Origin of the sequence: Vibrio sp. NH-UV-68, assembly GCF_042940635.1 — a bacterium.
Lineage (GTDB): Bacteria > Pseudomonadota > Gammaproteobacteria > Enterobacterales > Vibrionaceae > Vibrio > Vibrio pacinii.
Genome location: NZ_CP134976.1, coordinates 57,672 through 115,342 on the forward strand (window position 1 = coordinate 57,672; position 57,671 = coordinate 115,342).

50 protein-coding genes (2 of these 50 cut by a window edge) are annotated in these 57,671 nt (G+C 46.6%); 23 read left to right on the forward strand and 27 right to left on the reverse strand.

Annotation, left to right across the window (positions count from 1 at the left end; genetic code table 11):
- The 5 genes in view from ViNHUV68_RS14730 to ViNHUV68_RS14750 are tightly spaced (at most 2 nt apart) and all read left to right on the forward strand, a layout consistent with a single transcriptional unit that may run on beyond the window.
- Window positions 1-438 carry the 3' portion of a DUF58 domain-containing protein gene (locus ViNHUV68_RS14730; protein ID WP_391091229.1) on the forward strand. 492 nt of this gene lie to the left of the window's left edge, so 438 of the gene's 930 nt are visible here — the last part of the coding sequence; the start codon falls outside the window, past its left edge; the stop codon is at window positions 436-438.
- 2 nt (window positions 439-440) lie between these two features.
- A complete protein-coding gene (locus ViNHUV68_RS14735) occupies window positions 441-914 on the forward strand; it encodes a DUF4381 domain-containing protein (RefSeq protein ID WP_038173152.1) in 474 nt (157 codons plus the stop codon).
- Complete coding sequence (locus tag ViNHUV68_RS14740; RefSeq protein WP_391091231.1) at window positions 907-1,875, forward strand: VWA domain-containing protein; 969 nt, start codon at window positions 907-909, stop codon at window positions 1,873-1,875. The genes ViNHUV68_RS14735 and ViNHUV68_RS14740 overlap by 8 nt, the downstream gene beginning before the upstream one ends.
- Window positions 1,868-3,685 carry a VWA domain-containing protein gene (locus tag ViNHUV68_RS14745; RefSeq protein ID WP_391091232.1) on the forward strand — a complete coding sequence of 606 codons (1,818 nt, stop codon included), beginning with the start codon at window positions 1,868-1,870 and terminating at the stop codon, window positions 3,683-3,685. Before ViNHUV68_RS14740 ends, ViNHUV68_RS14745 begins: the two co-directional genes overlap by 8 nt.
- Window positions 3,679-5,316, forward strand: coding sequence for a BatD family protein (locus ViNHUV68_RS14750; RefSeq protein WP_391091233.1), 1,638 nt, complete (start codon window positions 3,679-3,681; stop codon window positions 5,314-5,316). Before ViNHUV68_RS14745 ends, ViNHUV68_RS14750 begins: the two co-directional genes overlap by 7 nt.
- 34 nt (window positions 5,317-5,350) lie before the next feature.
- On the opposite strand, the gene ViNHUV68_RS14755 is transcribed toward ViNHUV68_RS14750, so the two are convergent.
- Complete coding sequence (locus ViNHUV68_RS14755) at window positions 5,351-7,474, reverse strand: diguanylate cyclase (RefSeq protein ID WP_391091235.1); 2,124 nt, start codon at window positions 7,472-7,474, stop codon at window positions 5,351-5,353.
- Between the two features lie 245 nt (window positions 7,475-7,719).
- On the opposite strand from ViNHUV68_RS14755, the gene ViNHUV68_RS14760 reads away from it, so the two are divergent.
- Entirely contained in the window at window positions 7,720-8,196 is a 477-nt protein-coding gene (locus ViNHUV68_RS14760; protein ID WP_391091237.1) for a L,D-transpeptidase family protein, read from the forward strand.
- 57 nt (window positions 8,197-8,253) lie between these two features.
- On the opposite strand, the gene yddG is transcribed toward ViNHUV68_RS14760, so the two are convergent.
- The 6 genes from yddG to ViNHUV68_RS14790 form a co-directional block, all read right to left on the reverse strand.
- Window positions 8,254-9,144, reverse strand: coding sequence for an aromatic amino acid DMT transporter YddG (gene yddG, locus ViNHUV68_RS14765; RefSeq protein WP_391091239.1), 891 nt, complete (start codon window positions 9,142-9,144; stop codon window positions 8,254-8,256).
- A 59-nt stretch (window positions 9,145-9,203) separates the two neighbouring features.
- Window positions 9,204-9,602 (reverse strand): OsmC family protein, encoded by a 399-nt coding sequence (locus ViNHUV68_RS14770; protein ID WP_391091241.1) that lies wholly within the window; start codon window positions 9,600-9,602, stop codon window positions 9,204-9,206.
- Between the two features lie 13 nt (window positions 9,603-9,615).
- Complete coding sequence (locus ViNHUV68_RS14775; RefSeq protein WP_391091243.1) at window positions 9,616-10,608, reverse strand: Gfo/Idh/MocA family oxidoreductase; 993 nt, start codon at window positions 10,606-10,608, stop codon at window positions 9,616-9,618.
- Between the two features lie 50 nt (window positions 10,609-10,658).
- On the reverse strand, window positions 10,659-11,273 hold the full coding sequence (locus ViNHUV68_RS14780; RefSeq protein ID WP_038173184.1) for a LysE family translocator: 615 nt from the start codon (window positions 11,271-11,273) through the stop codon (window positions 10,659-10,661).
- A gap of 106 nt (window positions 11,274-11,379) precedes the next feature.
- Entirely contained in the window at window positions 11,380-12,300 is a 921-nt protein-coding gene (locus tag ViNHUV68_RS14785; protein WP_391091245.1) for a LysR substrate-binding domain-containing protein, read from the reverse strand.
- Complete coding sequence (locus tag ViNHUV68_RS14790; protein ID WP_391091247.1) at window positions 12,290-12,742, reverse strand: AsnC family transcriptional regulator; 453 nt, start codon at window positions 12,740-12,742, stop codon at window positions 12,290-12,292. The genes ViNHUV68_RS14785 and ViNHUV68_RS14790 overlap by 11 nt, the downstream gene beginning before the upstream one ends.
- Before the next feature lie 200 nt (window positions 12,743-12,942).
- Between ViNHUV68_RS14790 and yjeH the strand changes: the two genes are divergently transcribed.
- A complete protein-coding gene (gene yjeH, locus ViNHUV68_RS14795; RefSeq protein WP_391091248.1) occupies window positions 12,943-14,193 on the forward strand; it encodes an L-methionine/branched-chain amino acid transporter in 1,251 nt (416 codons plus the stop codon).
- Here the strand turns inward: yjeH and ViNHUV68_RS14800 are convergent.
- Complete coding sequence (locus tag ViNHUV68_RS14800) at window positions 14,190-14,948, reverse strand: class II glutamine amidotransferase (protein WP_391091250.1); 759 nt, start codon at window positions 14,946-14,948, stop codon at window positions 14,190-14,192. The genes yjeH and ViNHUV68_RS14800 overlap by 4 nt on opposite strands.
- Window positions 14,949-15,161: 213 nt before the next feature.
- Here ViNHUV68_RS14800 and ViNHUV68_RS14805 point away from each other — a divergent pair, with 213 nt between their 5' ends.
- From ViNHUV68_RS14805 to ViNHUV68_RS14835, 7 genes are all read left to right on the forward strand, one after another.
- A complete protein-coding gene (locus tag ViNHUV68_RS14805; protein ID WP_391091252.1) occupies window positions 15,162-16,484 on the forward strand; it encodes an AarF/UbiB family protein in 1,323 nt (440 codons plus the stop codon).
- A gap of 73 nt (window positions 16,485-16,557) precedes the next feature.
- Window positions 16,558-17,904 (forward strand): magnesium transporter, encoded by a 1,347-nt coding sequence (locus ViNHUV68_RS14810; RefSeq protein ID WP_038173190.1) that lies wholly within the window; start codon window positions 16,558-16,560, stop codon window positions 17,902-17,904.
- Window positions 17,905-19,050: 1,146 nt separating this feature from the next.
- Window positions 19,051-19,494, forward strand: a complete 444-nt coding sequence (locus tag ViNHUV68_RS14815) for a dCMP deaminase family protein (protein ID WP_038173192.1) — start codon at window positions 19,051-19,053, stop codon at window positions 19,492-19,494.
- Window positions 19,495-20,116: 622 nt separating this feature from the next.
- Window positions 20,117-21,553, forward strand: a complete 1,437-nt coding sequence (locus tag ViNHUV68_RS14820) for a glyceraldehyde-3-phosphate dehydrogenase (protein WP_038173193.1) — start codon at window positions 20,117-20,119, stop codon at window positions 21,551-21,553.
- A gap of 183 nt (window positions 21,554-21,736) precedes the next feature.
- On the forward strand, window positions 21,737-21,946 hold the full coding sequence (locus tag ViNHUV68_RS14825; RefSeq protein ID WP_038173194.1) for a hypothetical protein: 210 nt from the start codon (window positions 21,737-21,739) through the stop codon (window positions 21,944-21,946).
- Window positions 21,947-22,127: 181 nt separating this feature from the next.
- Window positions 22,128-22,613, forward strand: coding sequence for an acyl-CoA thioesterase (locus ViNHUV68_RS14830; RefSeq protein ID WP_038173196.1), 486 nt, complete (start codon window positions 22,128-22,130; stop codon window positions 22,611-22,613).
- A 127-nt stretch (window positions 22,614-22,740) separates the two neighbouring features.
- On the forward strand, window positions 22,741-22,986 hold the full coding sequence (locus ViNHUV68_RS14835; RefSeq protein WP_038173197.1) for a hypothetical protein: 246 nt from the start codon (window positions 22,741-22,743) through the stop codon (window positions 22,984-22,986).
- A 3-nt stretch (window positions 22,987-22,989) separates the two neighbouring features.
- Here the strand turns inward: ViNHUV68_RS14835 and ViNHUV68_RS14840 are convergent, their stop codons facing one another.
- The 5 genes from ViNHUV68_RS14840 to malE all read right to left on the reverse strand — a co-directional run bounded on the left by ViNHUV68_RS14840 (window position 22,990) and on the right by malE (window position 29,609).
- The gene (locus ViNHUV68_RS14840) at window positions 22,990-24,654 is read right to left on the reverse strand and encodes an ABC transporter substrate-binding protein (RefSeq protein ID WP_391091255.1); all 1,665 of its coding nucleotides are present in this window, start codon (window positions 24,652-24,654) and stop codon (window positions 22,990-22,992) included.
- A 79-nt stretch (window positions 24,655-24,733) separates the two neighbouring features.
- Window positions 24,734-25,345 (reverse strand): outer membrane beta-barrel protein, encoded by a 612-nt coding sequence (locus ViNHUV68_RS14845; RefSeq protein WP_051686478.1) that lies wholly within the window; start codon window positions 25,343-25,345, stop codon window positions 24,734-24,736.
- 533 nt (window positions 25,346-25,878) lie between these two features.
- Complete coding sequence (gene malG / locus ViNHUV68_RS14850; protein WP_038173199.1) at window positions 25,879-26,769, reverse strand: maltose ABC transporter permease MalG; 891 nt, start codon at window positions 26,767-26,769, stop codon at window positions 25,879-25,881.
- A 10-nt stretch (window positions 26,770-26,779) separates the two neighbouring features.
- Window positions 26,780-28,354 (reverse strand): maltose ABC transporter permease MalF, encoded by a 1,575-nt coding sequence (gene malF / locus ViNHUV68_RS14855; RefSeq protein ID WP_391091257.1) that lies wholly within the window; start codon window positions 28,352-28,354, stop codon window positions 26,780-26,782.
- 73 nt (window positions 28,355-28,427) lie between these two features.
- Window positions 28,428-29,609, reverse strand: coding sequence for a maltose/maltodextrin ABC transporter substrate-binding protein MalE (gene malE / locus ViNHUV68_RS14860; protein ID WP_038173201.1), 1,182 nt, complete (start codon window positions 29,607-29,609; stop codon window positions 28,428-28,430).
- Between the two features lie 657 nt (window positions 29,610-30,266).
- Here malE and malK point away from each other — a divergent pair.
- The gene (gene malK / locus ViNHUV68_RS14865; RefSeq protein ID WP_391091259.1) at window positions 30,267-31,385 is read left to right on the forward strand and encodes a maltose/maltodextrin ABC transporter ATP-binding protein MalK; all 1,119 of its coding nucleotides are present in this window, start codon (window positions 30,267-30,269) and stop codon (window positions 31,383-31,385) included.
- Between the two features lie 71 nt (window positions 31,386-31,456).
- Here malK and ViNHUV68_RS14870 read toward each other — a convergent pair whose 3' ends face one another.
- A complete protein-coding gene (locus tag ViNHUV68_RS14870; RefSeq protein WP_038173204.1) occupies window positions 31,457-32,272 on the reverse strand; it encodes a phosphate ABC transporter substrate-binding protein in 816 nt (271 codons plus the stop codon).
- A gap of 168 nt (window positions 32,273-32,440) precedes the next feature.
- On the opposite strand from ViNHUV68_RS14870, the gene ViNHUV68_RS14875 reads away from it, so the two are divergent.
- Window positions 32,441-32,794 (forward strand): DUF3024 domain-containing protein, encoded by a 354-nt coding sequence (locus ViNHUV68_RS14875; RefSeq protein ID WP_038173205.1) that lies wholly within the window; start codon window positions 32,441-32,443, stop codon window positions 32,792-32,794.
- A gap of 56 nt (window positions 32,795-32,850) precedes the next feature.
- On the opposite strand, the gene rnb is transcribed toward ViNHUV68_RS14875, so the two are convergent.
- On the reverse strand, window positions 32,851-34,854 hold the full coding sequence (gene rnb / locus ViNHUV68_RS14880; protein ID WP_391091261.1) for an exoribonuclease II: 2,004 nt from the start codon (window positions 34,852-34,854) through the stop codon (window positions 32,851-32,853).
- 405 nt (window positions 34,855-35,259) lie between these two features.
- On the opposite strand from rnb, the gene ViNHUV68_RS14885 reads away from it, so the two are divergent.
- On the forward strand, window positions 35,260-37,140 hold the full coding sequence (locus tag ViNHUV68_RS14885) for a DEAD/DEAH box helicase (RefSeq protein WP_038173208.1): 1,881 nt from the start codon (window positions 35,260-35,262) through the stop codon (window positions 37,138-37,140).
- Between the two features lie 66 nt (window positions 37,141-37,206).
- Here ViNHUV68_RS14885 and ViNHUV68_RS14890 read toward each other — a convergent pair whose 3' ends face one another.
- Both ViNHUV68_RS14890 and ViNHUV68_RS14895 read right to left on the reverse strand, forming a co-directional pair.
- Window positions 37,207-38,190: a chemotaxis protein CheV gene (locus ViNHUV68_RS14890; RefSeq protein ID WP_038173209.1), complete on the reverse strand. Its 984-nt coding sequence runs from the start codon at window positions 38,188-38,190 to the stop codon at window positions 37,207-37,209.
- 148 nt (window positions 38,191-38,338) lie between these two features.
- A complete protein-coding gene (locus ViNHUV68_RS14895; RefSeq protein ID WP_038173210.1) occupies window positions 38,339-39,304 on the reverse strand; it encodes an ABC transporter substrate-binding protein in 966 nt (321 codons plus the stop codon).
- 113 nt (window positions 39,305-39,417) lie between these two features.
- Between ViNHUV68_RS14895 and ViNHUV68_RS14900 the strand changes: the two genes are divergently transcribed.
- A complete protein-coding gene (locus ViNHUV68_RS14900) occupies window positions 39,418-41,355 on the forward strand; it encodes an ATP-binding protein (RefSeq protein WP_391091264.1) in 1,938 nt (645 codons plus the stop codon).
- An 18-nt stretch (window positions 41,356-41,373) separates the two neighbouring features.
- Here ViNHUV68_RS14900 and ViNHUV68_RS14905 read toward each other — a convergent pair whose 3' ends face one another.
- The 6 genes from ViNHUV68_RS14905 to rbsD form a co-directional block, all read right to left on the reverse strand.
- The gene (locus ViNHUV68_RS14905; RefSeq protein WP_038173212.1) at window positions 41,374-42,396 is read right to left on the reverse strand and encodes a substrate-binding domain-containing protein; all 1,023 of its coding nucleotides are present in this window, start codon (window positions 42,394-42,396) and stop codon (window positions 41,374-41,376) included.
- Window positions 42,397-42,424: 28 nt separating this feature from the next.
- A complete protein-coding gene (rbsK, locus tag ViNHUV68_RS14910) occupies window positions 42,425-43,345 on the reverse strand; it encodes a ribokinase (RefSeq protein ID WP_391091266.1) in 921 nt (306 codons plus the stop codon).
- Between the two features lie 136 nt (window positions 43,346-43,481).
- Window positions 43,482-44,360 carry a ribose ABC transporter substrate-binding protein RbsB gene (rbsB, locus tag ViNHUV68_RS14915; protein ID WP_038173214.1) on the reverse strand — a complete coding sequence of 293 codons (879 nt, stop codon included), beginning with the start codon at window positions 44,358-44,360 and terminating at the stop codon, window positions 43,482-43,484.
- Between the two features lie 72 nt (window positions 44,361-44,432).
- On the reverse strand, window positions 44,433-45,416 hold the full coding sequence (rbsC, locus tag ViNHUV68_RS14920) for a ribose ABC transporter permease (RefSeq protein ID WP_038173216.1): 984 nt from the start codon (window positions 45,414-45,416) through the stop codon (window positions 44,433-44,435).
- Complete coding sequence (gene rbsA, locus ViNHUV68_RS14925) at window positions 45,413-46,918, reverse strand: ribose ABC transporter ATP-binding protein RbsA (protein WP_391091269.1); 1,506 nt, start codon at window positions 46,916-46,918, stop codon at window positions 45,413-45,415. The genes rbsC and rbsA overlap by 4 nt, the downstream gene beginning before the upstream one ends.
- 24 nt (window positions 46,919-46,942) lie before the next feature.
- Window positions 46,943-47,362: a D-ribose pyranase gene (gene rbsD, locus ViNHUV68_RS14930; RefSeq protein ID WP_038173564.1), complete on the reverse strand. Its 420-nt coding sequence runs from the start codon at window positions 47,360-47,362 to the stop codon at window positions 46,943-46,945.
- 306 nt (window positions 47,363-47,668) lie between these two features.
- On the opposite strand from rbsD, the gene ViNHUV68_RS14935 reads away from it, so the two are divergent.
- On the forward strand, window positions 47,669-47,932 hold the full coding sequence (locus ViNHUV68_RS14935) for a DUF3012 domain-containing protein (RefSeq protein WP_038173218.1): 264 nt from the start codon (window positions 47,669-47,671) through the stop codon (window positions 47,930-47,932).
- Window positions 47,933-47,999: 67 nt separating this feature from the next.
- On the opposite strand, the gene ViNHUV68_RS14940 is transcribed toward ViNHUV68_RS14935, so the two are convergent.
- The 4 genes from ViNHUV68_RS14940 to ViNHUV68_RS14955 all read right to left on the reverse strand — a co-directional run bounded on the left by ViNHUV68_RS14940 (window position 48,000) and on the right by ViNHUV68_RS14955 (window position 52,001).
- Complete coding sequence (locus ViNHUV68_RS14940) at window positions 48,000-48,668, reverse strand: LuxR C-terminal-related transcriptional regulator (RefSeq protein ID WP_391091272.1); 669 nt, start codon at window positions 48,666-48,668, stop codon at window positions 48,000-48,002.
- 156 nt (window positions 48,669-48,824) lie between these two features.
- On the reverse strand, window positions 48,825-49,832 hold the full coding sequence (locus ViNHUV68_RS14945; protein WP_391091275.1) for a trypsin-like serine protease: 1,008 nt from the start codon (window positions 49,830-49,832) through the stop codon (window positions 48,825-48,827).
- Between the two features lie 168 nt (window positions 49,833-50,000).
- Window positions 50,001-51,119: a glycine cleavage system aminomethyltransferase GcvT gene (gene gcvT / locus ViNHUV68_RS14950; RefSeq protein WP_391091276.1), complete on the reverse strand. Its 1,119-nt coding sequence runs from the start codon at window positions 51,117-51,119 to the stop codon at window positions 50,001-50,003.
- A gap of 258 nt (window positions 51,120-51,377) precedes the next feature.
- Window positions 51,378-52,001, reverse strand: a complete 624-nt coding sequence (locus ViNHUV68_RS14955; protein WP_100751789.1) for a helix-turn-helix domain-containing protein — start codon at window positions 51,999-52,001, stop codon at window positions 51,378-51,380.
- A gap of 372 nt (window positions 52,002-52,373) precedes the next feature.
- On the opposite strand from ViNHUV68_RS14955, the gene ViNHUV68_RS14960 reads away from it, so the two are divergent.
- The 4 genes from ViNHUV68_RS14960 to ViNHUV68_RS14975 all read left to right on the forward strand — a co-directional run.
- A complete protein-coding gene (locus tag ViNHUV68_RS14960; protein WP_038173223.1) occupies window positions 52,374-53,669 on the forward strand; it encodes a serine hydroxymethyltransferase in 1,296 nt (431 codons plus the stop codon).
- A 35-nt stretch (window positions 53,670-53,704) separates the two neighbouring features.
- Window positions 53,705-54,085, forward strand: coding sequence for a glycine cleavage system protein GcvH (gcvH, locus tag ViNHUV68_RS14965; protein ID WP_038173225.1), 381 nt, complete (start codon window positions 53,705-53,707; stop codon window positions 54,083-54,085).
- Between the two features lie 121 nt (window positions 54,086-54,206).
- Complete coding sequence (gene gcvP / locus ViNHUV68_RS14970; RefSeq protein WP_038173226.1) at window positions 54,207-57,071, forward strand: aminomethyl-transferring glycine dehydrogenase; 2,865 nt, start codon at window positions 54,207-54,209, stop codon at window positions 57,069-57,071.
- 306 nt (window positions 57,072-57,377) lie between these two features.
- Window positions 57,378-57,671, forward strand: the beginning of a protein-coding gene (locus tag ViNHUV68_RS14975) for an ATP-binding protein (protein ID WP_391091279.1). It continues 2,103 nt past the right edge of the window; the window shows 294 of its 2,397 coding nt (coding positions 1-294); the start codon lies at window positions 57,378-57,380; its stop codon lies off the right edge, out of view.

Genomic DNA, 57,671 nt, shown 5'->3' on the forward strand with positions numbered 1-57,671 from the left:
CAATCCTTGGTCAGCCAGCATAACGAGGGCCTTAACGAGCACCACAGCTCACAACTCCAACCCTTTAGTCACGGTTTACAATCGCTCAATCGACTCTGTCCAAAAGGGAGCGAGATCATTTTATTGAGCGATTTCTCTCGCTTTAACCAACAAGATGAGTCCACACTCAGCCGATTAAATCAGCATAACCAAGTCCGCATGGTTCAAATTACCGACCCACTGGAATTGGGCAATACCGATTTTCGAGGCAACGAGCTCGTGGCCAGTCAGCAAGGAAGCCATTGGCTTGATTTTGCCGCGAAGCAGACTCGACACGGTATCGCTCAAGCCTTTGAACAACAACAAACTTACCTAAAACAGCTGGCACTGAAAATGGGCATCTCGTTTTCAACTCTAAGCAGCGATATACCGCTAATAAAACAATTACACGGATTTTAATTATGAGCACAGAGAGTCAATCTTCATTTCTGCCCCTGAACGCACTTCACCTACCAGAGCCACCTGCGTGGTTACCTTTAGCCTGGGGATGGTGGGCCTTGGTAGCTGGGGTTATTTTTACTGTGCTTATCATCGGCCTATTAGTCCGTTGGAATAAAAAACGCTTGGCACCGAAAAAAGCCGCCTTGCGTCTACTCGCTCGTGGTCAAAAACCGTCTGAGGCGATTGAGTTAGTCCGTCAGGCCGCACTGTGTTACTTCCCCCGCGAAGAGATCGCTCAGTTGACGGGCAAAGAGTGGTATGTCTTTCTTGATCGCCATCTCACCACACCGTGCTTTGTCGACAACTATGACCATTGGCAACACGCCTTATACAGTAAGCAGCCAGTCAATAACGCAACTGAATTGGTGCAACATTGTAGTGATTGGGTCGAACAAGCACTACCACCGAAGAAAAGGAGAGTAAAACGTGGCTAATCTTAGCTTCGTTTGGTGGTGGGCTTTTATTATGCTGCCACTGCCGATGATTATTTATCGTGTCACGCCGCCACTTAAAAAGGTGGCGAAAGTTCACCTTGCCTACGTACCGCAAAACGCTCAATTATCACTGCCGCGCCACCTAACGGTAAAAGTGCTCTCTGGTCTATTTTGGTTAGCGTTAGTGATAGCCTGCGCCAGACCAGTTTGGTATGGAGAACCCGTTACGACCCAGCCTAAACATCGAGATTTAATGCTGGTGCTCGATTTGTCGTACTCAATGAGTCAACAAGATATGCGCCAAGGCGATGACTATGTTGATCGTTTGAGCGCAATGAAACACGTCGTAAGTGATTTTGCTCAGCAGCGCCAAGGCGATCGGCTTGGTTTAGTGTTGTTTGCTGACCACGCCTATCTTCAGAGCCCGTTAACCTTAGATCGCGCCGCCATTTCAGAGCAAGTCGACAGCTTAGTGCTGCGCCTTATTGGCGATAAAACGGCCATTGGTGAAGGCATCGGGCTGGCGACCAAAACCTTCATCGACAGCGATGCTCCGCAAAGAGTCATGGTCTTACTCAGTGATGGGAGCAACACCTCTGGCGTGCTTGACCCTATTGAAGCGGCCAAAATAGCCAACAAGTACAACGCCACCATCTACACCATCGGCGTTGGCGCAGGTGAGATGATGGTGAAAGAGTTTTTCATGACGCGTAAAGTCAATACCGCGCAAGATTTGGATGAGAGAAGCTTAATTGAGATCGCGAAGTTGACGGGCGGCCAGTATTTCCGCGCACGAAACGCCGATGAACTGGCCACCATCTACGACACCATTAATAGCCTAGAACCGATTAGCCAAGCGACCCAAACTTGGCGTCCACAACAAGAGTGGTTTGGCCTACCTTTGGCTATCGCGTTGATTTTATTAACCTCAATCGTGATCCTTAGGAGGAACAGTGTCTAATTTTACTTTTCTCTATCCTGAGTGGTTCGCCGCACTGATCCCGTGGATCGGGTTGATGTTATGGCTAGGTAAAACTCGCCGCAGCAAAAGCCTTATTGCGCCGCACCTTACCCAAGCGATGAACCGCACCACGACTCCTCAATCTTCGACGCTGCGCAGCGTGATTGCGTTATGTGGGATCATCGCCATCGTAGCGCTTGCCGGCCCAAGTGCTAGCGAGCAATCACGCCCGAGTTTTTCCAACACCAGTGCGCGCGTGATTGTGCTTGATATGTCTATGTCGATGTACGCCAACGACATCAAGCCAAACCGTCTGACTCAAGCACGCTTTAAATTGACCGACATGCTCAACGGTTGGCAAGAAGGCAGCACAGGACTGGTTGCCTATGCTGGAGATGCGTATCGTGTCACGCCCATGACCCATGATAGCCAGACCATCATAAATCTGTTGCCCACCTTATCACCAGAGTTGATGCCCTACCCCGGCGCGGATGCGGCGCGTGGTGTGGCGCTTGCCATCGAGATGATGAAAAATACTGGCCTAGCTGCAGGGGATATTATTCTGATTGCCGATGATCTTGATGATCAAGAACGTGACGACATCGTTAACTTACTTAGCGATTCTTCATGGCGTTTGACCCTACTGGGCATTGGCTCCCGCAGCGGCGCACCAATACCGCTAGGTAATGGCTCATTGATGACCAAAGATAATGGTCAACCTGTGGTAGCCAAATCAAACTTTGATAATATGCGCTCGCTCACCAGCCAAGTTGGCGGTAGCTTTATTCCGGTGCAAGTGACTAATCGTGATGTCGAACAAATCATTGCTCGTACGCAAAATGTCGAACAAGCAGCAAACGCATCAGGCAACCCAAGCTTAACCGAACGCGTTAATCAAGGTTACTGGTTGCTGCCACTGTTGTTAATCGCGGCGCTAGGGCTATTTAGACGTGGGCTGCTGTTCAGCCTAGCATTGTTTACTTTGCCGCTGTTTAACCCAACGCCTGTAATGGCTTCTGCTTGGCTCAATCAAGATCAGCAGGCGTGGCAGTTGTATCAGTCAGGACAACATCAACAAGCTGCTGAGCAGTTTACAGATAAACGTTGGCAAGCCGCCGCGCACTATCAAGCCGGCAATTTCAAAGCCGCGATCGAAGCACTGCAAAACGCCAATGACATCGACAGTCGCTATAATCTCGCCAACGCCTATGCGCAAGATGGCCAATTAGATAAAGCGCAAGCGTTGTATCAAGACATTCTGGCGCAAAAGCCCGATCATCAAGATGCAAAGCACAATCTAGACGTTGTTAAACAGGCGCAACAGCAACAGCAACAGCAACAGCAACAGCAACAGCAACCGCAACAAAATGACCAGTCTGATGAACAAGGTCAAGAGCAAAATTCATCCTCATCGGGTGATTCAGATGCCGATACGCAGGCGAGTAATAGGTCACAATCTCAAGCAGATAATGATCAGCCACAGGCCGACGATGAAGCACATGACCAGCAGCAAAGTCAATCACAGGCACAATCGCAGACTGATCAAGATAATCTGCAGCAAACTTCAGGTCAAAATGAGCAGGAAGCGGCCGCCTCTGAGCAAACTCAAGGCGATAAGGAAGGGGAAGCAGAAAGTGAAAATGAGCCAAACGCTGAAACCGCTCAATCTCAATCTCCAACACTAGATCCAGAATTACGTAAGTTACAGCAAGTCGAAGATGCGCGAGACCCAAGCCGTTTGCTGCGCGCCCAACTGCTGCTTCAAGCTAAACAGAAACAACCACCTAACGATACAGGTAAAAAATGGTAAGCATGAAACCGCTCAAACGCTTCGCTGCCAGACTCCTTGCAGCCACACTATTTGTCGTGAGCTCCCATACTTGGGCGACCACGGTCGTTGCCACAGTGAGCAAAAATAAGGTCGTCAAAAATGAAGTATTTCAACTGCGCATCGTGGTTGATAAGAAAGTCGCTTCAGACGCCATCGATCTAAGCTCACTCGAACAGAACTTTTATGTCGGCCGGCCGAGTTTTGGTAGCTCAGTTAATATCATCAATGGTGATCGAAATACGCGTAGTGAATGGAATATTAGTCTGGCCGCACAACGCTTAGGCGAGGCGACGATTCCGGCGTTTACTATTGATAATGCCCAATCACAGCCGATCACCATTCAAGTCACGATGGACAGTAACGAGCCTGTATTAAGCGATCTGGTTGAGCTACAAAGCCAACTTGAAAAACGTGAGCTTTACCCAAACGAAAGCACCACATTAACCACGCGCTTGATTGTCAAAACCGACCCTCGGCGACTGCAAAACGCACGCATTGCCCCGCCGAGCGCCGACGGCGTATCACTCACCGCGCTAGGTGAGCCAAATCAATATCAAAGCGTTGTTGATGGTGTTGAAGTGACCGTCGTCGACCAAAACTATCGTGTCACCGCCGATAAAGTGGGTCAATATACGGTTCGTGGCATTGGCTTTAATGGCAACATTATCTATGGCGACGATCGTCGTGGTACGACCAAACTCGTCTCTGCCAATACTCCAGCAGACACTTTTACCCTCACCGTGCTGCCAATACCTGAGCAATATCAAGGCGAGTGGCTACCTGCAGCAAAACTTTCTCTTTCTCAACGTTGGCTCGATTCGGCAGGAAACAACATCAACCCGACCGATACGTATGATACGCGAGTCGGCGAGTCAATCAGTCGAGAAATTACGTTAGATATTAGCGGATTACCCGCTGAACGCTTTCCCGAACTGGCGGCAGACTACTCCGATGCACTGCGCGTTTATCAGCAAAAGCCTCAGTTCAGTCAGCTTGCCGATGGCACGACACGTATGACGCTTAAACACGTGTTGCTCCCGCAAAAAAACGGTCAAATCGCGATGGACTCACTCACTCTAGATTGGTGGGATAGCGCGAATAAACAGCTGCAAACCGCACAGATAAACGGACTCAAGCTCAATGTCGCCGCAGGAAATGACGCCAACATTGGCGCGCTTCTCCCTGCTATGCCAGCGACGCCACAAACCGAAACCGTGACGGTCTATCAAGCGGGTTTTTGGCCCTACTTAACGGCATTTTTTGCTTTGCTGTGGGTTGCAACGGTAATGCTTTACTTAAAGAAACCGTCTGCACATCGCGCCGTCACTGAGTTAGACCAAACTCACGACGCCGATCCATCACTGATCAATGCACTTAATCAACAAGATTTCGTGCGCGCAAACTTGCTACTCAACTCGTGGTTAGAAGCGCATCAACATCTGGATCCGGAACTACTCACCGAGATCAAACAGCACATCGCGACCATGAACCAACATCGCTTTGGCGCTGAGCAGCAGCCGTGGCAAGCTAAACCGCTGATTAAGCTGATCAAACGTGGTGAACGAAGTAAACCGAAGCGTAAAAAAGACGCCACCCTTGCGCCATTATAAAAAACGCTAAGGTCGCCTAGATTGGCGACCTTTTTTATGCGCTAGATTCGAGTAACGACACTGAACCAACCACTTGATTGCGTCCGGTGCGTTTAGCTTGATACAAAGATTGATCGGCCGCGTTGAAAAGAGCATCAAAATTAAAGTCGCATTGATTGACCTCAATCACCGAATAACCGACCGAGACCGTCAGTGCTCGATGAATTTCGCTCTGTTCATGCAAAATATTTTCTTGTTCGATGCTAAAGCGGATACTCTCGGAAAGTTCAGCAACATTTGGCGCTTCTTGCGCCACGACCAGCAAAGCAAACTCTTCACCGCCAATTCGACAAAACACTTCTTGTTCACCATTGGCATGACGCTCCAACACACTGCCAACTCGCATCAGGGCAATATCACCTTGCAAGTGACCATAGTGATTGTTGTACAAACCGAAGAAATCAATATCGACCAAGATCAATCCATAGCATCGAATTGCTGGCTGTTGATCGTCACAAAAATCTTCTAACAACGACTCAAGCATGCGGCGATTGCCTAAGCGAGTTAATGGATCAAGTTTAGACAGGGTTTCAAGTTGCTCATTGGCCTTTTGTAATTCTCGGGTGCGCGCTTTAACCTCTTGCTCTAGGTTTTCGTTCAGTTCGTGAATCGCTTCTTGCGCGCGCGTTCGCAGTAAAACTTCGGTCAAATTGGAGGCAAACATGCGAATCATTTCTCGAAGCTGATGGGTCAACGGAGTTCGCTTGAGTAAGTTATCGGCCGCGATAAACGCAATTGGCTCACTACTATTGTTGACCAACATCGTCATTGCTGTCCAACCAAAGCCAACAATATGGAAATCATGATAGATGGGAACAGACTCTTCAAATACCACATCATTGGGACTGATGCGCGCGGCATTGACAATCGAGCGGTCAACCGTATCAGAGCGGTAATAAGATTCATCAACCACATTACCTTGTATGTCGGTGCCCCAAGTACCTTGCATATGAGAACACTCTTTATCGGTTAAAAAAACCGCAAAGCGATCGATGCCCAAGCGATTGATTGCAAACGTCACCGCAGATTTACACACTTCACTGACCGTCATACAACGTGACAACTCGACCATGCTAGTGTGGAGCATACGTACGTTTTGCTCTTGACGTTTACGGATGTAGATTTGCGCGAGCAAGGATCCAAATGACTCAAGCATCTGCTTTTGATAGGTAGTAATCGGCGTGCGATGGATATAGTTATCCATCGCAATCCAGCCAATTACTTCATCACCATCACGTAAAATAAGCATCGCATTCCAACCTTGGCCAACGACGTTGCCTGCCGTATAGAGCGGCGCATCTTCAAGCACAACTAAGCTTTCTTTACCTTCAAAAAGCGCGTTAATGTAGCCCTCTTCTAATTGGTGTAAATCAAATTGGGTGTGATGTTCACTGACGGTCTGACCTTGTTCATTGGTGCCATAAGTACCGTTAAAGCAGCGTTTTTTGATATCAAGCAACATAAAGGAGGCGCGATCAAAACCTAATTTATCGCGAATCACTTCAATTGAGAGACGAAAAAGTTGATCGAGATTAGCAGGATTGGAGATCTCGACCGCGACCTCTTGCACTAACTTCATATTGTCAATAAACAGCTCGCGCTGCTTAATCACATCAAGATATTTCGCTTCTTTAATATCACGCTGTTTAAACTCTTTCGCAGCCTCTATTTCAGCGCGCACGCACTGCCAGCGCGCGGCGATAATCTGCAGCGTATCAAGCTGATGATTATGATTGAGTTTATCTAGTTCAGCGGCGTTGAGGCTCTCGACCACCAGATAAATGCGCTTTTCTGGATGATTGTCGAGCATAAACACATAACTGTGCGCACCCATCACAGTGCGATAACGCCATTGGCAGGTATTCATCGCGAGTGGAATCAGGCCATCAGAGGTATCAAACTGTGAGACCCAAGCCCAAAAGGTGTCTGGATAATGTTCAAGTTGAGCAGGTTGACCGTAGCTAAAAAGAAACGGCGCCACTTGATCCGATTTAGGTTCTGAAAAAATCGCCATATGTTTAGGCTTTAATGCATCGTCAAGATACTGAAATAACGCATTGGCCAAGAAACGTTGGTTTCTGGCTGACAAAATATCCTTGAGTAACATCCGTGAAAACATACCGCGCAACTAAACCTAAGTACTATGACATGACTAAAAATATCAGCTCAATGTATGCAATCAAATGTATTTATCAGCAGCTGTTAAGTGACTCGCATTTCACTTTTTGCAACTTGTCGGGATATGATAGAAGCAACAATTTGCATAATTGTATGGTGATACTTGACCGACCAATATGCCGCGATATTTATCGTTTTAGTGATGATCGATTAGAATAAAACCATAACCTTGCAAAGGATCAAGTTGTGCGTAAATGGCTGCCAATATCCGCTTTAGCCTTGAGTGTTTGTGCTCAGGCCCAAGTTGATTTGATTAAAGTGGATAAATCAAAGCGTCGGATGTATCTGATTGAAAATCATCAGGTGATCAAAGAGTATCGTATTGCCCTTGGTAAACAACCCAAAGGGCACAAAATACGTGAAGGCGACCAGCGCACACCAGAAGGCCGTTACTCTTTAGACTTTGTTCTCGAAGATTCCGACTTCTATCGCTCGATTCATATCAACTACCCCAACCAAGCCGATATCGATTATGCCATGCGGCTCAACCTCAACCCTGGTGGCGATATCAAAATTCATGGGCTGAAAAATGGTGAAGTTCGCCCAGCCAACTTTGTACAAAGCTTTGATTGGACGGATGGCTGTATCGCCATTACCAATCAACAGATGGATGAACTGTTAACGTTGGTGACGATGGGCACACCGATCGATATTGAATGGTAACTTGATACTGAGTAGAAGATTGATACTGAGTAGAAAAAGGACATCAAGACCAACGACTTAGGCCCTTTCTCGAGTTACCCACCAGCACATTAATGATCCCACCGTGACCATGACAACGCCTTCAATAAAGCTCTGAGTCAATACCAAACCAAGGATAAATGAGGAAATCACCGTAGAAAGCACAGGGGTAAAGTATGACAACGTCGCCAACAGCAGCATGTTGCCACCAATAATGGCGTAGTTCCACAATGCATAGCCACTGCCCATCGCAATACCAGAAATCAGCAGTAACGTGCCCGACTCTAGGTTAAGCGTCATGCCAGTTTCGCCACTTAACGCATACTTTATCCATAGCGTAATCGCCGTCATGATGAAGAACAGCGTGATCGCATTTTGTCCATTCGAGATGCGTTTGGTTAAATTACAGTAGATCGCCCACAAAAACGCCCCGACAAACGCCATCGCATAAGTCACGGGGTTCGTCGCCACATTGGCAGCAATTTGAGCCAGCGTCAGACCTTGCTCGCCAGTGATGCTCCATGCCACACCAAAAAACGCTAACGCGATACTTGGGTAAACCAACACGCTGGTTTTTTTGCCACTGCTTAATACCGCAAGCAGCACGGTCAGCGCCGGCCATAGGTAATTGATCACCAACATCTCTACCGCTTGTTGACGTGAGTTGGCCATGGCTAACGCCAGCGCAAGACAGATCTCATAGGCGACGAACAGGCCGCCTCCAATCAATACATAGCGTAGTGAGTAGAGACGCCATTTAGGCACGCCCATTACTAGCACAAGAAACACAGATGCGACGGTATAAATTGATGCTGCGCCGCCAACTGGGCCAAGCATTTCGGTGACGGCTCGCGCGAATCCCATCACGCTACTCCAGAGTAAGATCGCCGCGATGCCAGCAAGGGTAAACTTATGTGAGCTTTTGAACATTATTATCGCCCAATAAAAAAGCCGGACGCAGCGCCCGGCTCCAATGATACGTGATTAACTTAAATAATTTCCCAACTGTGCGTCATCTCAACGCCTTTGCCGAGCATTAAACACACCGAGCAGTATTTTTCTAAGGAATCTGCAGCCACTTGAGCAACTACCTCAGGTGATAAATTGTCACCTGTCACTTCAAAATGAATATTCACTAACGTAAAAATACGTGGCGCGGTTTCGCGGCGCTCGGTGGTCAGCTTAGCAACACAGCCAGTGACGGCTTGTCCTGCTTCTTTCAAGCCATCAACCACATCCACCGAACTGCAACCACCTGCCGCCATCAGCACCATCTCCATTGGGCTTGGCGCCATGGCACCCCCATTGCCGTCCATAACGACTGAATGGCCCGATTGTGATTGCCCTAAAAATTTAAATTCTTCGACCCATTTGACTTCAGCTTGCATCTTTTCTCTCTCGTTATTTTGATTGCGGTGTATCGGTTGGGAATATCACCCCAGTTTGACGACGAATCTCTTCTAGTAACTTAGCCACGATTAGCGAGCGCTGAGTACAACTGTCGTTCATCGCTTTATTTTGATGTTGAACGGCAAATTCCAACGCCTCATAGTACATTGGATTTGACTCTTGTTTGACGCTCAGATCAATGCCTATATTGCTGCCACGGGTGTATTTGGTGATCGATTTCGCGATTGAGATCATCTCAATCAACAATGCGCCATCTTCGCCTTGGATCTCACTCGGCAAATATGAATCGCTGGTTTTCGAATGTTGCAGAACCACTTCAAAACCGTCGTAATTCAATATCACACTACCGCTACCATCGACACCAGAATCAAGTAACTGCGCTTGTGCCTGAACCGATGTCGGTTCACCGAATAACTCCACCGCCGAGCTTAAACAGTAAAAGCCGATGTCCATAATTGAACCATTGGCAAAATCGGGGTTAAAGGTATTCGGGTTTTCTCCGGCCAAATATTTCCCGTAACGTGATGAATATTGGCAATAGCTGATCAACGCTTTACGCACTTTACCAATAGAGTTTAACGACTGCTTGAGACGTTTAAAGTTCGGCAAATGTGGCGACATAAACGCTTCAAATAACAGTACGTTATTTTCACGCGCGACCTCAAACATCTGCTGCGCCAGTTGATAATTGGCCGCCATTGGTTTTTCAACAATAACATGTTTGCCCGCGCGCATCATTTGCATCGCTTGCGGCGCGTGCAGTACGTTAGGACTAGCGATGTAGACGGTATCGACCCTGTCAGAGTCGGCTAATGCCTGCACATCATCAAACAAGGTTGGTGAGTCATACTTACTGGCAAACTCTTGCGCACTCTCAAGACGACGCGAGTAAACTCCGGTCAGTTGGTATTTACCCGACTTAAGCGCCGCTTGAACAAATTGATCGGTAATCCAATTGGTACCGATAACCGCCAGTTTTATCATTCTATTTTCTCCCTAGCTCATCACGATTGAGGTGATGAGTCTGACCGTTACTACACCGTCCAGACGACTCGCACAGCGAGCAAAATCAGGACGACACCAGATAAACGATCGATGATTAGCGCTTTAGAGCGAATTTTATCAATTAATCTTGGGCTGGAAAGCAAAAAAGTAATTAAGGTGTACCACAAGCCATCAACCACGAAGGGAGTGACAACAATTAGCCCTTTTGCCGCGATGCTATCCCCAACCGCGACAAATTGACTGAACAGCGCGATAAAGAACAGCGCAATTTTCGGACTGAGCAGAGAAATCAAAAAACCTTCGCGAGCAGATTGCCACACCGTGGTTTTGCGACCAGACTCTAATCGTTCTGCCACCCCACCTTTAGAACGCAACGCATTGTAACCGAGGTACGCAAGATACGCGGCACCAGCATAACTGATGGTTTTAAACAGCAGTGGCGACTGTTGCAACACAACCGCCAAACCAATTAAGGTGACAAACGCATAGATGCCGATGCCAAAAGCGTGAGCCCACGCGGTCGCCAGCCCGTTAAGACGACCACCCGCGAGGCTGTGCTTGGCGATCATCGCCAGGCTTGGCCCCGGAGACATGGCGCCCAACAAGCAGATAGTAAACAGTGAAAACCAGATAGTGAGAGTCATGCGATCAATCCTTTAAATCATGATGCTTAATGTGTAAGTCAGTGACTTCAACATAATTCACTAGCAAAATGATTTGAAATCAAAGTTACTCATTTGAGTAATGATTTTAAATCATACCAATTGAATAAGGTGAGGTGCGCATTGCAGCCAATACCTTGTCACGCATCCAATGGTGCGCTTTATCTTGATCGTATTTAGGGTGCCACATCAACCAGTAACAGTGTGGCTCGCTAGCAAAAGGCAACTCTCGATAGGTGAGTGGGTAATTTCTCGCCAGATTACGGGCAATATGCTCGGGGACTATCATTAGATAATCACTACTGATCAAAGCATTAACCGCAGCAGAGAAAAACGGTACTTTAAGTGCTATGCGGCGCTGATAGCCCGCATGTTTTAACCCCATGTCGGCGTTGCTGTCTTTATCGCCGCCACCCGTCACTTTAAGGTGAGGAAATGCCGTCAAACGTCGGCAACTCAGAGCTTCATCACTATCAAGTGGATGCCCTGCACGCATCAAACAAACCGAGCTGTCTTGACCAATTTGGACACTACTCAACGACTCTGGAGGCTGCGCGAGCATGGTTGACGCAAGGTGAATACCCGTTTGTTCAAACGAAGCAAGAAAGTCTGGCTGCCAAAGCCGATAAGCAATATTCACTTGCGGCGCTTGCTCAACCATAACCGCAACCAGATCTGGCAGGATATATTGCGCAACATAGTCACTCGATGAAATAACATACTCTTGCTGCCATAACGCCGGTTCAAATGAGGTGTCGGCGAGAAGATGCTCAAATTGTTCTAGCAGCACACGCAGTTTGTGCTGCATTTCCAGCGCTCGCGGGGTTGGAACCAACTGGTTACCACTGCGGACTAACAGAGGGTCTGCGCATAATTCACGTAACTGCGCAAGCTGACGACTCACCGCTGACTGAGTTAAATTGAGCCGTTGCGCCGCATGGCTTACATGGCACTCTTCTAACAACACATGCAGTGAACGCAGTAAATTGAGATTAATATTATTGAGCATGATTTAAGGTATTAAAGAATTCCGTCAAGACCGTGTGGGTCATTAAATGGCGCAGTTCAGGGATTTGTTGTAACTCATCACGAATCGCATTCAAACGCGCCATGCTTGCGACTTCGACGTATAGCATCATATCGGTTTCGCCACTGATGGCATGACACCACTTCACGCCATCAATTTGGTAGATGCGTCCTGCATAAGTCTCACAGTAATGCGTCGAACTCGACATATCAAATTTTAATGCCAAGTAGGCTTTGATCGGGTCTTTAGCACTTTGCTGAGCAATATCAGCGTGATAGCCCAAAATTACTTTTTCATGTTCAAGCTTTTGAATGCGAGCCGTCACTGCGCTGCGCGACAAATTTACCTGACGCGCAATCTCGCTCACACTCGCTCGTGCGTTGAACGTTAACAGTTTGATTATCTGTTGGTCGAACTTGTCCATTTTTGCTTCCTGTTGCCAACTTATCCTGTTGGTTCAATGCAATGTGACACAAAAATGCGGCGCTGGAAAGTCGCCACAATAGCGCGACATTGCCTGTAAACCGACAATTTGACGCGCATCTGTGACGAAATGACTACTGCATCCACCCGCGGCTTGGGATAAGCTATCCGAAAAATAGCATAAGGTGCAGGGAGCGCATCATGAGTGAGTTAAAACAAGACATCACCTTACTATCTGGGATTGGTCAGTTATCGACGACCCTACTTGGGACAGGTCTGTTTATGGTGCCCGCGATAGTGGCGGGCATTGCTGGTCGCTTCTCGCTGTGGGCGTGGTTGGTACTCTTCATTGCGATCTGCCCAATCGCGCTTACTTTTGCCCAACTTGGTAAACGCTACCCAAGCGCTGGTGGCACGGCTTTTTTTGTTCGTAAAGCCTTTAACGCACGCTTAGAAAAAAGTGTCGCATGGCTGTTTTTAAGCGTTATCCCTGTCGGCGTTCCGGCTGCTATCGCGCTCGCGGCTGGTTTCTTGCAGCAACTATTACCAGCGAGTCTAAACTCGTCTTTATTTGCTCAGATAGTAACGGTTGCGCTACTGGTGGCCGTCAACCTCGCTGGGGCGAAATCTTCAGGTCAGTTGCAAACCGTTGTCGCGTTAGCGATTTTCGCCTTAATTGCCGCATTTTGGTGGCGCGGTGACTTTAGCCAAGCAGACTTGGCGTTGCCGGCGCTTACCTCTGACGGTATCTGGTCAATAGGATTAGCGCTCGGTGTCATGTTTTGGTGTTTTGTCGGCATCGAAGCCTTTGCTCATATGGGCGAAGAGTTTAAGAATCCCCAGCGAGATTTTCCCATTGCGATTATTATTGGTTGCTTCATTGCGGGCGCAACCTACTGGGTTTGCTCAGTCATCATCCTAAAAATGGGCGCTTATGGCAGTGCTGCTTTCGACAGTACCTCAATCCCTTGGATCTCTGAGCAGCTGTTTGGCGCTCAATTTAAAGCACTGATCAGCGTGATTGGGTTTGCAGCCTGCTTTGCCAGCGTCAACCTCTACACTCAAAGCCTGTCACGGATGCTGTGGGCTCAAGCGCGCGACTACAAACCAAGCGGTGGTTTGGCACGGTTATCAATACGTGGTGTCCCTGCTAACGCCACACTCACCGTTGGCGCGGTAGTGGCACTGTCTTGTGTCGCGGGAGAATTATCAGGATTGGATCTTGAGTTCTTCCTTAAATTGGCCAACGGCATATTCGTGCTAGTCTATCTATTGGCAATGCTCGCGGCGTATAAACTGTTGAGCGGATTTAGCCGTAAACTCGCTGGCGTATCATTAGTGCTATGCAGCGCGGTATTCTTATGCCTTGGTTGGTCAATGCTATACGCAGTCATCGTCTTCAGCCTGCTCAACCTGCCTTGGGAAAGATGGCGGACGGCCAAGCAGAGCTAAACAGCGATACTGACGACCTGGTCACCACAAATCGTAACAATGGTCTGCGCATCAATCTTTCGCCACTCACCTCCGGGCTCTAATGGCTCAGACGCAAGCACGATGTCTGAGCCACGTTGTTTGATAAACACGGTTGGCGCATCACCACTAGAGCTGTAACGAATCACCCAGAACTGTGTTCCATCTGAGATACAGATTGACGCTTTGAGCGGATCCTCAATAGCTTGAGTTTGCATCAACTGCACAATGTCTCGCAAGGTGGTTTGTATCGCCTTGATCGGATTGTCACGTAAGCCATTTTGTAACATCAACATAAAAATCAATTCACTGTCTGTGGTGCCTTTACGTTGCAAAAATTGCGCTTCGCATAATTGACGCTCAAGCAGGTAGCGTAGCTGATCAAAACCACCGATTTGACCGTTGTGAAGAAACATCCAGTTATCGATAATAAATGGGTGGCAGTTTGAGCGCGAGACTTGGGTGCCCGTTGATGAGCGCACATGCACCATAAAACGGTGTGAACAAATATGGTGAGTCAGAGAGCGCAGGTTCTCATCCCCCCAAGCAGGCAACACGTCATGAAACTGCCCGGGTGTTGTACGTTCGGTATACCAACCGAGGCCAAAACCATCCGCGTTGACCCGAGTAACGGCTTTGCGCGCATCAAGACTTTGGTGCACCAGCGAGTGCTCTGGCTCATAGACTAATTGGTCGAGATAAATCGGGCTGCCTTGATAGGCCAACCAACGGCACATAGCGCTTCCTTGAGTGTTTACATATCTATTAATAACAGCATGATTTAAAGCTTTCAGCAAGCAAACGTGGCGATGCTTTAATCAACAGCCTAACACCGAGGCGCTAACGCCTATCTGGCTGTAGCGCCGTCATGATGACGCTTTTTTATTCTTGGTTTGATATCAAGCCGATGGCTTTTCCGTATACTAAGTCAGTGAATAGGGAGAATATCTATGTCAACCAAAGAGCGCAGCTTACCCACACACAGACTGTCGAGATTGGGCAAATTTGCCTCACTCGCCACCCGTGTCGCAGGCAATGTGATCAGCGAAGGAAGCAAACAACTGGCACAAGGCAAGCGGCCCATAGCGCGCGATCTTTTACTTACGCCACAAAACATTGCGCGCTTAACCGATCAACTGGCCCATTTGCGTGGAGCGGCAATGAAGCTCGGCCAAATGTTATCCATGGATGCTGGTGACATTCTCGATCCCGAACTGGCTCAGATTCTAGCGCGACTTCGCTCAAGCGCAGACCCAATGCCCGCCAAGCAACTCAACAAAGTGATGGAAAACGCCCTAGGCCTCGATTGGAAAAGCGAGTTTATCGCGTTTAATTTCAAGCCTGTGGCCAGCGCCTCAATCGGTCAAGTACACCAAGCGTACAGTGACGATGGGCAAAAACTGGCGGTTAAGGTGCAGTACCCGGGAATTAAGAAAAGCATTGATAGTGATGTCGACAATGTCGGAACACTACTCAAAATCGTCGGTTTGATTCCGGAGTCAGTCGACTATAAAAGTCTACTCGAAGAAGCCAAAAAGCAATTGCATGATGAAGCAGATTATCAACGCGAGGCCAACTATATGGCGCGCTACCATCAGGCTTTAGCCGATCACCCGCACTTTGTCGTGCCTAAGCTGCACCCTCAAAGCTCAGCAGAGTCGATATTAGCGATGAGCTTTATTGAAGGCACTAGCATCGAAAATATTCAGCACAGTAGTCAAGAGACTCGTGATTTCGTTATGCATGCCCTACTGGAGCTGTTATTCAAAGAGCTGTTTGAATTTAAGATGGTCCAAACTGATCCTAACTTTGCCAATTATCTCTACCTTGAATCCAGTCATCAAATTGGACTACTCGATTTCGGCGCGACCCGTGAGTACAGCGAGCGTTTTAGTTCAGGCTATCAAGCGGCGTTTAGAAGTGTAATTCATCATGACGAGCAAGGTTTAAACCACGCATTAGAACAAATAGGCTTCTTCAGCCAAACGATTTTGCCCCATCAGCGGCAAGCGGTGTTGAACTTAGTCCACATGGCCTGTGAGCCTATGCTGGTAGACAAGCAATACGACTTTAAAGCCAGTGGACTGGCTCAGAGACTGCGTGAGGCAGGCACCATATTGAGTATGGAACAGGATTACTGGCATACACCACCAGCTGACGCGCTGTTTTTGCACCGTAAGATCGCAGGGATGTACCTACTTGCCGCACGAATCGGTGCAAAAGTAAACATTCGCCGTCTAGTCATGCCATATCTTGAAAGTGAGCAGCGATAGAGTATTGTTTTTCTGCTACTTTAGAGTAACTTGAACGGTAATCTATAAAAATATTCCTACATCGAGGTACTCTGTGAGTCAGTTTCAGGATCTCTCAACACTCATTGGACAGATTAGCAAGGCAGACGAAGATCAACATGCCACGATTCTAAATGACGCTATCGAGCAAGGCTTAGATCCTGGCTCGGTATCCTTGGTGCTCGAAGCCTTCCCAATTGAAGAACGTGTCAAACTTTGGCGCAGCCTTCCCCTCGAACTGCACATTGAAGTTCTGACTGAAGCGCGTGCTGAAGTACGTCACTCGATTATTGACCAACTGTCAGAAACCGAACTAAAACTGACGTTGGCAAAGCTCGACAATTTATCGCTCATTGAATGGGCCGACTCGTTACCTGAAGAGATCATCAACGAAGCGCTCCACCTAGTCGAAAAAGATGAACTCGAGCTGTATGACCAGGCAAATCAATATGAGGATGATCAACTCGGTCGATGGGCTGAGAGAAAAGTGGTCACCCTACCATTTAGTATTTCGGTTGAGAAAGCCAACATCCTCATGGAGCGTTACAGTTATGATGCTCCCCAGCAGATTTATTTGATCAATAAACAGAAGCAGTTTCGCGGCGTTGTTAGCTACATCGATTTGCTAAGAGCTGCGCCCAATGAACGTTTACGTAATCTGGCCATCGACAATGTGCTGACCTTAGATGCCAAATTAACTCTTGCCGAAAGTATCGAACCCCTTGAACACTCGTCACTTGCTGCGATTCCCGTGGTGGATGAAGACCAAACTTTGATCGGAGAAGTTGATTGGCAATTTGCCTTAAGTACTCAACGCGAAATCTACGAAGCCCGACTCATGGCCGGGACCGGTATGGACGAAGGGGATGACCTATTCGCTCCGGTGATGAAGAGTTCACAAAAACGTGGCGTTTGGCTCGGTATCAACTTGATGACCGCAATTTTAGCGTCAGTCACCATTGGATTGTTTGAAGATGTGATTGCCCAAGTCGTCGCGCTGGCGGTTCTGATGCCGATTGTTGCATCGATGGGCGGCATTGCAGGTAGCCAAACACTGACCCTAATGATACGCGCTATGGCGCTCAACCAGATCACCACAGGCAACCGTTGGGCGCTGTTGAAAAACGAAATCGGCATCGGCTCAATTAACGGTTTACTGTGGGCGTTGATCATTGGTGGTTTAGCGGGCTTATGGTTTCAATCCGCCGTTCTGGGCGCAACCATTGCTCTCGCCATTATTGTCAACATTGTTACAGCGGCTTTATTTGGCGTGTTGATCCCTATAGCACTTGATAAACTTAAACTCGATCCCGCGTTAGCAGGGTCGGTTATCTTAACCACGGTCACCGATGTGGTTGGTTTTTTTGCCTTCTTGGGTACCGCAAGCTTGGTCATGATATAGACCGAATAACGACAAATTCATCATTAGCATTTTTGCTAGCTTTTGCATTTTGCAATTCCAATATGCAACCAAGGCAATTAATTAGAGCTAAAAAAGGCGACATTCTACGCAATACAGCGCTATAAAAGTTGGCACATATACTGCTATATATTAGATGACCCTTAATAAGCCGAGGGTCACCTAGCCAACTGACGTTGTTAGTGAACTCTGTTTTGTTCACACCTATATCGGCCAATCTCACTCCTTGAGGTTGGCTTTTTTTTGCCATTATTTTGCTGTTAACAGAACAGATAAAAAAAAGTAGCAGATAGCCAAAAGGCACACTGACGCTGATATCGCCTCTATTAACCATACATCTCACGCAAAAGAAAACCCCACTAAGCTCTCGCCTAGTGGGGTCTATTCTTACTCGCAGCAATCCGGCTACTAATAGGTGCTCCCTGCATCTATTCCTTGATAGTACGCTGAATCCTTCAGCACTTTCCTTATCATCGCCTTCCTAGCGGTGTCCTTGGCAATCCAGCCTGTTAGCGTTCCTCACTAACTCGCATCACTTAATCCTTAAGCGGTGTCCCTGATTCTATCATCCTGATAGAGGTTGCCTTAGTCCGTTAAGTGTCCATTGCCTTTCCTTGTGTAACCATCCTAGTTACTAGCGTCCAGCCAATGTCCTTCGCTTTCCATGCCAATTATTCATCCTGAATAATCGAATCTTCGTCCTGAAGATGACCTATCCGTGGGTCTTTCCTGTTCCGTGTCTGCTCCTTGCTGACCACTTAAGATTATTCGATTGAGTCACTTTCACAATCATATTTTCAAGAAAATACTTTATGAAAACTGTGCAATAAACACTCAAACCAATATAAATCATATAGTTATGATTTATATCTGGCTATTTTCTTGGCCTGTTTTCTAACATCGCTCACGACTTTGTAAGAGATCTCTCACAAGCTTTGAGGGTAATATCCCAAATGCGGTCATTTTTCGTTCAACGCAAATTGTGATCAGGGACACTGGACATCGCAAGTCGGTCAATCGCCGTTGCGCAATATGCGAGTTTTTCTGGACTATCGATTCAGAAATTAGGATATTATGAGCGCATCCACATCACACGGCTTATTACCCTACCTCATAAAGGAAGATTGAATGATTTCTAAATGGGCGCAACGCTTTTACCAAATGGCAGAACTTGTTGGCTCTTGGAGTAAAGATCCCTCCACTCAAGTTGGCGCTGTCATTACTAAGCAAAACCGCATTGTCTCTGTCGGCTTTAACGGCTATCCCCACGGCATTTCAGATAGCGCAATGACTGACGATCGCGAAATGAAATACCTAAAAACCCTTCATGCTGAAGAGAACGCCATTCTCTTTGCAAAAAGGGACTTAGATGGTTGCGAGATTTGGGTGACTCACTTTCCCTGCCCAAACTGCGCAGCAAAAATTATTCAAACCGGTATATCAGCAGTGCACTGCCCTGAACAAACACCGGATTTTTTGTCTCGCTGGGGAGATAAAATCAAAGTCAGCCAAGAAATGTTCCTTCAAGCCGGGGTAAAAGTAAACTGGCTGCCTCTCGCCGATATTAGTTAACACCAGCGAGTGCGTCACTGCCGCTGCGCGCCAAAAGACACCCGTTGTTGCGCAGCGCTGCTTGATACGCCTAATCACTCCTTTCATAGCCATTGTGTCACTATATCCCTCTACTTGGGCGCATCGCTTGCGCCATTGACAAGTTTTTGCGTTACTAATCGGCAAAACTGACCATTAAAGACAGAGATTTTTGTCTGCTATCAACATCATATGGCCTTTCAACTGCCTCTTTTACTATTGTTCTAAAGTCGAACTCAATATTGCGCTTTCTTGTTCACTAATTGAGTAGAACAAGTGATCCACATCGCTTTGCGATCTTTAAACATGGCAAACTGTTACATAATTAATGTGCTTCAAGTATTTTTAGTCGAAAATTAAGTCTTCTAATCAAAAAATGTCAATAGTATAAATAGACGTAACTTTTCAGTATCAATCGCCACTATTAACCCATTTAACAGCAGAAGATAAGAACATTAATTTTTCTAGCAGAATAAGATGTTAGGCATTACAATCCTGCCGCATAAAAACTACAAAATTAACACAAGATTTTATTCCCTCTACCAGCACCCCTACAAATGCAAAGTAGAGTCAGTCCCCCAAAACGCGAAAGGTCTAACATACAATGAGCCCAGAGAAACATCTCCTAGATTGGCAAACCAGCCAAACGATTGCGGAAACTATCTCTCCACTTCTTAGCCAGCTTTATCGTCATAAGGGCGTTGAAGTTCTACTTTTTGGTAAAACTCTCGTTAACGCTGCGACAATTGACATCATTAAAACGCATCGCTTAGCCCGCCGCTATACTGGCACCGCGCTAACGCCTCAGCAAACCCTGCCTTTGATTAAAGCCCTAACCGAAATGGAGCTCTCTCCATGTCGTATTGATGTTGGCCAACTCGCGCATCAATTTTGGCAAGGCCGCGATGACGAACACGGCGTAAAAGACTTTTTGCACAGCGCTTTAATCGGAGCAATGAACGGCGAAACCGTCACTGAGCCTCGTGATGTCGTGCTATACGGCTTCGGTCGCATTGGCCGCCTGCTGACTCGTTTATTGGTTGAAAAGTCAGGCCCTGGTTACCCGCTGCGTTTACGTGCCGTTGTGGTTCGAGGCGGAAAAAAAGGCGATTTAGAAAAACGTGCTAGCCTACTTCGTCGTGACTCGGTTCACGGACAATTTAACGGCAGTATTGTGGTAGATGAAGAGCGTAAAGCCATCATCGCCAACGGTAACTACATTCAGTTTATCTACGCCAACAAACCTGAAGAAGTGAATTACACTCACTTTGGTATCAACAATGCACTTGTGGTTGATAACACCGGTGTATGGCGCGATGCAGAGGGCCTAAGCCAGCATTTATTGTGTCAAGGCGCGAAGAAAGTGCTACTCACCGCTCCTGGTAAAGGCGACATTAAGAACGTGGTATTTGGCGTCAATGAGGCGGTTATTGAACCTCAAGATACCATTATCTCTGCGGCAAGCTGCACGACCAACGCGATTACCCCAATCCTTAAAGCGATTAACGATAAGTTTGGCGTACTGTCTGGACACATTGAGACCGTGCACTCATTCACCAACGACCAAAACCTGATTGATAACTTCCACTCAGGTGAACGTCGTGGTCGTAGTGCATCGTTAAACATGGTGTTAACCGAGACTGGCGCAGCAAAAGCCGTCGCGAAAGCGCTGCCTGAACTTGCAGGTAAACTCACGGGTAACGCGATTCGAGTTCCAACGCCTAACGTTTCTATGGCCATTGCCAACCTCAACCTTGAGAAAGGCACTGATAAAGAAGCGCTTAATGCTTACCTCAGAGAAATGGCGCTAACGTCTGAGCTGTCTGCACAAATCGACTACACCGAATCGACAGAAGTGGTGTCAACCGACTTAGTCGGATCGCGCTTTGCTGGTGTGGTTGACGGTGCGGCGACCATCGCGCAAGACAACCGCTGCGTTTTATACATCTGGTACGATAATGAATTTGGCTATAGCTGTCAGGTGGTCCACTGTATGGAACAGATGATGGGTGTACGTTACAAAACTTACCCAACCAAATAGCGCTTAACAGTGTATAGAATATCGCTGCGCTAACCTTCGGCAGCAAGACTCCACAACATAATACTTATAATAATCCCCCGTATTGCCATCCTCATTTATGTGAGGATGGCCTTTTTGCTTCCTCGTTCATGTTTGATTCATTTTCATTTTGTTACTTTGTGCATAACGTAAGAGGTATTGATTATGAATAAAACTATTTCGACTATTCTGGCTCTGTTTGTTGGCGTTATCGCGCTTCTTTTCAGTCTGATGCTAGCGATTCCATTGACGATTGCCGCATTAATCACAGGCAAAAAAATTGAGAAGTCGCTCAAGATGCAACGCACTGCGTTTTCTCAGCAAAACGATGCCTCTGTATTGGAAGGGGAATATGAAGACGTATCTAAAAAATAAGCGTGAATCGATTTGCCATACGATCTCATTCGCTTGAGTGTAACGGCCAAAGCTTGACCACTCAGGCCTCATCATTTCTGCCCTTTTGCTATAACTAAAGCCATCGTTATCAATAGAGGTTGCGCCACAGTAAGTGGTTTGTTATTAAAGAGTGATAACAATAACAACTTAGGAATAACCGATGAGTACGGGTAAACGCGATATAACACTGCGCTTTCTTGCCGAGCCGAGCGATGTAAATTTTGGTGGCAAAGTCCACGGCGGCGCCGTGATGAAGTGGATAGATTTGGCCGCCTACGCCAATGCCGCCGCTTGGAGTGGTAAATACTGTATTACAGCGTATGCTGGCGGAATTCGTTTTGTTGCACCAATTCATGTGGGTAACTTAGTCGAAGTCAGCGCCAAGGTCATTTATACCGGTCGAACTTCAATGCATATCGCGATTGACGTTCAGGCCAGTGATCCGACCAAGCTCAAAAATCGCCTCACGACTCACTGTATTGTCATCATGGTTGCGGTGGATGAACACGGCAAACCAACCGAGATCCCTGAGTGGACTCCTCAAACACCAGAAGATATTGCTCTGCGTGATTCCGCGATTCGTTTGATGAATATGCGCAAACAGATTGGTGAAGAGATGGAAGCCCACGTTAAGTACCTTAAATAACGACCTTGGTACCAAATCGGAGCTATACCGCTCCGATTTTAATCAAACCCAACCCAGTGTCATTTTTTCTTCATCTAGATTTGCTTAAATCCGCTCACACTCAAACGCGTCATTGAAGGAAAATCTCTTGGCTTTTGGCAATACCACGTTGACCGAAGCGACCCTATCGAATCTAAAATCGGTCGAATACCAATGGGTACGGACTCTGTATGTCGAAGGCTACGCTGACGAACAGATTAATCACTATATTCGTACTTGCTTTGGCGGCGATGACCTTTTTGCCGACCTATTTCGTAAAGTCGCACTCTCGCAAGAAAGCCTGTATGTACTACTTAGGCATTTGGGCTGCGCGCCGTCGAGTCGTGAGTTATAGACGTTATGCTGAATTGTTTGCAATCCAAAGCTGATAGAAGTCGCTATAGCCGCTTTTTCTGACCTGTACACCACGCACTTGCTGAGCTTTCGTTACCTCTTCTTGTCCACAAAATAGCGCGACGCAGGTTTTACTCTGGTATAAGCCGCTTTCAATTTCTCGCAACGCGACCAATGGCTTGTCTTTGCCGACTGCCTCACGGATTTTTGCTTGGTGATCTTCCATTTGTGATGGTGTCAACGCAAACCTGAGGCCTGTCGCCACACTTAACCATTCATACATCCCATACTCAACTGGCGACTCAATAATCTCTTCGATCAACATCAGATCAGCATGCTGAGACGCCATCTCAGGTCGACTAATGTCATCGACAATGAACACCTCTAGCTCCAAACCAGTGGAACGAATTAATCGATGCAGCCATTTGGTGTTGCGAATTAAACTTGGGATGGTCCAGATAGGCTCAGCAATCACAATTCGACCTTCAAGCTTAGGCAACGGACCTGCGCTAACTAACTGATCCGTATCGTGATGAAACTCTACCCCTTGCACCGCGCTCTGGCGATCATAGACAGACTTTTGCTCACGGATCACTTCAGCCAGTTTGTGCCAAGTCTCGACACTGATTTGGCTATCTTTACGCGGATGAAAAGTCAGGTAAGAGAAAGCATTGATTGACTCCACCTCAATTTCACCGACCTCTTGGTTAAAACTGAGGGTGTTTTCAATCACCTCACTGTCATGAGACAGAGTCACACGTTCAAGCAAAGCCCCTGTGGAGTAATATTCGGTGTGCGCTTTTAAGCACAGTTTTTCACCATTCCACTGCTCTATTCGGTATGGTCCTGTACCAATATGATAAGTGTACCGTCCACCAAATGAGCGTGTCTCTCGACAAGCAATCGCAGCGTTAGGCATTGACAACATATACAAAAATAACGAGTTCGGATAATGAAGAGTGATCTGTACGCAATGATCTGAAAGGGCTGATATACGGTCGATACAACGCCCGAGCTCTTGTACTGGACCTGAGAAAGTTCGTAAGCGCTCAAGACTCCAGATCACATCGTCAACGGTTAACAACTCGCCATCATGACGATAGACATTAGGACGCAGCCAAAGCGTAATGGTATTGGTGTCGACTTCCCAAGTATGTGCCAGTGCGGGATGTAAATGACCATCGCGATCTTGCTTAATCAGTACATCGTAAACGCTCTTGACGACTTGCAGTTCTGAGAGCCGAAATGTTTCGACCGGATCAACCGTATTAATCCAAGGATAAGATGAAATAAGTACCGAATTATTGGCTTCGTTAGAATGATTGAGCGCTTCCGTTGCAATGTTGAGCGCCCTCACTGCCACCGCACCATAATGGTCGAGAAGTTTAGCAATCAATTTAAAATGCGCTTTTTCCAACTCATGAATTAATACTTGAGTCAGCGCTTGTTGCATGGATTTATTGATCGTCAGTTGGCTGCTTTTACTGCGACCAATGGCTGGTCGCCAGTTAATCCATTCCAGTTGCGCCAGTTTGCGCATCACCGTTGAGACATTTCGTCTTGAAGTGCACAGTGCCGTTTCTAGTTCGTCAAGTCCAACTGCACAATCGGTATTGGAGGGATAATGCTTGATTAGTAGCTCAAGATATCTAAGATTAACATCGTTCACAACGACTCCACGTTAGAATAACCTACCCGCTAAAATAGCATAAGGAGCCCTAAAGGTAGAGCTCCAACAGCATTAACGCTTAGAAATGGTAGCTTAAACCTAGAGAGAAGACGTTAATATCTGCATCAATTGTCGCCGTTGCGCTAGCAAGCTTGACAACTTCGAGCTCAGGATTCATGTAATCCCATGTCGCCTCAAGGTGGAGGTTATCCGTCAGCGCAAATTCAGCGCCAATACCATAGATACCTGTCATGGTGGTATCAGACATTGTTGTGTAGCCTGACGCGCCAACGACTGAATTACTAACCTTAAACTCAGCATTGAAGTAAGCGATGCCTGCTTTAGCATAAAGGCTGAAACGATCAGTCAATGGCAAGATAGCTTTAGGCTGAAACGCTACAAACTTCATATCACCGACAGTTACAATATCGCCGTCCAGTGCATCGTATCCACCAATCGCGCCCTCTAGAGCAAAATACTGGTTGAATTGATAACCTGCATAGATTTTGCCAGCCAAGCTAGAGTCGTCTTGCATTTCTAGTGCTTCGCTACCACTCATTATTGCTGAGTTTAATGATGCATTGGCGTGGTCGAATTTAGCTTGACCAATAGAACCACCGACATACGGGTTTGCGTTTGCGATCGAACATGCGGTAAGAAGTGCTACCGCAACAACTGTTTTTCTTAACATCGTATCTACTGCCTATCTTATTGAATAATTAGAATATTTGCGCATCCTTAAGCAGCCAATGTCGTCCATAGCATTGGGTTTTACAACAGCGAAGATAGTAGAGGGATAGTGAGAAATTAAACACGCAAAATTTTGTGGTAATTTTTCTACATTTAGCTTATTCGGGGGCCGCAAAGCGTCGCCAAGGTAGCTAAAAGCTTGGATTTTAATGATGTCACGCTCAATATAATGAAATATAAAGATCGCTTTCATTAATAATTGAATAGTCAGTCGCAGGACAATTGCATCGCTATTTAGCCCTGCAGCAAGGAATTGCTACTCTGTTGAGCACAAATTGCAGACATAAAAAAACCCGGGACAAAGCCGGGTTTTGGTTACAAAAACTGTTAGTAGTCAAATAGTAAGGAATCTTGCTAACAGCCAGCTATGCGTAACGCCAGGTCTGCTCTCTACTTAACTGATCAGCGGCCAAACCAAAATTGTTAAGCAGAGACACAAAATGGGCGACCTCGCGGTCGCCCTTATCGTTATTATTACCCTTTCACACCGCCGGCGGTTAATCCTCCGACCAACCAACGCTGCGCAAGTAAGAATACGACGGTAATTGGTAGTGCAGACAACACTGCTGCTGCTGCAAAGTCACCCCATAAGTAGTTCTGAGGGTACAAATACTGCTGCATACCAACCGCTAATGTATAAGAGTCTACATCAGAAAGCAGTAGAGATGCTACCGGAACTTCACCGACAACCATAATGAATGACAGGATGAAGACGACCGCCAAGATAGGCACTGATAGGGGCAGTAGAACCAATCTGAATGCTTGCCAAGGCGTTGCACCATCGAGTGCAGCGGCTTCTTCTAGTGAACCATCGATGGTTTCGAAGTAACCTTTGATTGTCCATACATGCAGAGCGATACCGCCTAAGTACGAGAAGATCAGTCCACCATGAGTATTTAACCCCAAGAACGGAATGTACTGACCCAACTTGTCAAACAGAGCGTAAAGCGCAACCAGCGCCAATACGGCAGGGAACATTTGAAAAATCATCATCGCTTTTAAGATGGTGTTTTTACCCTTGAACTTCATCCGCGCAAACGCATAAGCAGAAGTGGTTGATAAACACACGATCATAATCGATGAGATACCCGCAACTTTTATCGAGTTCCATAACCAAGTCAGTACCGGAAATGGTGGTGGCGTCACCGTGCCATCAGCGCTGGTTATTGAGAAGCCGAGCGCCAATTTCCAGTGATCGAGAGACGGATTTTCCGGGATGATGCTCCCCGTAGCGAAGTTACCCTCACGAAACGAGATAGCGATAATCATCAGTAGTGGAAAGATAATCAGTGATAGGAACACCCACATAGCGACATGAGTAGCCCACACACGGTATTTTAAAGAGTTACCTTGTACCATTGCCATTTTCGTTTCCTTAATCCTGAGCGACTTTCGTTACACGTAGGTTGAGTAGCGCGAGCGCACCTACAAGTAGGAAGATAAGTGTTGCGATTGCACTTGCGAGACCAAAGTCTTGACCACCCGCGCCTTCAAAGGCAATGCGATAGGTGTAGTTCACAAGCAAGTCGGTGTAGCCTGCAGGCTCTGAGGTTCCAATCATGTTTGGACCACCTTGAGTCAGCAACTGGATAAGAACAAAGTTGTTGAAGTTAAAAGCAAAGGCCGCAATCAACAAAGGTGTTAACGGTTTAATCATCAATGGCAAGGTGATCTTGGTAAAGTTCGAGATAAAGTTCGAGCCATCAATCGCTGATGCTTCATAAAGATCATCAGGAATCGCTTTTAATAGCCCCATACACAGGATCATCATGTAAGGGAAACCCAGCCAAGTATTGACGATAAGGATCATGCTTTTCGCCAGAATAGGGTCAGAGAACCATGAAGGACTAATGCCAAACAGGCCTTCTAAAACCATATTCACTTCACCAAAGCTTTGGTTGAATAAACCTTTAAAGATCAGAATAGAGATGAACGCTGGTACGGCATAAGGCAGAATCAGTAACACACGATAGATAGCACGTCCTTGCAGCGCTTCCCACTGCACTACGCTGGCCAGAATCAGGCCGATGAATACGGTCAGTGCCACACTCACCGCCGAAAAGATAATCGTCCAAATGAAGATACTGATAAACGGTTCTTTAATGCCGTCATCTTTCCATACACGCTCGAAGTTATCGCTACCAATGTTAACCACAAAGCCGGGCGAGACAGTGTCACCCACAAACTGACCGCTATCATCTACAGGTTGGTAAAAGCCCGAATCAATATTAGGACGTAGCATCTCTTGAGTACGGTTGTTGTAGAGTGATTCACCGTCGTCTTGCAGGGTATACAGTGGCACGACAGCGGCAAATTTACGTAGACCACTCATACGAATGTCTTCGCCGTTTGGTAAATGCAAATCCAGCTCAGACAACGTCGGGCGGTTTTGAACGATGGTCTTAATTGTCTCTTTCTGACCATCAATACCGTCTACAGGCGCAAGATCAAGGTCAGAGAGCGAAAGGGTCGCTAGATCAAAGGCGTCAGTGGCTAAAAGCTGATCGCCATCTTGAATCGCAATACGTTGACCTTGCTCGGTGTTATACAAAGTGAAAGGATAACTTTTGCCACTTTGAAAGGTTCGATCAAGCAACACAGTCTGTGCTCGTTCGTAAGAGAGTTGGTTTTTCGCACTGTAGTTTGTGAAAGCAAGACCAATGGTGTATGCCAAAGGGAATAGGATGAACAAAATCATCCCCGCAATACCCGGGTAGATATAGCGATGGGCATAGGTCTTTTTACTACCAAAGATAAAAAGTGCCAAAGCAGTAAGAATGACGGTAAGAAGGGCAAAGGCCATCTCACCGCGTGAATACATTAGGATTGTCGCGTAACCGTTAAGAATACCGATAGAGCCGAGAAGCCCCCACTTAACTAAGACACTTTTACTTGAAGGCAAGCTCGTTGTGGGTGATGTCATAACATCTGTACCTTGAACTGACTGCATATGAGAACCTGCTAGCGATAATATAAAAAGAGAAATGAAGGAGGGGTTACCCCCTCCTTAAAAGGGTAAAGAATTATTTAGTCATTTGTTTATCAGCGTCAGCCAGTGCTTCGTTGACTGATTGGCGGCCATCAACGATGTTGATGATTGCGTTCTTCGCGCTGCCCCAGAAAGCATTCATCTGCGGGATGTTTGGCATAATTTCGCCATTCATTGCGTTATCCATTGTTGCCGCGATGCGTGTATCGGCATCAAGCTCACGTTGGAAAGAGTTTAGAGCAACGGCGCCAAGTGGTTTGTCGTCGTTCACTTTACGCAGACCATCATTGGTCAGTAAGTAATTCTCTAGGAACTCAACCGCAAGATCTTTATTTGGTGACGCTGTGCTGATACCAGCAGTAAGAACACCAACGAATGGCTTAGAAGATTGGCCGTTAAATTTAGGCAGTGTCGTCACACCATAGTTGATACCAGACTTCTCGATGTTACCCCAAGCCCATGGACCATTGATGGTCATTGCGGTCTTACCTTGGTTGAATGAAGACTCAGAAACTGAGTAATCCATATCAGAAGAGATCACGCCTTTATCAACCAAACCTTTAACGAAGTTCATTGCATCTTTGACGCCTTCGGTGGCAATACCCGCATCTTTGACATCGTAGCCTGCTGCGCCATATTTGAAGGCATAACCACCGTCAGCCGCCATCAAAGGCCATGTGAAGTACGGTTCTTTCAGGTTCCACATGATCGCAGACTTGCCATCGGCTTTAAGCTTGGCATCAATCGCCGCGACGTCTTCCCAGCTCTTAGGTGGATTTGGCACAAGATCTTTGTTGTAGATAAGTGATAGCGATTCAACCGCGACTGGGTAACCAATGAGCTTGCCGTTGTACTTCACTGCATCCCAAGCGAAGTCAACGATACCCTCTTTTAGTTCTTTCGATGGGTTGATTTCAGCTAGCAGGCCTGCTTCTGCGTAACCACCAAAGCGGTCATGAGCCCAGAACACAATATCAGGACCGTCACCAGTCGACGCTGTTTGTGGGAACTTGTCTTGAAGTGCATCAGGGTGAGCAACCGTCACTTTAATGCCTGTGTCTTCTTCAAATTGTTTACCTACTTCAGCGAGTCCATTGTAGCCTTTATCGCCATTAATCCAGATAGTAAGTTGACCTTCTTCGATAGCAGCGTTTGCACCAAATGAGCCAAGGGCAACGAGAGTGCCAAGTGCCACTGTGCTTAGGGCGTTTTTCATGTTGATATCCTTTTTTATATTTGTGTTGTAGGGCGCAACCTGAGGTTTCGCCGTATTTCAACAGTGATTCTCAGCCAAACTGACAAAAGACTCATCCTCCTACTCCCTACGCCCTTGCTATTATGAACTATTTTCGTGATCCCCATCGTTATAGGATGGCGACCGGCATCACAAATTAATCGCTTAATGTGATCAAATGCACCATAGACACAGAGAAATATTTGAGCTAGATCGCCCTATGTAGTCTACTCCCTCAAATCGCTCCTCCCCTGCTACTACCCCTGCATTTTTTTTGCTTAGGAGGATGTCTTAGGCGGCGTATTTTTCCAAACTAGCTACATCCAAGAGTGGATGGTAAGAACCCTTTCCAGTAACACAACGTAATGGTGACTGGTTACAATGCCGCAGGGTTTGCTTAAAGTACTCAAGTCACGTAGGTATTCAGGTTACTGATTCATTCGGGGGAGAAGCTTGAGTACATGGGGGAAGCAAACTTAATTTGGCTTGATGGGTGGTGTGAGAAGCTCCATCACCCATATTTTCTTACCCTTTGAAAAATTAAATCCATTCCTTACCAAATTCCTACTGTTATTGCCTGCTCCATAATTCATATAATGATAGGCAGTAAATTATAAAAATTGATCGAGGGCGAGCTAAATGGCGAGTGTCACGTTAAAAAATGTATCTAAAGCTTACGGTGACGTACTGATTTCCAAGAACATTGATTTAGAGATCCAAGAGGGCGAATTCGTTGTATTCGTCGGTCCATCAGGCTGTGGTAAGTCGACACTACTGCGTTGTATTGCAGGCCTAGAAGACATCACATCCGGTGATCTTTATATCGGTAATGAGCGCATGAACGAAGTCGAGCCGTCAAAGCGTGGTGTCGGCATGGTGTTCCAGTCTTATGCGCTTTACCCGCACTTAAACCTTTACGATAACATGTCGTTTGGTCTTAAACTGGCCAAAGCCAGTAAGGGTGAAATTGACAAGCGTGTTGAACAAGCCGCAGAAGTTCTGCAATTGAGCCACCTTCTTGAGCGCCAGCCAAAGGCACTATCTGGCGGTCAACGTCAGCGTGTTGCTATCGGTCGTACTCTGGTTTCTCAACCAGACGTATTCCTCCTCGACGAACCACTATCAAACCTTGATGCGGCGCTTCGTGTCCAGATGCGTTCAGAAATCACCAGACTTCAACGTAAACTGGGCTGCACCATGATCTACGTTACCCATGATCAGGTTGAAGCAATGACCATGGCAGACAAAATTGTGGTTTTAGATGCTGGGTTCGTTGCTCAGGTCGGCAAACCGCTCGAATTGTACCATTACCCTCAGAATCGCTTCGTCGCAGGCTTTATCGGCTCACCAAAGATGAACTTTATGAGTGTGTTCATTGAAGCAGTCGAGAAAGAGCGCGTGTTGGTACAGATAGCAAACGGGACCTCATTCTGGATACCTGTCGATGGCACCACAGTTACGCGCGGCGAGCGTATGTCATTAGGTGTTCGCCCTGAGCATCTGCTGCCTGCGAACGAAGGCGATGCAACCATCGAAGGTGACGTTAACATCGTTGAGAAACTTGGCAACGAGACACAAGTTTACTTGCACATTGATGCCGCTGACGCTGACATGATTTATCGTCAGCCAGACACCTTAGCGGTTGAACCAGGCGATAAACTTGCGGTTGGTATTCCGGCCCATCGCTGTCACTTGTTCCACAGCGATGGTAAAGCGTGTCGCCGCTTGCACCAAGAAGCTGGCGTTGATTTCGAATAACCCACAAATGATGATAAAACCAAGCCCAGCGTCAATGCTGGGCTTTGTTCATTATAGGTTTAATCAATTAACTAACGAATAGGTGTATAACCATACTCTTCAATTAATGCGCGCGTTTTCTCGCTCTGTAAGTAGTCAATAAAGCCGCGCACGTTCTGATCAAGAGTTTCAGTGTTATACAGCACTAAAAATGGGCGTGATAGTTGGTAGGTGCCGTTAGCGATCGTCTTACTGCTTGCTTTGACGCCTTCAAATTCAATTGCTTTGATTGACCTGTCGACTGAACCTGTCGACACAAAACCAATCGCTTGTTTATTATGGTTAACGATGGTTTTAACCATGCTGTTGCTGTTCACCACTAAATTCTCTGGGTTGATGTCTGACACTAAGCGGTCATTAAGCACTTTGGTCAAGCCCATTAAGCTTTCAAAGCTATAACGCGACCCAGAAGAGGCTTCGCGAGTCACTACGGCGATGGATTGATCATTACCACCTAACTGCTTCCAGTTGGTCACTTTACCTTTATAGATATCAAACAGCTGCTCACGAGTAATATTTTCAATCGGATTACCCTTATTGACAATCACGGCCAAACCATCAAAGGCAATTGGCGTGACGGTCAGCGTTTCATCTTGCTCACTCTCGGTCAAATAACGAGAACTCATGCCAATATCCGCAACACCTTTTTTAACCAACGTAATCCCTGCGCTTGAACCTACACCTTGCACCGCTACATATGTATCACTTTGAGTACGATTATAGTGTTCGGCTAAGACATCCATAACTCGAGCGACTGAAGTTGAACCAGACACATTTACCTCTTCAGCCCATAATGGCGCCGAGAGTAGCGATGTCGATAAAAGTGTAACGAGCGCAACACGAAGCATAATTTTTTCCCAATCGTTGTGATAATGTAGTTAACCGCGGTTATGTTAAGTCGATTTGATGACATTTTTGTGAAAACCGATACAGACATGCTTAGATCTTGTATCTACTATGGTTAAACAAAGATATGGTCAATATCGATCACTGCAACGTGCGGAAAGAACAACGTTATGGGACTGGTAAGTTTGCTACAAAGACAGGTCGAAAGCAGAGCGCAGCTTATTTGTAAGCAGCGCAACCAAAGCACGCCCGCCGAACTTGGTAAAGCTTGCTACGAGGTGCTAAACAACGGTGTCGTATTTATTAAACAGCACTTTCTACTCGATTCAAGCCACTGCGACTACACAAACCCCGTCGCGAAAGTAGAGTGGAACGGCGAGCTGAATCAATGGCAACTGTTCATGCCTCATGAAACCGAGCTAGAGGCGTGGATGCCCTACCCCTATCTGGCACAAAGCAGTGATTTGACCGCTATCACTCGTGAAATAGCCAAAGATCCTAAAGCGATGTTTTGGACAGATTAACACCAGACATGACAAGGGCGCTCAATGAGCGCCCTTGTTGTTCGTGCCGTTAGCGATTATTCCGCCGCCGCTGAAGTTTGGTCGTCAGACTTTACTTCATCAAACACTTGGGTTGGCTTTGCAACCAAACTGCGGTTTTCTTGGTTAACATCGGTCAACACCACTTCAACCACATCGCCAAGGCGATAGACGACTTCTTTATCGATTGAGACCGTACCATTATCGCTATTGCACTCGAGACGTTCTTTGTTTGCAAGAATCAACGTGCCCGGAACAAAAGCTGCAGCGCCATTTTCCACCAGACGGATTCGCATACCTGCACGGTTAATATCAAAGATCTCACCGTTAAACTTAGTTTGCTTGCTCGGCTCGTCAGCCAATGTACGAGCGTAAAGCCAATCACCAACATTACGTTCCGCCATTTTATGATGCTTACGATGCAACGCGAGCTCTTCTCCCACACTGTCATCTGCCGTTTGCACTGGAGCTTTACCCAAAATATGTGCCTTAAGCATACGATGGTTGATCATATCGCCATATTTGCGGATCGGTGATGTCCAAGTCGCGTAAATATCAAGGCCCATCGCATAATGAGGTAATGGCTGATTACCAATTTCACTGTAGCTTTGGAACTTACGAATACGGTTATCAAGGTAGCTGGTTTCTTGTTGAGTCAACCAACGGCGCAGCTCGGCAAATCCTTCAAGTGTTGCAACTGAATCAGCAGTAAAAGGCAACTCACCTTCTGGGTTGATGAAACTGATCACCTCGGCGATTTTCTCAGGTTTGAAGCCTGCATGAGTGTTGAATACGCCTGAGTTAAAAGCGCTGCGTAAAATACGGCCAGCACAGATGTTGGCGGTAATCATCGCCTCTTCGACCAAACGGTTGGCACTGCGACGAGTTTCCGCATGAATCGCCACTACGTCATTATCTTCGCTCAATTCGAAGCGGTAATCGGGACGATCGGGGAACACCACTGCGTGCGTTTCACGCCAGTTAGCTCGTGCCAACGAGAAGTCATACAAATCACGGACGATTTGCGCAATCTCTTCACTCGGCTGCCACTGCGGTGACTCGCCATGCTCGAGCCAATCTGAAACATGATCATAAGCAAGGCGAGCATGCGATTTAACGTTCGCGGCAAAGAATTGAATGTCGTCGCCAATCACGCCTTGTTTATCAATGGTGACCGTACAGCAAAGCGCCGGACGAACTTGATCTTGCATTAATGAACACAACTCATCGGCAAGGTCACGGGGCAACATTGGAATATTGCGCCCCGGCAGATAAATCGTAAAGCCACGTTCACGCGCAACTTTGTCCATTTCGCTATCAGGAGTGATATAAGCGGTTGGATCCGCAATCGCAATCGTCAGTTCGAAATCACCTGACTGCGTTTTTTTCACATACAACGCGTCATCCATATCCTTGGTTGACTCACCATCAATGGTAACAAAAGGAATATCAGTCAGGTCAATACGTTGCAGATCAGGGTCATCGATAATTTGCCAATTTTCAATCCCAGCAGGTTCACTGTTCGGTAAGTCGTTCTGCGCTAACGTCACCCACCAAGGCGCAATTTTGTCGTCAGCGTCAGTAATCTTTTGTGAAATTTCGACAAAGAAGCCATCGTCACCTTTCAGCGGGTGACGAATAAGATGTGCGACAACCCAGTCTCCCTCTTTAAGATCATCACTCTTGATGCCTTTGCGCGTTTTTGCTTTTAGCGACAACTTTTTCAATTGCGGATGATCAGGCGAAACATTGAGCTTACCTTTCAACAGCTTCACACGACCGATAAAACGATTTAGGCCTTGCTCTAACAATGTTTCTGGCTCAGCAACTTCTCGCTCATTTTCAGTGCGGATAATCGCTTGGACTTTATCGCCATGCATACATTTCTTCATGTAGGGAGGCGGAATAAAGAAGCTTTTTTTGTTGTCCACTTCGAGAAAACCAAAGCCTTTCTCTGTCGCTTTGATCGTGCCTTCTTTTTTAGGAAGCGTTTCTTGAATTTGCTGCTTAAGTTGAGCCAGTAGAGGGTTATCTTGAAACATCTATCTTGTTTTATCCGAGTCAGTATCTAACCAAAAAATTTCGCACACTATATCATCGCGACTATGGGCTCGCTAGCGCGCAAGTATCACAATCTGGTGATTGGCGGGCAATTCAATCGCTTAACAACCAAATTAACATGCTGATTATTTAACCACATGGCACGATTTGGTGACGAAAATGTGAACAGAACAGCTCAATTCAAAGAAGAATTGTGATGAATTTCAATTTTTTCTGGCTTTTTTTATGTATTTAAGGAATAATCCGCACCCTTAATTACGTCCCTAGTGGCTTGATGCGATTTACGACTTTTCCGCATCTGAACGGAATCAGCTCTTAACTGGATTGGTATTGGAATTGGTAGAGCTCGTGGGACCTTTTGTTGACATAGATATAGTAGGATCCCAATGACAGATTCTGTAATTCAGTTTAGCGATTTAGCGCTTAACGATTCTCTCCTTTCCGCTCTTAATGATATGGGCTTTGTTTCACCAACACCAATTCAAGCGGCCGCAATTCCGCATCTATTGGCTGGTAAAGATGCACTAGGTAAAGCACAAACAGGTACAGGTAAAACTGCTGCCTTCTCTCTTCCGCTATTAAACAAAATCGACTTTAATCAGCGTAAGCCACAAGCTATCGTTCTTGCTCCGACTCGTGAGCTTGCGATTCAAGTTGCGGCAGAAATCAAGAACCTTGGCCGAAACATCTCAGGACTTAAAGTTCTTGAGATTTACGGTGGTGCATCAATCGTTGATCAAATGCGTGCACTAAAGAATGGTGCGCAAATTATTGTTGGTACCCCTGGCCGTGTTCAAGACCTTATTAACCGTGACCGCCTGCACCTAGATGAAGTGAATACTTTCGTTCTAGATGAAGCAGACGAAATGCTTAACATGGGTTTCGTTGATGACGTAACTGCTATCATGGAGCACTCTCCAGCTTCTGCACAGCGCGTTTTATTCTCTGCAACTATGCCTCCAATGCTGAAAAAGATTGTTGAGCGCTTTTTGCGTGACCCTGAGACTGTCGACGTGGCGGGTAAAAACCACACGGTAGATAAAGTTATACAGCAATTTTGGGTTGTAAAAGGCGTAGAGAAAGACGAAGCAATGTCACGTCTGCTAGAAACTGAAGAGACTGACGCGTCAATCGTATTCGTACGTACTCGCCAAGATACCGAGCGCCTAGCTGATTGGCTATCTGCACGTGGCTTTAAAGCATCAGCACTGCACGGTGACATTCCACAATCACTGCGTGAGCGCACTGTTGATCACATCAAACAAGGTGTTATCGACATCTTAGTCGCGACTGACGTTGTTGCTCGTGGTCTTGATGTTGCACGTATTACACACGTATTTAACTACGATATTCCATTCGATGTTGAGTCTTACATCCACCGTATCGGCCGTACTGGTCGTGCAGGACGTAAAGGTAAAGCGATCCTTTTGGTTCGTCCTAACCAACTGCGTATGCTTCGTACTATCGAACGTGTAACTAAGTCATCAATGGAAGAGATTCAACTTCCACACCGTGACAAAGTGGCAGAGTCACGCTTAGCTAAACTTGGTGCTGAGCTAGAAACTGAAAAAGAACACAAAGCATTAGAGAAATTCTCTACGCTGGTTGAAAAACTGCAAGAGTCTCTAGAGCTAGACGCCGCGACACTCGCTGCGATTCTACTTAAACGTCAGCAAGGTAAGCGCCCACTATTCTATGTTGGCGAAGACCCAATGATTGAAGCCATTGAGCGTGATAAGCTACGTCGCAAAGACCGTCGTGAAACTGGTCGTGATGGTCGTGAAGGTGGCCGTCGTGAAGGTGGTCGTAGCACCAACAACCAAGACTGGGATACTTACCAGTTGCAAGTTGGTCGCGAGCAAGGCGTTCAAGTTAAAGATATCGTTGGCGCACTAGCGAACGAACTTGGTCTAACTAAAGGTTCTATCGGTGCAATTAAACTTGCACAAGGTGAAACTTACGTTCAGCTACCAAAAGCAATGTCTTCTGAAACTGCAGGTAAACTGCGCAAACTACGTATTCGTCAAAAGCAAGTCGACGCTGTTGTCTGTGACTTTGATGATTTCCGCGAGCCTCGTGGCCGTCGTGAAAGTGGTTTCCGTAGTGGCGGCCGTGAAGGTGGTCGTAGTGAAGGTGGTTACCGCGGTAAACGTGAAGGTGGCGCTGGTCGCGATGGTGAACGTCGTTTCGACCGTAACCGCGGCGGTGACAACCGTGGCAACTTCCGTGGCGAACGTGGTCATGGTCGTCGCACTACTGAAGCTTAAGCTTCAAGCATAGACAAACAAAAAAGGATACGCAGTGCGTATCCTTTTTTTATGGTGGAAACAAATTTATTCGTTTTTAGCAAAGATGTACTTATCCATTAAGGTTACCATTCGGCCAATCTCTGGTTTGGTAATCGTATCGTTAGCACCCAACGCTAAGGCTTTGGTACGGTTATCTTCACTCATCAATGATGAAAACATGACGATAGGCATTACCGAATAAGCGTCACTTTCACGCAGACGTTTCACTAAGTGCATACCATCCATGCGTGGCATCTCAACGTCCGTAACCACACCGTCAATAAACTCACTGATTGGCATATTCTCTTCTTTTGCCACTTCAATAAGGCTCATCAATTTGTCGTGTGCTTCACCACCATCTTTACACGCGATAACGTTGTAACCTGCAGAACTTAAAGTGTCTTGGATCATTGAACGAATGAATGCTGAGTCATCAACCACCATTACCGTCTTCGCGTTACGTTTAGTGATCATACGCTGATTCAGATCTACTGATTTGTCGACGGTCACATCGTATTTTTCCATACTCAATTCTGGGTTGATGTCGGCAATGATCTTCTCGAAATCCAGAATCATGATCAGGTTGCCATCTTTACGGACAACGGCGACAACACAATCTTGCTCACCCGCTTCTAAGAATTGGCTTGGCGATTCAACATCGTTCCACGAGATACGGTGAATACGGCTTATGCTATCGATAAGAAAACCGTTGGTCATGTTGTTAAAATCGGTCACGATCACAAACTTACGCTTTAAGTCTTTGTTGGTCGGAACGTCAAGCCAACCTGCCAAATCGACTAAAGGCGTTAAGACATCTCGCGAAGAAAAAACCCCCACCATATGTGGCTGCGCATTCGGATAATCTGTCGTTTCAGGGACCTGAATGACTTCACGTACCTTGGCGACATTTATTCCGTAATAACAGGTTTTTTTGCTTCCATCAGCAAGCTCTTTCACTAGGTGAAACTCAATGATTTCTAGCTCATTGGTACCACTCTCCGTCAATATCGTACTACTTGATCCGCTCATAATTCTTCTTTCTTAGTTTGATCACAACATATTATCGTCAATAGTCGCTGATACTTTTGTTCTTTTTAACTGTAAAGCAAAAGTTTGTAAATCGAATAGACCGCGTTACTTCAAAGTTCTGCTTTTCTTCAATCAAATTACCCGCAAACTACTCAATCGCTTGCCAATGGTAAGGCATATTCAATCCCCATCGCTGGAATTCTTTGCGCGAATAGATCGCTTGCCCTTGATTATCCGTCACGATAGGAATAATCGGTTCGTGCCCGGTTTGAATGATCTCATTGACAAGATTAGCGGCGCGTACACCCTGACTACGCCCAAATAAAACCACACCACCAGCCGCTTTATTCTCTCCTACTGCAAAATCCCAGAAAGCAAAAATCGGTAACGGTGAATGGCGGTTCGTCCATGAGATGACCTCTGTAGCAGCCACATTATTGCCCTCTTCATCGACGAGTGTTTGATACAAGCCGACAATAATGACACTGAAACCTGCTTGTTTTGCATTAAGGACTTGCTGCTGCCATTGTGCCATCGTTTCTATCGCTTCAATATCAACGTCAATCCCCAGATTGTTTTTAATTAAACGGTACTGCTTTTCTATATAGTCTTTAGCAATCTTCGACGTCACACCAGAATCAAACAAAATTCGAACCGCAAACGACTCACTAGCAAATAGGCGGCGAAGTTCACCCAGAGATTTGACAAACGATGGTCGCTCTAATACTCCCGTCACCTTCGCTTGACCGCGATATTGCGTCAATAACGCTCGCGGGTTGGCATTAATCCCAAGAAAAACAATAGAGATAGGTTGTTGATACAACTTCGGCAATAGGTAATTCAATGCGTTGTCATCGCCCAAAATCACAATCTCTGGCTGGTACTGTTGGTAGACCGCAAAGGCTTTGTCAGCTTGAGCTTGGTGTTTTTCTACAGGAAGCCGTTTGGTGTCCATTTGATAGGTCATCAGCTCCACACCTGGTTCAAGGGTTTCGGTCAACCCTTGAACATAGCTAGCGTCCCACGGGTACTCCGAGTGATAGCTTTCTATTAAAAGTACTTTTGTCGCCCAAACCGGTGACGCAAATAACAGCCATATCCAGATCCAACGCATCGCACCGCTCCCACTAAGGTATGAATTGAGTGTAGTTGGCTTAGCGTAACTCTCCAACTCTGAGCGCACTCAATATTTGTTTAATGACTATACTGATAAAAACGAGGAAATTTATGAGCCGCAGCAAAGACATTGAAGATTGCCATGATAATCCACTCTATAGCCGCATAGGGCGGCGTATTATCTTAATCATGGTTTTGCTCAGTGGCGCCATCACTGTCTTTACTACGTTATTACAACTTTCGTGGGACTATACTCATGAGTTCGGTGCCGTCGAACAACGGCAACTGGAAGTACGCGATATTCACGCCCCCTTGATAGCCTCTGCACTGTGGAATTTTGATCTTGTCACGCTACAACAAGAACTCGATGGTTTAGTCAATCTACCGAAACTCGACTATTTACGTGTCACCAGTGATGATTACCAATTCGAGTCAGGCCAATCCGTTACTGAACATGCGATTACACAACAATATAGCCTACTCTATCACCACCCCAACTCTTCTCTCGTCGAGTCAATCGGAACTATTTTTATTCAAACCGACGCGAAGGAAATATACGACTACCTTATCACGCAGGCAATTTACACTCTGTTTTTAAACGCAGCCAAAACACTGCTTGTCTGTTATCTGGTGCTTATGGTCTTTCACAAAAGCGTCAACCAACGAATTTTTGCTATCGCTCAATACCTAAGAAAATACAACCCTCGTCACCCTAAGGAGCCTTTAACCCTTGAGCATCATGCCTGGATAACCGAGAAGCAGGATGAACTTGATTGGCTTGGAGATGAGACCAACAAAATCACACAAAATGTCACACTGCTTTATAACAGCATTAAGCAAGAACGAGAGAGGTTCCATGAGTTCGCCCACATCTCTTCCGATTGGTTGTGGGAAACCAATGCGTTAGGTGAGTTAGTTTACTGCTCTGAAAGCATGCAAGAAGCGCTAGAAGTTCAGCCCGACACCAAGCCACAACTGAGATCGATCCCTGCCCTCGTTGATTGTGAAGCATTACTGCAATATTTAGCGCGCCAAGGTGACTTTAGTCGTTGTGAAGTGAGTTTGACCCTGCACAGCATCACGCACTACCTGTTATTTCAAGCCAAGGCCCGTTTTGACGACAGCCATTTCATCGGCTTTCGCGGTACCGCGCTCAATATTACTGAGCTTAAGCTAACCCAAATCGAGCTAGAGCAATTCAATCAATCACTCGAACATACGGTGGCGGTACGGACATTGGATCTTAAACAGAGTATGGAACAACTGCAGCGCACCCAAGACAAACTGATCGAATCTGAAAAGCTCGCCGCCCTCGGAGGCTTAGTCGCAGGCGTTGCCCATGAGGTCAACACCCCTCTCGGCATCGCGGTGACCGCCACCTCAGTGATTCAAGAGACCGTCAATCAAGCGAAACACGCTTTTGCTACACAAACGCTGACCAGTGATCAATTTGAATCGTTAATGGCAACACTGAGTGAAAGCCATTCGATGTTAGAGCACAACCTCAATCGCGCCGCAAAACTGGTACGCGACTTTAAGCAAACCGCGGTTGATCAAGTGTCTGAAAGTCGCAGCAATTTTAACGTCTATCAAGTTCTCGACGCACTGTTGGCTAGCCTTCACCCAGAGACACGCAAAGTGCCCGTCATACCGCGTATTGAGGGCGATACGTCAATAACCATGAGTAGCTTGTCGGGCGTACTAACTCAGGTGATTTCGAACCTAATCATGAACAGCATTAATCATGCGTTTGAACACCAAAACGAACCCAAGATTGTAATTGAACTAAGACAGCAAGATGAAGACGTTATCGTCGAATACCGTGACAATGGCGCTGGCGTTGACGCATCACTACATCAAAAGATTTTTGAACCTTTTTATACCAGTAAACGAGGCATGGGCGGTTCAGGATTAGGATTGAATTTGGTGTTCAATTTGGTACATAAAAAACTGAAAGGGCAATTGCACTTTGATTCACAGCCAAACAACGGGGTTCACTTTACCTTTACTTTACCGCGCACCCTGCCAACTGACTTAGACGATGAATAAGTGATAGAGGGTGGCGGTCTATTTCGCGCCGTTTGCAGTGTTCAAACGCTTGACGGTCGAGCGCTCAACTAAGGTCGGTTCTAATTGAACAATCTGTGCTTCACACAGCGCATCCGCCAGCTTTTTTAACACCGCTTCAACTGCCGCTTTACCGAGGCGATACTTAGGTTGGTGAATGGTGGTGAGTGAGGGAGTCATAAATTTGGCAATATGGATATCATCATAACCAATAATCGAAAGCTGTTCCGGGATAGCAACCCCTTTCTCATTGGCCGCGTTGATAACACCCAGTGCCATCATGTCGTTACAAACGAAGACAGCGCTCGGTAACGGTCCATTTTGATACATTTTATTGAACGCTTCGTAGCCACCTTCACATTCAAAATCAGATTCAATGATCCAATCTGAATTGAAGTTTAGTCCGACCTCATTTAACGCGCGTTTGTAACCCTCGTAGCGCATTTGAGCCTGATGCTTGACCAACGGCCCAGTAATACAGCCAATATCTGTGTGGCCGTTATCAATCAAGTGTTTGGCGGCCAAATAACCACCACGCAACGAGTTATCTTGAATTTTGTCACTGGTAAACAACATTGGTCCCCAATCCATCACCACCACAGGGATGTCAGGGTATTGTTCAAACACTTCGATACGTTCGCCCTCAAGCGAGGAACACATCAAAATCAATCCATCGACCCGCTTTTGTAGCAAGGTGTTGATTGACTCACGCATCCGAAGGTTATCACCTTCGGTATTGCACAGAATAAGATTGTAACCTTGCTGATAACAACTACGTTCAACCCCTTTGACCACTTCGCCAAAAAATGGGTTGGTTGAAGTGGTCACCAACATACCAATCGTTTTGGTACGATTCACTTTTAAGCTGCGCGCCAACGCTGAAGGACGATAGTTTAGCTCCTGAGCCGCTTGGTTTACTCGCTGAGAAATCTCTTCACTGACAAAACGAGATTTATTGATGACATGGCTCACCGTAGAGGTCGAGACTTGCGCCAGTCTCGCAATATCTTTCATTGTCGCCATGTTACTTACTCCGCATATGTGCTGTCAGTTAACTGTGCTCAGCTAAAAACGCATCGACTTCTTGACGTGATGGGATTGAGGTTTGAGCCCCAAAACGCGTCACCGAGATAGCCGCGGCAGCATGAGCAAACTTAATTGCTGATTCTAAAGGCAAATCCTCAAGTAAACCAGTGACCAATGCCCCATTAAAAGTATCGCCCGCTGCGGTGGTGTCTGTCACATCGACCTTAAAACCTTCAATCAATTGACCACGACCGTTCTGGCTAAGCCACACCCCTTTCGCGCCAAGCGTAATCATCACGATTTCAATGCCTTTTTGATGCAGTGCATTCGCCGCTTGTTGCGCACTGTCATTGTCACTGACCGTGATCCCCGTTAGCACTTCGGCTTCGGTTTCATTGGGCGTAATCACATCTACGCAAGCGAGAAGTGTATCAGACAACGTGTGCGCGGGTGCTGGGTTTAGAATCACGTTGGTACGCGCTTGCTTTGCCACTTGTGCGGCCTTTTCAATGCCACACATCGGCGTTTCAAGCTGCATCAACAAGTACTTGGCTTGGCGAATCGACTCTAAGTCAGGCTCAAGAGTCTCAGCCGTCAGCTTGGCGTTCGCTTCTGCTGAAATGCAAATGCTGTTTTCACCGCTATCTGATACCTGGATCATCGCAATCCCTGTTGGGCAATTGGGCACCATTTTCACACCGGCGATATTGATGTTATCCATTTTGAAATTTTCACGAATGTTGATGCCAAACGCGTCATCACCCACACAGGCAATAAAACCGGCATCGGCGTTTAATCGCGCCGCCGCAACTGCTTGATTGGCACCTTTACCACCCGGAATAACTTGATAGTTACGACCATGCAACGTCTCGCCTGGGCGAGGGAAAGAAGGCACTTGCAGAACATGGTCAGCGTTAACACTACCTAAAACCACTAACTTATTCATAAGGTTGTCCTCGGCTCGATTGAGCCCAATAGATGTGAACAGGAGAAATAGTGATGTGCTCTGCGACAAAACACATGGCTATTGGCCCTCCTTACCGAAATCACAAATTAAAACGGCAAGGAGGACAAATTATGGCTTACTCAGTAATCACTTTAAGAGGTACTGGGATGTACTCTTCTACTGCCATGCCTTTAAGCACTTGGTCAGCCGTTTCAATGCCTAGCGCACCAATCAGGTCTGGTTGCTGAGCAATGGTCGCTGATAATTTGCCACGTTTAACGGCTGCAATACCGTCGTCGGTACCATCAAAGCCAACAATCATCACATCTTTGCCCGACGCTTGTACTGCGCGCAGTGCGCCCAATGCCATCTCATCGTTTTGTGCGAAGACTGCTTGGACATCTGGGTTGGCCGCCAGTAGGTTTTCCATCACGTTAAGACCTTTGGTACGGTCAAAATCAGCAGGTTGGCTGGCTAGCACATCCATCTCGCTGCCTTTAACCGCGTTCATGAAACCTTCACCACGCTCACGTGCCGCTGAGGTTCCTGCGATACCTTCCAGTTGAATGACTTTCGCTTTCATGCCGACTTTTTCAACAATGTAGTTACCCGCCATTTCGCCACCAACCACGTTGTCAGATGCGATATGACTGACAACTTCACCACGGCTGGCACCACGGTCTAAAGTCAGTACAGGGATGTTTGAGCGGTTTGCCATACGAATCGCATTAGACACAGCGTCAGAATCTGTTGGGTTAATCAAAATGGCTTTCACACCACGAACTGTCAGATCTTCGATGTTCGAAAGTTCTTTGCTCGGATCATTTTGTGAATCAAGTACAATAAGCTCATAACCAAGTTCTTTCGCTTTCGCCTCTGCACCATCTTTCATCGTGACAAAAAATGGGTTGTTTAGCGTTGACAGTACGATAGCCATCGTATCTTGCGCTTGCGCCGAAACAGAAACGGTTGAAGAAAGTAGTGCCGCAGAGATAAGAGTTGCGAGTTTTTTCATTTTCTCAGTCCTTGTGTCTTGTGTAGGGTGGGTCAAGCAACCTCACTTGACCCGTTTTAGTTTTGTTATGTTTTACTTGTTTTTGTTGTCTACCAATACCGCCAGTAAGATAACCACTGCTTTTGCGATCATTTGGAAGTAGGAGGAAACATCGAGTAGGTTCAGGGCATTGTTGAGGAAACCAATAATCAATGCACCGATCAAGGTTCCCATAATGCGACCCTTACCCCCCATCAAACTGGTACCGCCAAGTACCACCGCAGCGATAGCATCAAGCTCATAGCCCATACCAGCCGTTGGTTGCGCTGAAGACAGACGTGAAGTCACAATGATGCCCGCAAGTGCCGCTAATAAACCACAGATTGCGTAGACACCAATTTTGACACGATCCACATTGATGCCCGATAGACGCGTTGCCGATTCGTTACCGCCTAACGCATAGACGTAACGGCCAAAACGGGTGTGATTGAGTAAATACCAAACCGCAGCAAACACAATCACCATCATCCAGACAGGAACGGGAATACCTAACGCATAACCAGTACCGAACCAGGCGAACGCGTCAGCCGTGTCAGTAAAGCCTGTTGAAATAGGTCGACCATCAGTGTAGACCATAGTCACACCGCGTAGCAGGGTCATGGTCACTAACGTAGCAATGAAAGCTTGCACTTTGCCTTTGGCAATTATGATACCGCTGATGGCACCAAGAGCAGCACCGGCAATCAGCGCGGTCGGCACCGCTATCAACACTGGTACTTCAAGCCCGATCAAACTCGCGGCAAAAGCGCCACACAATGCCAGCACCGAGCCGACACTTAAATCAATACCAGCGGTTAAAATGACCAATGTCATCCCCACCGCAATGATCGCGTTGACCGATGTCTGACGCAAAATGTTGAGGATATTATCGAGCGTAAAAAAATTGGGGTTCAAAAATGAGACAACAGCAATTAACAAAAGTAACGCAATCAACGACTTTTGCTCAATTAGCCACTCTTTACTAAGCAGCTTTTTGTTGTGGGTTGGGCTTGATTTGCTCATGGTATCGATACTCATGCTGCTTCCTCGTTAATTTTTTTTCCTACGGCACAAGCAAGAAGTGTTTCTTGATCCGCGTCTTTGGCGTCAAATACACCACTGATTCGACCTTCATGCATCACCATGATGCGGTCACTCATACCTAGCACTTCAGGCATTTCCGATGAAACCAGAATAATGCTCATGCCATCGGCTTTAAATTTATTGATCAATTGATAGATTTCTTTCTTCGCTCCAACATCAACACCGCGCGTTGGCTCATCTAAAATCAACACTTTGGGTTTGGTCATCAAACCTTTCGCGATCGCAACTTTTTGTTGGTTACCCCCCGACAAGTTACCGATGATCTGCTCACGAGTTGGCGTTTTGATATTAAACAGCTTAATGAAGTCTTCGACCGCGATCGCTTCTTGATCATGCTGAATTCGGCCACCCTTGGTCAGCTTGTCTAAAGCGCATAGCGACATGTTGTCTTTAACCGACAAGCCAAGCACCAGACCTTCACCTTTGCGGTCTTCCGAAATATAGGCGATGCCGTTGGCTAATCCATCTTGAGGAGAGATAGGGTTAATGGTTTTATTGTCGAGGTTAATCACACCTCGCTCACTTGGCAGTGCGCCGTAAATCACTTTCATCAGTTCAGTACGTCCTGCGCCCATCAAGCCTGACACACCCAAGATCTCACCACGTTTGAGAGTGAAACTCACATCATGAACACCCGACCCAGTCAGGCCAACCACTTCAAGACACGTATCGCCATGGCGCACATCAATGCGTGGGTACTGCTCATCAAGTTTACGCCCCACCATCATCTCAATCAGGCCATCTTCATCAGTGTCACTGACAAGGCATTGACCAATGAACTTGCCATCGCGCAGCACAGTGATGTCATCGCAAATTTGGAATATTTCTTTTAATCGGTGCGAGATGTAAACAATGCCACACCCCTGCGCGCGCAACTCGTGAATAACGTTAAACAAAGACTCTGTTTCAGTGTCTGTCAGTGCGTCCGTAGGCTCATCCATGATGATCACTTTTGACTTGAACGACAGCGCTTTGGCAATTTCGACCATCTGCTGTTCGCCCAAGCTCAAGTCACCTAACAGGGTTTTTGAACTGTGTTTCACGTTCAGCCTAGCGAGCAACTTATCGGCTTCTGCGTGCATTTTTTGCCACTGAATCCCACCAAATGCATTGGTGAATTCACGGCCTAAGAAAATGTTCTCGGCGATGGTCAACTCGGGAATTAGGTTCAGTTCCTGATGGATAATACTGATGCCCGCTTGCTGCGAGTCACGCGGACCTTTAAACGCCGCAGGTTCACTTAGGTAGTGGATCGAGCCTGCATCTAGAGTATAAATGCCCGTCAACACTTTCATTAAGGTCGACTTACCTGCACCATTTTCGCCCATCAGCGCCATGACACGGCCTGGGTAAACATTCAGGCTCGCTTTATCTAGCGCCTTAACACCGGGAAAAGCTTTCTCAATCTCACTTAGTTGTAATATGGCTTGAGTCATAATGCTTCCTTCCTGTTGCTTCGTTTAGAAAACAACGCCAGCTTGAAATATAACGTTCGCATACGGCGTGCATTCACCGGTGCGGACAATGGCTCGGCTTTGCGCACTGCGATGTTTAAATTCGTCGTGAGAAACGTAATGAATCGCGATCTCTTTACCGATTGACTCACTCTCTAGCGCAAGTTCTCGAATCAGCGCATCGTGATGAGTCGGGCTGACCGTTTTAAACTCTTGTGCGATGATCACTCCCTCTATCTGTGACTCAGACAGAATCACTCTTACCGTTTCAAGAAATGAAGGCACCCCGTGAGTTAATGCTAAGTCAATGCGCTGAACCTGTTCAGGGATCGGTAAACCTGCATCACAGATCGTGATTTCATCGGTGTGACCCAGAGTGGCCACCAAATAGGACAGCTCTGAATTTAGTAGGGTGTGTTTTTTCATCTCATCGACCTTAAAAAATAGACGTTTGTTTAACCATGAGCGCTTCAAAAAGTACTTTTTATTCGTAGGAAACAACTCATCGAAACGTTTCGATGAAATAATAATGGCTGACTCCAAATATGCGAGCGGTCAATAACAAGAATGTGAAATGGATCTTTTTACACTGATAAACTCTCTTTTACTCAGTGATCCCTATCACCAAGTGACAAATTCATCAGCAAGTAAAATAGCCATTTTTACCCCCGCCAAACAGACTTTTTATCAAATATTGGTATAGTTGAACCAAACCACTTTAGGAATACGACAATGATGAAAACGCTATGGTCACTTAGCGCACTTGTGCTACTCAGCGCATGTCAAGATGAGATCGGTACACAAGCTTGGTGCGATAAAATGGCAGATACCACCAAGAGTGAATGGAGTGCTCAGGGAGCAATGGATTATGCTAAACATTGTGTTTTGTTAGATGCGGTTGGTAGTGAGCCGTGGTGCAATAGTTTGGAAGACAAACCTAAAGGCGACTGGAGCAGTAACGAAGCAACCAGCTACGCCAAACACTGCATTTTCTGATCGCTGAGTGAATAACAAGATCTGGCAAAATACCAGACCTTGTTAGCGATGTGAGCTATCGCGACGGTTAGGCGCGCTCTTCAAGTGAAATATTGTTGTTCGCCCACAGCAAGGCTTGCAAACGATTTTTCGCGTTAATTTTCTTGAAGATATTGTGGAGGTGGGTTTTGACGGTGTTTTCACTGACAAACAATTCATCAGCAATTTCAATGTTAGACGCACCATGGCCTAACAAACGCATAATTTCCTTCTCGCGCTTAGTGAGGTTGGCATAGGCTTTCGACGTCGTCACTGTATTTGCGCAGCGGAAATGTTCGATATAATCTTGGGCAACCTTGCGTGACAGCCACATCTCGTCTTGCATGACTTTTTCCATGCCCTTAAGCAGCAGAGGCAATTCATCATCGAGATAAAACACCCCAACCAAATTGCGCCACTTAAACAACTCACTTGATGGTGCGTCAGCTGGGCAATTAAACACGATCTCCTTAACCGAAGATTGGCTTTGCCCTTTGGCGAAGTTGTAACTCTCAAACTTGCTCTCATCAAGATAGTGATAATCGATAAGCACTAAGTCGCCTAACACTGAGTCTCCTGATACGCTATTTTGCAGCGAATCTGCTGTCACGATACTTACATGTAAATTAAGCCCTTTTTCCAATGAATCTTTTAATAATTTAGATTGCATACTCACATCAGAAATGAGTGTGACTTTGTAGATGTCATTGCTAGCCATAACGTTAACCCTGCGAAAAGAAACTTCGGGTTAAACCTATCGTTTAGTGAGGAATAGTCAACAGGTTGATTAGCGCTTTTCGTAGCAAATTAGCGAAAACATAGATAAATTTCATGAATTTAAGCTGACATTCTCATTTGTAAGAAGAGTGATGAATTACATACTAACGTGCAAACGATAGCGAAAACGCTGGTACGCAATAAGCACTAGCACCACCAGCGTCGACGTAGGTAGAGAGCCACCACCGCCACCAGATTGAGCAACCGACGATTGAGCGCCACCAGTATCATTATTGATCAGTACGCGTGTACCATCACGCACCTCTACATAAGCTTTAGGCGTTTCTAAGCCGTTGACAACACGCGATATCCAACTTTGGTAATCATACACATCGGTAAACACCGAGGTGACATTTATACTGCTGTCTCCACAGGTGGCGGGGCCAAAACTGGTGATACCGATTTGGATGTATTGCCCCCCGCTATACCAATAGACAGGGCCCCCCGAATCTCCACTGCAGGTCGCATTTTTGTAGGTGCTACCTAGTGCTCCGTCAAAACAGAGTTGGCTTGATGAAATCTGACTGCCAAACACACTTTGACAAGTGGCAGTGTCAACGTAAGTAAGAGAGGTTTGCAGCAGTTGTGTGCCACCCTCTACGCCTTCCTCAGTGTAGCCATGGCCAACGGCTTTATAATCATCGTTGGTCGCGAAAGAATTATTCACCGTGGTGTTAATGAGGTAAGAGTAATTCGAAATGACCAGAGGCGTTTCTAGTTTGATGATGGCGATATCGTTTGGCCACCGCTCTAGCTCAGAATTAACATAATTGTCTGGGTAGTAAAAAGCCTGCGCTTTGGCTTGCTGATTGGAAAGGAAGTTGCTTTCGTCTTCGAGTTGGGGCGCTACCACCGTATAGAGCATGAGGTTGTTGTCATTATAAATGCAGTGCGCGGCCGTCAATACATATTGCGAGTTAATCATAGTCGCACCGCAGTAGGCTGAGGTGCTATAGCTATTACCATTGCGATAAAAAAGACTGGCAAAGGAGGGAAAATTAGAGATGTTTGCCGTCGAGCCATTAACGATGTAGGGCTTGATATCAACGGCATTCGCGCCAAATGATAATAAGCATAACAACATCAGAGATACTAACCTACTCATACCAACATCCTAATGACAAGTTCTATTTTAAGTTTAGTTTACGTGGCGCAATAATAGATAGTTCAAATTACTGTCGTGATAAACTAACCATTGATAATTTATTCTTTTACAAAAAAACCTCTCAAATTAGAGAGGTTTACTATTTATATACCGTTTCACCGCTGCTGACTAGCCACGATAATAGCGCTGTGGCACAAATGGCATTTTCTCAACCGTCATCGGTAGCTTTTTACCACGTACATCAGCAAAAAGCTCGGTACCAATGGCGGCTAAATCGGCGCGAACATATGCCATGGACACGGGTTTGCCCGCATTTGGACCTGCAGTACCACTGGTGACAACGCCGATTTTGTTATCTTGTGCGTCAAACAGCTCTGCACCTTCACGGACTGGTGCTTTGGTTTGACCAACTAGGCCAACGCGCTTACGTGATACATCCTTAGTTTCAATTTGGTTAAGAATGATATCAGCGCCAGGGAAGCCACCTTCGCGCTCACCACCAATGCGGCGTACTTTTTGAATACCCCATAGTAGGCTCGCCTCGACAGGCGTGGTGGTTGTGTCTAAGTCATGACCATACAGGCACAAGCCACATTCCAGACGCAATGAATCGCGCGCCCCCAAACCAATCCACTCGACTTCTTGTTCTGCCGTGAGTTGTTGCGCTAGCTGTTCAGCGTGTGTGTTCGGCACTGAAATTTCATAACCATCTTCACCCGTGTAACCGCTGCGGCTGATAATACACTCCACACCCAGTAGCTCGAGCTTTTTAACATCCATAAACACCATGTCTGCGACATCAGCATTAAAACGCTTGAGCACGTCCACCGCTTTCGGTCCTTGCAGAGCAAGCAGGGCGCGATCATCAATGATCTCAAGTTCAACACCTGCTGGAAGGTGTGCTTCTAGGTGCTGGATATCTTGATCTTTACAAGCGGCGTTCACAACCACAAACAGATGGTCACCTAAGTTGGCCACCATAAGGTCATCCATAATGCCGCCTTGTTCATTGGTAAAGAAGGCATAACGCTGATTTCCATTTGGCAGATCGATAATGTCGACAGGAACGAGAGACTCAAGAAACGCGGCCGCGCCGGCACCGTGTAGACGTAACTGCCCCATATGTGACACATCAAATAGGCCAGCGGCATCACGAGTATGCAAGTGCTCTTTCTTGACACCCAACTTATATTGAACAGGCATATCGTAGCCTGCGAAAGGAACCATCTTCGCACCGGCTTCAATGTGCAATGCATGCAAAGGGGTTTTAAGTAGTTCTTGAGTCATTGTTGTCTCCGTTTAATCAGGTTCGTTTTCCATGCAAGGAAACCTTGTTTCCAATAATAAACACGAGTGGAGATAATTTGCACGATCAACGCGTTGAGAAGCATTCAAAATGTGATGTTTAACATCATATTCACATTCGTCACAGACAAAAATAAGCGCCGCCTTGGCTTCAATTCAACCAAGACGGCGCTATTTTACTGATTTAAGTTACAAAAGCAAACGGTTGCTTCCACTATCGGAAATCAACGAATCCGATGATTATTTAGCCGTCACCCACAGAATATGGGCATCTTTCTCACTGGTTGAAACCAACATATGACCCATATTCGCGTCATAATAAACGCTGTCACCTTGGTTCATTTCAACCGGTTCATAGAACTCTGAGTAGAACATAACCGAGCCAGACAGGATCAACAAAAACTCTTCACCGTCATGACGAACCCAATCACTGTACTCTTCAAAATTGCGGGCATGCACTTGGCTTTTGAACGGCATCATTTTTTTATTTGAAAGCTGTGTCGCCAACAGTTCATGTTCATACGTTGGCGTCGGATGCGGCTTTCCTTGGTCTGACTTAGTAATATCCCTGCGCCCTGTCGCCACTTTTTTTCTTGGTGGTTCAAAGAGTTGAGGCATATCTATCTGCAGGCCCATCGCAAGTTTCTGCATTGCTTGAAACGTTGGGGAAATTTGTTCGTTTTCGATTTTGCTTAACGTTGAGCGAGCGAGTCCGGTACGCTGACTGGCCTCTTCAAGGGTGATCCCTAACTTGCCACGAATTTCTTTTATACGTGGCCCTAGTTTCAGTGGCTCGATATTTTCATCAATAGACTCTTTTGCCAGAGTCAATGACGGGTACTCGTCATAGATATCTTCGGGCATGCTTCCCTCTTAAATATGTAGCTACATCCTGTGTGATTTTCATTGTGCACCAAGCGCATAGTAGAGGAAAGATACGAACAACAAATAAACCGTGCTCTCGCTAACAAAAATAGAAACCTTGTTTCCAATAGGAAATTTTTTATTGATTGTTGTTACGACAACCGCTATGTTACCAACTTGTTAGTTGTAGAGATGCGATTTCCGACGCCAAACGTTGGGTATTTTAACGCTTGGAATCGGCTTTCCCCACCATTTTGGGGTACAGAAATTCACCCTGCTCTTACGTAGATAAGAACAGTAATAAACGCAGAGCCAGCGAGAATCACTAAAGCACATAATAAGCTCGCCGGCACGAATGGAAGGTCATCTACCATGAACAAACCGTTTCAAAATCACAGTCTAGAGAATTTTTTCTCTACTAACCTTGCTGCTACAGACGACGCTGTTTTCGCCGGAATTCAGGCCGAGTTCACTCGTCAGAACGAACAAATCGAGCTTATCGCTTCAGAGAACATTGTCTCTAAAGCGGTAATGCAAGCCCAAGGCACTTGCCTGACCAACAAGTATGCAGAAGGTTACCCTGGCCGTCGTTATTACGGAGGTTGTGAACACGTTGATACGGTTGAAGCGATCGCCATTGAGCGCGCTAAGCGATTATTTAAGTGTGAATACGCAAATGTTCAATCTCATTCTGGCGCGCAAGCCAATGGTGCGGTGAAACTGGCACTACTACAACCGGGCGATACCATCTTGGGAATGTCGCTTGATGCAGGTGGCCATTTAACTCACGGTGCACGCCCTGCCCTATCGGGTAAATGGTTTAATGCCATTCAATATGGTGTTGATCGCGAAACACTAGAAATCAACTACGATGACGTGCGCGCTCTGGCTTTAGAACACAAGCCGAAAATGATCATTGCAGGCGGCAGTGCGATCCCTCGTATTATTGATTTTGCTAAGTTTCGCGCCATTGCCGACGAAGTCGATGCCATCTTAATGGTCGATATGGCGCACATCGCAGGTTTGATTGCCACCGGTGCGCACCCAAGCCCACTGCCACACGCTCACGTTGTTACTACGACAACACACAAAACGTTGCGTGGCCCTCGTGGCGGCATGATCCTGACTAACCACGAAGACATCATCAAGAAAATTAATTCCGCTGTGTTCCCTGGTCTGCAAGGTGGCCCACTAATGCACGTTATCGCAGCTAAAGCCGTTGCCTTTGGCGAAGCGCTTGGCCCTGAATTTTCAACTTATATTGATTCAGTGATCAACAACGCAAAAGTTCTCGCTGAAGTATTGCAAACTCGCGGTTGTGACATTGTGACTGGCGGAACAGATACGCACCTAATGTTGGTTGACCTTCGCCCTAAGGGCTTGAAAGGTAATCAGACCGAAGAAGCATTAGAGCGTGCAGGGATCACATGTAACAAAAACGGCATCCCGTTCGATTCAGAGAAACCTATGATTACATCAGGCATCCGTTTAGGGTCGCCTGCGGGAACAAGCCGCGGCTTTGGCGCTGAAGAATTCAAACTTATCGGTAATTGGATTGGCGACGTTCTGGATGGGTTAGTTGAAAACCCTGAAGGCAACGAAGCTGTCGAGCAACGCGTTCGCAAAGAAGTGAAACTATTGTGTGCTCGCTTCCCTCTTTACCAATAAACAATTTAATCAAAGTTATTTTTGGAGAATAAGCAATGGACAACACACTGAAGTTTGCAGATAGCCACGAGTGGGTACGTGACAACGGTGACGGTACGGTAACGATCGGTATTTCAGAACATGCACAAGAGATGCTTGGTGACGTCGTTTTCGTTGACCTTCCAGAAGTTGAAAGCGAGATAGAAGCCGGTGATAGCTTCTCACTGGTTGAGTCTGTTAAAGCCGCTTCAGATATCTACGCACCTATTACTGGTGAAATTGTAGAGATCAACGAAGAACTAGAAGATAGCCCAGAGCTTATTAACGAAGAACCTTATGAAGGCGGCTGGATTGTTAAAGTGAAGATGGCTGACCCATCTGAACTCGACAATCTAAAAGACGCAGAAGAGTACCTAAGCTCAATCGAAGACGAGTAATTAGGAACAATCGGAAAGCTGCCCCCCACTTTGGGTGGCAGCTTTTTTTCTAAGTTCGGACGTATAACCAGAGATATCAGTAACGATAGCCATAAGCCGAACACGGAGTAGGTAAAGGACAATGACTGAATTACTTCAAAGCCTCAGCACACAAAATGAGTTTGTTGCTCGCCACAACGGACCAAACCAATCTGATCAACAGAAAATGTTGGCCGCCATCCAGGCGACAAGCCTCGATGCCCTAATTGACGAAACGGTTCCGGCGCAAATTCGCCTTGAGCAACCCATGACGCTTGCCGAAGCAAAGAGCGAAGCGGACATGTTGGTTGCGATGAAACAGTTCGCCAACCAAAATCAAGTTAAGCGCACTTTCATTGGTCAAGGTTATTACAACACCTTCACACCCAATGTCATTTTGCGCAATGTACTAGAAAATCCAGGTTGGTACACCGCGTACACGCCTTACCAACCGGAAATTTCACAAGGCCGCTTAGAGTCACTGCTTAATTTCCAACAAATGGTGATGGACTTAACGGCAATGGATATTGCCAATGCATCACTGCTTGATGAAGCAACGGCCGCTGCCGAAGCGATGACACTCTGTAAACGTGCAGGTAAGAGCAAGAGCAAGGTGTTCTTCGTTGCTGATGATGTGCACGCACAAACCATCGAAGTGGTCAAAACTCGCGCAAAATACATTGGCTTTGACGTTGTCGTTGGCTCACTAGACTCGCTACCAGAGCAAGATGCCTTTGGTGCTTTAGTCCAATACCCAGGTACAACGGGTGAAGTTCGTGATCTAACCGACCTCATTGCCCAAGCGCAAGCCAACAAAACACTGGTTACTGTTGCAACAGATTTACTGGCCTCAGCACTGCTTAAGCCAGCCGGTGAAATGGGCGCCGATGTGGTGATTGGCTCAGCACAACGCTTTGGTGTACCGATGGGCTACGGTGGCCCACACGCCGCCTTTATGGCAACGCGTGATAAGCATAAACGTACTATGCCTGGTCGTGTGATTGGTGTTTCGATTGACTCGCATGGCAACCAAGCACTCCGTATGGCGATGCAAACCCGTGAGCAGCACATCCGCCGCGAAAAAGCGACGTCGAATATCTGTACTGCGCAGGCGCTACTGGCCAATATGGCTTCATTCTACGCGGTCTACCACGGCGCAGAAGGCCTACGTACGATTGCTCGTCGTACCCATCATATGACGGCGATCCTAGCAGCAGGTCTGACTAAGTCAGGCTTTGAGCTGGCGCACAACAGCTTCTTTGATACCATCACGATAAACTCGGCTGACCAAACTGAAGCGCTATACGCCAAAGCACAAGCGGCGGACCTTAACCTTCGCAAGCTTGATGGCAAATTAGGGGTAAGTTTTGACGAAACAACCACGACTGACGACATCAAGGCACTATTTGCCGTCTTTGGCGTGAAGCAAGACGTCTCTGCACTCTCTTCAGAAATCGCTGCCAACGAATTTGCCGCGATTCCAGAGTCACTACGCCGCACGTCGAAATACCTGACGCACCCTGTGTTCAATACGCACCACAGCGAAACGCAAATGATGCGTTACCTTAAGCAGCTTGAGAATAAAGATTTCTCACTGACACACGGTATGATCCCACTAGGCAGCTGTACCATGAAGCTTAACGCTGCTGCTGAAATGATCCCTGTGACTTGGCCAGAATTTGGCTCTATTCACCCGTTTGCTCCAGCAGATCAAGCCGCAGGTTACGCAGCACTTGCCAAAGATCTTAAAGAGAAGCTGTGTGAAATCACAGGCTACGATGCATTCTCATTGCAACCAAACTCGGGCGCATCAGGCGAGTACGCAGGTCTTATCGCCATTCAACGCTATCATGAAAGCCGTGGTGAAGGTCATCGTAACGTCTGTTTGATCCCAAGCTCAGCGCACGGTACTAACCCTGCAACGGCGTCTATGGTGTCAATGAAAGTCGTCGTGGTGAAATGTGATGACGAAGGCAACATCGACATCAACGATCTGGCAGCGAAAATTGAAAAGCACGCTGAAAACCTTTCTAGCATCATGATCACTTACCCTTCGACACACGGTGTATATGAAGAGCAAGTCAAAGAAGTGTGTGAAATGGTTCACGCCGCTGGCGGCCAAGTTTACCTTGACGGTGCCAACATGAACGCTCAGGTTGGTTTGACATCGCCTGGCTTTATTGGCTCTGACGTATCGCACCTTAACTTGCACAAGACTTTCTGTATCCCGCACGGCGGCGGCGGCCCTGGCATGGGACCTATCGGTGTTAAATCTCACCTAGCGCCATTCCTACCAGGACACATCGAGAACGGTGTTGAAGGCGAAGCGTTTGCCGTTGCTGCAGCCGACCTTGGCAGTGCATCAATTTTACCTATCTCGTGGGCTTATATTGCCATGATGGGTGAAGCTGGCCTGACAGACGCAACCAAAGTGGCGATTCTTAACGCCAACTACGTGATGGAGCGTCTGCGTCCGCACTATCCGGTTCTTTACCGTGGTAAAAACGGCCGCGTCGCGCACGAATGTATTATTGATATTCGTCCGCTAAAAGAAGAGACCGGGATCAGTGAGGAAGATATCGCTAAGCGCTTGATGGATTACGGTTTCCACGCGCCAACCATGTCGTTCCCAGTTGCGGGTACTCTAATGGTTGAACCGACAGAGTCAGAAGATCTTGAAGAGCTAGACCGCTTCTGTGAGGCGATGATCGCGATTCGTGATGAGATGCGCAAAGTCAAAGAGGGTGAATGGCCACTGGACAACAATCCGTTAGTCAAAGCACCGCACACTCAAGTTGATCTTGCAAAAGAGGAATGGGATCGCCCATATTCTCGCGAGACTGGCTGCTTCCCATCGGTTGCAACTAAATCTTGGAAGTACTGGCCAACGGTTAACCGCGTCGATAACGTCTACGGCGACCGCAACCTGATCTGTTCGTGCCCAAGTATCGATAACTACGAAGAGTAATTATCACTTTGTGCCCAAATATTGGGGCAACGTAATAAGAATAGACAAACTCCGGTTTGTCTATTTTTTTCTCCCTAATCAAGACCAATGGTTCATCTTAAGACCAACGTCAGTTCAAATTCTCTACAACGACTGCCCGACATTATTGCTCAATCGCCAAACATCTCGCCACCTTACTAACGGAATATTAGCGAGGAGAAGCCTTCGCTAAAAACCTGATTTATAAATCAACAATGCCATACCATTTCATTTTTAGTTTACACTGAATAAGGCAGGGTGAATGACACCGCAGGGAATGAAATCAAGGTGAATACGCAATCAACTCAAACAAAAACAATTCGAAAAACGTTGATCATCGGCGCTTTGACGATTGTTTCGCTACTCGTCATATTCTTCTATACCGATCGAGCTTTGGTTCAAACGAAGAATAAACTTGTCGAATTCCAAAACGATATTTTAGCGGCATCCAACTCGATGTTAATGATGCGCCGCCACGAGAAAGATTTTATTGCGAGGGTTGATAAAGAATACCTTGAGGAGATGGAACAAGCCTATCAGCATATTTTAAGTCAGTTTGAGCGCATAAATGCCAACATCGCG

What these genes read in the sequence shown, in the direction of transcription:
- rbsK (WP_391091266.1), bottom strand. Translation starts at nt 43,345, where the DNA reads ATGAATAAGTTAGTGGTTTTAGGTAGTGTTAACGCTGACCATGTTCTG.
- ViNHUV68_RS14870 (WP_038173204.1), bottom strand. Translation starts at nt 32,272, where the DNA reads ATGCTTCGTGTTGCGCTCGTTACACTTTTATCGACATCGCTACTCTCG.
- ViNHUV68_RS14885 (WP_038173208.1), top strand. Translation starts at nt 35,260, where the DNA reads ATGACAGATTCTGTAATTCAGTTTAGCGATTTAGCGCTTAACGATTCT.
- ViNHUV68_RS14755 (WP_391091235.1), bottom strand. Translation starts at nt 7,474, where the DNA reads ATGTTTTCACGGATGTTACTCAAGGATATTTTGTCAGCCAGAAACCAA.
- rbsD (WP_038173564.1), bottom strand. Translation starts at nt 47,362, where the DNA reads ATGAAAAAACACACCCTACTAAATTCAGAGCTGTCCTATTTGGTGGCC.
- ViNHUV68_RS14825 (WP_038173194.1), top strand. Translation starts at nt 21,737, where the DNA reads ATGAATAAAACTATTTCGACTATTCTGGCTCTGTTTGTTGGCGTTATC.
- ViNHUV68_RS14945 (WP_391091275.1), bottom strand. Translation starts at nt 49,832, where the DNA reads ATGAGTAGGTTAGTATCTCTGATGTTGTTATGCTTATTATCATTTGGC.
- ViNHUV68_RS14830 (WP_038173196.1), top strand. Translation starts at nt 22,128, where the DNA reads ATGAGTACGGGTAAACGCGATATAACACTGCGCTTTCTTGCCGAGCCG.
- ViNHUV68_RS14735 (WP_038173152.1), top strand. Translation starts at nt 441, where the DNA reads ATGAGCACAGAGAGTCAATCTTCATTTCTGCCCCTGAACGCACTTCAC.
- malF (WP_391091257.1), bottom strand. Translation starts at nt 28,354, where the DNA reads ATGCAGTCAGTTCAAGGTACAGATGTTATGACATCACCCACAACGAGC.
- yddG (WP_391091239.1), bottom strand. Translation starts at nt 9,144, where the DNA reads ATGTTCAAAAGCTCACATAAGTTTACCCTTGCTGGCATCGCGGCGATC.
- ViNHUV68_RS14955 (WP_100751789.1), bottom strand. Translation starts at nt 52,001, where the DNA reads ATGCCCGAAGATATCTATGACGAGTACCCGTCATTGACTCTGGCAAAA.
- ViNHUV68_RS14780 (WP_038173184.1), bottom strand. Translation starts at nt 11,273, where the DNA reads ATGACTCTCACTATCTGGTTTTCACTGTTTACTATCTGCTTGTTGGGC.
- ViNHUV68_RS14895 (WP_038173210.1), bottom strand. Translation starts at nt 39,304, where the DNA reads ATGCGTTGGATCTGGATATGGCTGTTATTTGCGTCACCGGTTTGGGCG.
- rbsC (WP_038173216.1), bottom strand. Translation starts at nt 45,416, where the DNA reads ATGAGTATCGATACCATGAGCAAATCAAGCCCAACCCACAACAAAAAG.
- malG (WP_038173199.1), bottom strand. Translation starts at nt 26,769, where the DNA reads ATGGCAATGGTACAAGGTAACTCTTTAAAATACCGTGTGTGGGCTACT.
- yjeH (WP_391091248.1), top strand. Translation starts at nt 12,943, where the DNA reads ATGAGTGAGTTAAAACAAGACATCACCTTACTATCTGGGATTGGTCAG.
- malE (WP_038173201.1), bottom strand. Translation starts at nt 29,609, where the DNA reads ATGAAAAACGCCCTAAGCACAGTGGCACTTGGCACTCTCGTTGCCCTT.
- ViNHUV68_RS14800 (WP_391091250.1), bottom strand. Translation starts at nt 14,948, where the DNA reads ATGTGCCGTTGGTTGGCCTATCAAGGCAGCCCGATTTATCTCGACCAA.
- ViNHUV68_RS14785 (WP_391091245.1), bottom strand. Translation starts at nt 12,300, where the DNA reads ATGCTCAATAATATTAATCTCAATTTACTGCGTTCACTGCATGTGTTG.
- gcvP (WP_038173226.1), top strand. Translation starts at nt 54,207, where the DNA reads ATGACTGAATTACTTCAAAGCCTCAGCACACAAAATGAGTTTGTTGCT.
- ViNHUV68_RS14750 (WP_391091233.1), top strand. Translation starts at nt 3,679, where the DNA reads ATGGTAAGCATGAAACCGCTCAAACGCTTCGCTGCCAGACTCCTTGCA.
- rbsB (WP_038173214.1), bottom strand. Translation starts at nt 44,360, where the DNA reads ATGAAAAAACTCGCAACTCTTATCTCTGCGGCACTACTTTCTTCAACC.
- ViNHUV68_RS14820 (WP_038173193.1), top strand. Translation starts at nt 20,117, where the DNA reads ATGAGCCCAGAGAAACATCTCCTAGATTGGCAAACCAGCCAAACGATT.
- ViNHUV68_RS14775 (WP_391091243.1), bottom strand. Translation starts at nt 10,608, where the DNA reads ATGATAAAACTGGCGGTTATCGGTACCAATTGGATTACCGATCAATTT.
- gcvT (WP_391091276.1), bottom strand. Translation starts at nt 51,119, where the DNA reads ATGACTCAAGAACTACTTAAAACCCCTTTGCATGCATTGCACATTGAA.
- rbsA (WP_391091269.1), bottom strand. Translation starts at nt 46,918, where the DNA reads ATGACTCAAGCCATATTACAACTAAGTGAGATTGAGAAAGCTTTTCCC.
- ViNHUV68_RS14815 (WP_038173192.1), top strand. Translation starts at nt 19,051, where the DNA reads ATGATTTCTAAATGGGCGCAACGCTTTTACCAAATGGCAGAACTTGTT.
- malK (WP_391091259.1), top strand. Translation starts at nt 30,267, where the DNA reads ATGGCGAGTGTCACGTTAAAAAATGTATCTAAAGCTTACGGTGACGTA.
- ViNHUV68_RS14935 (WP_038173218.1), top strand. Translation starts at nt 47,669, where the DNA reads ATGATGAAAACGCTATGGTCACTTAGCGCACTTGTGCTACTCAGCGCA.
- ViNHUV68_RS14805 (WP_391091252.1), top strand. Translation starts at nt 15,162, where the DNA reads ATGTCAACCAAAGAGCGCAGCTTACCCACACACAGACTGTCGAGATTG.
- ViNHUV68_RS14905 (WP_038173212.1), bottom strand. Translation starts at nt 42,396, where the DNA reads ATGGCGACAATGAAAGATATTGCGAGACTGGCGCAAGTCTCGACCTCT.
- ViNHUV68_RS14770 (WP_391091241.1), bottom strand. Translation starts at nt 9,602, where the DNA reads ATGCAAGCTGAAGTCAAATGGGTCGAAGAATTTAAATTTTTAGGGCAA.
- ViNHUV68_RS14790 (WP_391091247.1), bottom strand. Translation starts at nt 12,742, where the DNA reads ATGGACAAGTTCGACCAACAGATAATCAAACTGTTAACGTTCAACGCA.
- ViNHUV68_RS14940 (WP_391091272.1), bottom strand. Translation starts at nt 48,668, where the DNA reads ATGGCTAGCAATGACATCTACAAAGTCACACTCATTTCTGATGTGAGT.
- ViNHUV68_RS14960 (WP_038173223.1), top strand. Translation starts at nt 52,374, where the DNA reads ATGAACAAACCGTTTCAAAATCACAGTCTAGAGAATTTTTTCTCTACT.
- rnb (WP_391091261.1), bottom strand. Translation starts at nt 34,854, where the DNA reads ATGTTTCAAGATAACCCTCTACTGGCTCAACTTAAGCAGCAAATTCAA.
- ViNHUV68_RS14845 (WP_051686478.1), bottom strand. Translation starts at nt 25,345, where the DNA reads ATGTTAAGAAAAACAGTTGTTGCGGTAGCACTTCTTACCGCATGTTCG.
- ViNHUV68_RS14890 (WP_038173209.1), bottom strand. Translation starts at nt 38,190, where the DNA reads ATGAGCGGATCAAGTAGTACGATATTGACGGAGAGTGGTACCAATGAG.
- gcvH (WP_038173225.1), top strand. Translation starts at nt 53,705, where the DNA reads ATGGACAACACACTGAAGTTTGCAGATAGCCACGAGTGGGTACGTGAC.
- ViNHUV68_RS14900 (WP_391091264.1), top strand. Translation starts at nt 39,418, where the DNA reads ATGAGCCGCAGCAAAGACATTGAAGATTGCCATGATAATCCACTCTAT.
- ViNHUV68_RS14875 (WP_038173205.1), top strand. Translation starts at nt 32,441, where the DNA reads ATGGGACTGGTAAGTTTGCTACAAAGACAGGTCGAAAGCAGAGCGCAG.